The following is a 57,671-nucleotide window of genomic DNA, read 5'->3' on the forward strand; positions in this document are numbered from 1 at the left end:
GCTAGTCCGGCAGCAGCGAGGTGATGGTGACGTCGACGGCGGGCCGCGTCATGTCTCCGGCTCCTTCGACACCACCCGCGGCGATCTTGTCCAGGGTCGCCAGCCCGTCGGGCTGGATGGTGCCGAAGACCGTGTAATCCGGGGGTAGCGCGGAGTCGCGGAAGACCAGGAAGAACTGACTTCCGTTGCTGTTGGGCTGTTGAGAGTGCGCCATGGCCAGCGTGCCCCGCGGATAGATGGCGAGCTCCTGGAGCTTCTTGTCGTTCGGCGGGAACTGGTTGGTGGGGAACTCGTTGGCGAAGGAATACCCCGGACCCCCCGTACCGCTACCGGTGGGGTCGCCGCACTGCAAGATCGACAGTGCCGGCGAAGCGACCATCCGGTGGCACTTGGTGTCCTTGAAGAAATTCTGCGTGGCGAGGCTGATGAAACTGTTTACCGTGCAGGGGGATTGGTTGTTGGCCAGCATCAGCCCGATATTGCCCTGGTTGGTCGACATGCTGACGCTGATCTGGGCGGGTTCGGTCGGTACCTTGCCGGTGCGGGGCGGTTTGACCTCCTTGGCGGCCTTCTCCGGCGTCGCAGGGTACTGGCAGTTGGCACCCAGGTTGGGCGGCGCCTTGAACTGAGGCAGCGGCACGGCGTTGCCGAGCTGCACGGGCGGCAGATTGGCTGCCGATGGTGAGGCGGGTGCCGAACTGCTCGGCGTGCTGGACGCCGTCGGCGTGCCCTTGTGGTCGTCCTTCATGAACACGACGACGACGACGGCGACGACGACGGCGACTACTGCGGCGGCGGCTGCGGAGATCAGCCCGATGCGGCGTCGCTTGGCCCGTTTGGCGCGGGTTTCTATCTGCCGCTCGAGTTTGCGCTTGGCTGTGGCACGTCGCTGTTGGTTCGTTGGCACGGCCGCCATCTTTCCATGGCTCCGGGGATGGGAAACTGGGACGGTGTTGATCACCGGATTTCCCGCCGGGTTGCTGCAATGCAATTGCTATGTGCTGGCCGAACGGCCAGGAACCGACGCCGTCATCGTCGACCCGGGCCAGCGGGCAATGGCCCAGCTGCGGCGCATCCTCGACAAGAACCGGCTGACGCCGGCAGCGGTGTTGATCACGCACGGACACATCGACCACATCTGGTCGGCGCAGAAGGTCTCCGACACTTTCGGTTGCCCCACCTACATTCATCCCGAGGACCGGTTCATGCTCAAGGATCCGATTCACGGCCTCGGGCCGCGGGCCGCGCAGCTGTTCGCCGGCGCGTTCTTCCGCGAACCCAAGCAGATCGTCGAACTGGACCGGGACGGAGACAAGATCGACCTCGGCGGCATCTCGGTCAACGTCGACCACACTCCTGGGCACACCCGGGGCTCGGTGTGTTTCCGGGTTCTTGCCGACAAGGATCTGGTGTTCACCGGAGACACGTTGTTCGAGCGCTCGGTGGGCCGCACCGACCTGTTCGGCGGCAGCGGCCGGGACCTGCTGCGCTCGATCGTCGACAAACTGCTGGTCCTCGACGACCAGACCGTGGTACTTCCGGGGCATGGCAACACCACGACCATCGGCGCCGAACGTCGCTTCAACCCGTTCCTCGAAGGTCTGAGCCCGTGAGCGATTTCGCTGCCCCGAAGGGCGTTCCCGACTATTTCCCGCCGGACTCGGCTGCGTTCGTGGCGGTGCGCGACGGGTTGCTCGGAGCCGCCCGGCGGGCCGGTTACGGCCATATCGAGTTGCCGATCTTCGAGGACACCGCGTTGTTCGCACGCGGCGTGGGCGAATCCACCGACGTGGTGTCCAAGGAGATGTATACCTTCGCCGACCGCGGCGACCGCTCGGTGACGCTGCGTCCCGAGGGCACCGCCGGCGTGGTGCGCGCGGTGATCGAGCACGGGCTCGACCGCGGCACGCTGCCGGTGAAGCTGTCGTATGCGGGCCCGTTCTTCCGCTACGAACGGCCGCAGGCCGGCCGGTACCGGCAGCTGCAGCAGGTCGGTGTCGAGGCGATCGGCGTCGACGATCCGGCGCTGGACGCCGAGGTGATCGCCGTCGCCGACGCCGGGTTCCGCTCGTTGGGGCTGGACGGGTTCCGCCTCGAGGTCACCTCCCTGGGTGATGACAGCTGCCGCCCACAGTATCGAGAATTGTTGCAGGAGTTCCTCTTTGGGCTCGACCTCGACGAGGAGACCCGGCGCCGGGCAGCGGTGAATCCACTGCGCGTGCTCGACGACAAGCGTCCCGAGATCAAGGCGATGACGGCCGATGCACCGGTGCTGCTCGACCATCTCTCCGATGCTGCCAAGCAGCACTTCGACACGGTCCTGATGCACCTGGACGCCCTCGGTGTCCGCTACGTCATCAACCCCCGGATGGTGCGCGGTCTGGACTACTACACCAAGACCACATTCGAGTTCGTGCACGACGGGTTGGGTGCGCAGTCGGGCATCGGCGGCGGCGGTCGCTACGACGGCCTGATGCGCCAACTCGGTGGACAAGACTTGTCCGGCATCGGATTCGGGCTGGGTGTGGACCGGACTTTGTTGGCGTTGAAGGCGGAAGGCAAGAGCGTGGGGGAGACGTCGCGCTGCGACGTGTTCGGCGTGCCGTTGAGCGACGCGGCCAAGCTGCGATTGGCCGTCCTGGCCGGCGAGTTGCGTGCCGCCGGTGCCCGTGTCTACCTGGCCTACGGTGACCGAGGACTCAAGGGCGCGATGCGGGCCGCGGATCGCTCCGGAGCGCGGCTTGCGCTGGTCGCCGGAGACCGTGACATCGACGCCGGGACGATCGGCGTCAAGGATCTGCAGTCCGGCGAGCAGGTTTCAATTGCAGTCGATTCGGTTGTCGCCGAGGTAATTTCGCGGTTGGCGAAATAGCAAGCCGTTCTTTGCCTCCTACGTCAACTGCATGCACCACGCCGAAAAACCACTCAAACCCGACGACGACGAACCCGAATGACGCCACGCCTCAAGCACTTTGAATACATTTCGCGCATGGGCGAGAGAAACCCGATTTTCACGACTTCGCGATTTTCAACCGCGTCAGACAGGTAGGCTCACAGCCGCTATTCGAGGGTACGAGCCCCTCGTTGGCTCGAGGAGGCTCCGGTGGCGTACGTCGTGGCGGCGTCTGAGCTGTTGACGATCGCCGCAGCCGAGCTTGACGCGATGGAGGCGGGCCTCGGCGCTGTGAGCGCCGCAGTCGCACAGCCCACTTCGTCGCTGGCGGCCGCGGCGGCCGACGAGGTGTCGACCGGCATCGCTGCCCTCTTCGGGTCCTTCGGCCGGGAATTCCAGGCGGTTCAGGCCGTCGCGGCTCAGTTCCATCAGCGGTTCGTAGCCAACCTCGCGGCGACGGCGTCTGCGTATCTGGGCACCGAAGCTGCCAACGCCGCTGCGGCGGCGAGCGTGCGGTTGACGATCCCCGGTGCCGGACCGCTCTACAATCCGCAATTCCTCCTCCGCCTTCCTTACCTCGGACTGCCGCTACTCGCCGGCGGGGTACCGGGCCCGCTGTCGGCCTCCCTCCTGCAGGCCTACGACCTGCTGAACTTCGCCATCGGCGGGAACTGGTTCCCCGGCAGCGTCGCCCAGGTGGTCAATTACCCCGCCAGCATGGGCATTCTGAGCGGCAACCTGCTTGCTCCCGGCGTCAACGAGGCCGTCGCCATCGGACAGTGGGCACTCAACGGTCAGATCCTCGACGCGCTAGCCGCCGCCAATGGTTCGCCGGTGCAGGTTGCCGGGCTGTCGTTGGGCTCGATCGTGCTGAACCGCGAATTGGCCTATCTTGCAACTAATTTGAGCGCACCACCGGCTCATGCGTTGCAGTTCACCATGTTCTCCAATCCCGAATTGGGACTGTTTCGCACCTATCTTCCGACCGGCGCGACTCTGCCATTCGTCGATTACACGGTGCAGGGCTTGGCGAATACCCAGTACGACGTCAGCGTGGTGTTCGGTCAGTACGACGGATTCGGCAATCCGCCCGACCGGCCGTGGAATCTTCTGGCAGTGGTGAACGCGCTGTTCGGCACGGCGTACCAACACAACACGGTTTCGCTCGTACCGCTGTCGGATGCGGTGCAGTTGTCCAGCGTGACGACGTCGACGGGCGGCACGATCACCACCTATATGGTGCCCGCGCCGACGCTTCCGATGCTGCTCCCGCTCGCTCAACTCGGTGTGCCGCAACCGATCGTCGGCACCCTCAACTCACTGCTGAAGCCGATCGTGGACGCCGGCTACTCATCCGTCACCCCCGGAGCCGGACCCTACTTCTCCGGGGGATCCCTCGTCGGGTTGCTTTGACACCGCACTTGACGTCGTATCGAACTATTGTTCGAATAGGAGTATGCGTTGGGCCGATCAGGCGGTAGCTGTCAACGGGGAGCCGGTTGACGACGGTGCTCTGCCCGGGCTGCAGCGCGTCGGTCTGGTCAGAAGTGTGCGGGTCCCGCAGTTCGAGGGCATGACGTTCCATGAGGTGCTGTGCAAGTCGGCGCTGAACAAGGTGCCCAACGCGGCGGCGCTGCCGTTCAGCTACACCGTCAACGGCTACCGCGGCTGCTCCCACGCATGCCGCTATTGCTTCGCCCGCCCCACCCACGAGTACCTCGATTTCGATCCCGGCGCCGACTTCGACACCCAGGTCGTGGTCAAGACCAACGTCGTCGAGGTGCTGCGCCGGGAACTGCGCCGCCCGTCGTGGCGTCGGCACACCGTCGCGCTGGGCACCAACACCGACCCGTACCAGCGCGCCGAGGGCCGCTACGCACTGATGCCGGGCATCATCGCGGCGCTGGCCGGATCCGGGACGCCCATGTCGATCCTCACCAAGGGCACCTTGCTGCGCCGGGATCTTCCACTCATTTCCCTAGCGGCACAACAGGTTCCGCTTTCGGTGGCAGTGTCTCTGGCGGTCGGCGACCCGCAGCTGCACCGCGACGTCGAGCCGGGCACCCCCACGCCGCAGGCGCGGCTGGCGCTGATCACCGCGATCCGTGAGGCCAACCTGGACTGCCACGTCATGGTGGCACCCGTACTGCCGCACCTGACCGACTCGGTCGAGCACCTCGACAGCCTGCTCGGGCAGATCGCCGCCGCGGGAGCAACCAGCGTGACGATCTTCGGCCTGCACCTGCGGGGTTCCACCCGCGGCTGGTTCATGGCCTGGCTGACCCGCGCGCATCCCGGGCTGGTCGGCGTCTACCAAGAGCTGTACCGCCGGAGCGCGTATCTACCCCAGAGCTACCGGGACATGCTCCGCGACCGCGCCCGCCCGCTGCGGGCGAAGTACAAACTGGGCGCCGACAGCCGGCCGTCGACCCCACCAGCCGAAGTCGCGGTGATGCCCGAACCCGCGCAGCAGGCGCTGTTCTGAGTTAGCCGCGGCGTGGTTTGGTCAGGGTGAACTGATCGACCGCGGTCACCGCACCGTAGGGCCCGTTGACCGCGTAGTACGTCGCCTTGATCGAGGTGTTGCCGCCCGGTGGCCCGGGATCGACGTCGAATGACACGAAGCCGTACGGATTCTGCCGGTCCCGGAACGCCGACCAGGGTGCGTCTTCCATCACGTAGATCGGCTTTTTGTGTCCGTTGTCCGGGTCGATCTCGCCGACACCGGTGATCACGCGGCACCGGAGGTCGGGAAAAAACCTGCCGTTGGTCGGTCTCGAGGTGCCGCCCCCGCCGATCACGAGGTGCACCGTCCCCCGGGTCGGGTCGATGACGTCGGTGCGCAGGTCGACGGGGATCGGGGTCCGCGTGTCGGTGCCCATCGAGCCGCGCAGCGGATGCGAACGCTCGTAGTGGTGTTCGTGGCCGCACAACACCAGATCGACCTGGTGCTGGTCGAACAACGGCAGCCAGTCCTGCCTGATCCCCAGATCGGCACCGTTGGCCTCGGCGGTGGATATCGCCGTCTGATGCATGCAGACCACCAGCCAGTCGATGTCCGGATCGCGCCGCGCGGCGGCGAGTTCGCTTTCCAGCCAACGCCTTTGCTCACCGCCGGAGTAGCCGCGCACATAGGAGTTGCCGCCGTCCTGATAGGTCACGTCGTCGTTCTGCAAGACGATGACCCGCACCGATCCGGCGGTGAACGAGTACCACAGCCCGCGTAGCTCGGCACTGGCGCCGGAGTCCGGCACCGCGAAGAACGTCTGGAAGGCGCCGTAACCGATTGGGCCGTTGCCCTTTTCGTTCTCGTGATTACCCGCGGCCGGCATCCACGGTCGGTAACGCGCGGAGCGGGTGTTGTTCTCGAACCAGTCCGACCAGGTGCGGACGCGATCGCTGGCCAGGTTCGCGTAGCACAGGTCGCCGTTGACGAGGTTGAACAGCGGAGCCAGGCGTTCGATCGCGACGGTGGTGTCGCCGGCCGCGGGTGACCCGATGTGGTCGTTCACATACCTGCCGTCGGTCAACTTGTCCAGTCGCGGGGTCGACTGGTCGCCGAAACTGGTGAAACGCAGCGGCTTTCGCCCGGACGGCGCGGTACGTACGGTGCCCAGCTCCGGCGTGGTGCCGTCGTGCACCGCGGCGTACACGTAGTCGGTGTCCGGCGTCAGCCCGGACAGCCGCGCGTGATTGACGCGAATCTCGGTGCCGGATTTGCCATCCCGGTAGGTCCGCGTCTCGGCGGCCACGACGCTGCCGAAACCGCCGGTCGGTGTGCCCAGCATCACCCGCGGGTTGCGCACGGCGTCGGAGGTGTGCCACGACACCACGACCTCGGTACCGGCGTTGCGGCCGAACTGCAGATGCAGACCGCCCACCGGCGGCGCGCCGGTGCGATCGGGCTGGTACCAGACACCGGGCCCGCGTGAATCCGACAGCAACGCGGCCCCGCCCACCGCGACGCCGGCACCCACGATGGCCGAGGCCGCACCCGTCGTCAGCAAGGTGCGCCGGCTGATGCCCGGATTCATGTCGTTCACGCCCGCTTCATACCGAAGCCAAGCGAATCGCAGGTTAACGGTGCTCGACTCGCGTAGCGCCGGTAACGAATCCGGTAGCGTTTCCGATATGACGAACGTGCGAAAACTGGCAAGCGCGGTCGCAGCGGGCTTCCTCGGCGCGGCTGTGGTGGCGGCGACTCCGCCCGCGGTGTCACACGCGGATCCGACCGGACACCAGGTGACTTACACCATCACCACCACCGGCAACCTGACCGGCAACCTGCGCTACATCAGCAGCGATCCGCCCAGCCAGGCGGCTTTCGACGCCAACTCGGCGCAGTTCCTGACCACCGTGCCGACGACGTTCAGCGGTGGGGAAGCACTGGTGTACAACGCGACGTTGGCCAACCCGAACCAGTGGGCGTTCATCGCCGCCAGCGGCTCGTGCCGCTGGCCGGACTGCAGCTCGGGAGCCATCGCCGAGATCAAGTGCCAGATCGCCGTCGACGGCCAGGTGGTGGTCACCCAGCAGGCCACCACGGCTGTGACGTGCGCGACACGCCCCTGGTAGCTGCTCAGACGGTGTCGTTGTGGGTGACGACGACGACTTGCGCCGGCGCGGTGCCGACGTCCCGTAGTTTGTGCCCGACCGAGGCGTCGAAGTAGGCGCTGTCGCCGGTCTCGAGGGTGATGGTCTGGTCGCCGTAGCGCAGTTCGACGGTCCCCGCGTGCACGAAGACGAACTCCTGACCGCTGTGTTCGGGGTGCGGATCGGCTGAGACGGTGCCGGCGGGTCGAACCACGAACGGCGACATCGACTTTCCGAGCAACGTCGGGGCCAGGGCGCGGTAGCGGCCGGCGTACGGGTCGGCGCGGTCGACGGTGATCTTCTCCTCGGCCGCTTCGTCGGAGAAGAGCCGGCCCACGTCGACCTCGAGCGCCCGGGCGACTCTCAGCGCCACCGCGATCGACGGTGTGCTGTGGCCGCGCTCGATCTTGGACAGGTAACTCTTGGTCAGGCCGGTCTGTTCGGCCATTTGCTCCAGGGTGAGGCCGCGTTGTCTGCGGACGGCTCGCAGTCGTGCAGTCACCCGTCACCCCTTAATGACACAAAGTTTCCTATCGAGTACATTGTGTCATATGGCGTCCACGTTCACGGAGTCGAAATCCGAGTTGATGCGTCAGGCCCAGCAGCGACTGGACGCAGAATCCTTCGAGGCCCGGCTGACCACCCGGCAGAAGATCGCCCTTACCTGCCGGGCTCTGTTCGACGCCGGCCACGATTCCGGGCTGGCGGGTCAGATCACCGCACGCGACGAAACGCCCGGAACGTATTTCACCCAGCGGTTGGGTCTGGGGTTCGACGAGATCACCGAAGACAACCTGTTGTTGGTCGACGAGGATCTCAACGTCCTCGAGGGCACCGGAATGGCCAATCCCGCCAACCGTTTTCACAGCTGGATCTATCGTGCACGCCCCGACGTGCAGTGCATCGTGCACACCCATCCCTTCCACGTGGCCGCGTTGTCGATGCTGGAAGTGCCGTTGATCGTCTCGCACATGGACACCACGCCGTTGTACGACGACTGCGCTTTCCTCGCCGAGTGGCCGGGTGTGCCGGTCGGCAACGAAGAGGGCGAGATCATCACTGCAGCGCTGGGCGACAAGAAGGCGGCGCTGCTGGCCCATCACGGGCAGCTGGTGGCCGGCGCCAGCGTCGAGGAAGCGTGTTCACTGGCGGTGCTGATCGAACGCGCCGCCAAGCTGCAGTTGGCCGCCATGGCCGCGGGCACCGTCAAGGCGCTGCCCGACGATCTGGCCCGCGAAGCCCACGACTGGACCCTGACGCAAGCGCGTAGCCGGGCGAACTTCGCCTACTACGCGCGCCGCGCGCTGGCGCGCCACCCGGACGCGCTGAGCAACTGAGAGGAGCAGGTCCGTGCCCACGATCCACGGCATCATCGCCTATCCGGTGACACCGTTCGCGCACAACGGAATTGACACCGATCGGCTCACCGCACTGGTCGACCGGCTGGTGTCCGCCGGGGTCCACGCGATCGCCCCGCTCGGCAGCACCGGAGAACTGGCCTACCTCGACGAGGCGGAGTTCGACACCGTCGTCGACACCACGATGAGCGCGGTCGACGGCCGGGTGCCGGTGATCGTGGGCGTCTCGGATGTCACCACCGCCAAGACGATTCGGCGCGCCGAGTATGCGCAGCAGGCCGGCGCGGATGCGGTGATGGTCCTGCCGGTCTCGTACTGGAAGCTCAGCGATCGCGAGGTCACCGAGCACTACCGCAGCATCGGCGCGTCCATCGGGATCCCGATCATGGCGTACAACAACCCGGCCACCAGTGGGGTCGACATGAGTCCCGAACTGCTGGTCGGCATGTTCGACAGCATCGAGAACGTCACGATGGTCAAGGAATCCACCGGCGATCTGTCCCGGATGCGCCGTATCGCCGAACTCAGCGGCGGGCGGTTGCCCTATTACAACGGCAGCAACCCGCTGGTGCTCGACGCGCTGAAGGTGGGTGCGTCCGGATGGTGCACGGCCGCACCGAATCTGCGCCCGCAACCGTGCATCGATCTCTACGAGGCGGTGCGCGGCGGCGATTTGGACAAGGCGCAGGCTCTTTACGACGACCTCAAGCCGTTGCTGCAGTTCATCGTCGCCGGGGGCCTGCCCACCACCGTCAAGGCCGGTCTGGAGCTGCTCGATTTCCCGGTCGGGGATCCGCGCGCCCCGCAGTTGCCGTTGGACGAGCAGGGCCGCACCGAGTTGCGGGAGTTGCTGGCCGCGCGTTAGCCCAGGTCGTTGGTGCCGAAGGTGTCGCACTTGTTCGGCTCACCGGTCTGATATCCGACGGTGAACCACTTCTGGCGTTGGGCCGAGGAGCCGTGCGTCCAGGACTCCGGGTTGACGCGTCCGTTCACCTGCTCCTGGATGCGGTCGTCGCCCACCGAGGCCGCTGCCGACAGCGCGTCCTGAATGTCCTTGTCGCTCAGCGGATTCAAATACGGTTGGCCGGTGCTGTCCTGCTTGACGGTCGACGCGTAATGCGCCCAGACGCCGGCGTAGCAGTCGGCCTGCAACTCGGTGCGCACGCCGCCGCCCTTGGCGCCCTGCGCACCCGACTGAGCCCGGCCCAAAGTGCCCTGCAGGTTCTGCACGTGGTGACCGTACTCGTGCGCCACCACATACTCTTCGGCGAAAGGTCCACCGCTGGAACCGAACCGGTCGACCAGAACCGAGAAGAAGTCGGTGTCGAAGTACGCCGTCTTGTCCACCGGGCAGTAGAAGGGCCCGACCTCGCTGCTCGCCGCCCCACATCCGGTGCTCACCGTGCCGCTGAACAACCGCATCTTCGGCCGGGAGTAGTTGGGCATCAGCTGTTTCCACACCGCGTCCAGTGAGTTGCCGGTGGCCACCACGCGACACTGCACGTACCTGTTGGCGTCGGCGCCGGTCTTGCATTTGGCCAAGTCGAAGCCCGGCGCCACGTCGCCACTGGTGTCGACGGGCTGCTGGCTGACCACCCCGCCGGGGTCGACGCCGAGCAGCATCGCGACCACCACGATCAGCAGTCCGCCGATGCCACCACCGATGGCGATCCGCCCCCCACCGCCGCCGCCCGAGGACGACGCGGCGCTGGTGTCGATCCGCATACCTTCGTTGAAGGTCATCGCACGCTCCCCGAGTCTGAGTTTGGCTACCCGCGCCGGACCAGCCTATCGCTGCTGCGCTGAAGCGAACCGAGTGTCGGTGTACGTGCGCAGGTTACGCAGGAATCGGCGCAGGCTCAGGTTCAACAGCGGGCCGAACACCCGCATGCCCAGCCCCGCGCCGCGGGCCGGTTGCTGGGCCATGGTCCAGGTCAGCCGGCAGCCACCGGGAATGACCTGCACCCGGTAGTCTTCGGCGAACGCGGCGACCGCTTTGGTCGAGCACTCGTTGAAACGAAAAGCCATGTGGGTGAACGGCTCCCACGCGATGAACTCTTCATTCCCGACGATGCCGCCGCGCATCTCGACGACGCGTGTGGTGCCGACACCGCGCGGCTCCGGGCTGGTCCAGGTGACCTTGGTGATCACCTTCGCCCAGCGTGGCCAGGATTGCGCGTCACCAAGAACCTCGAACAACTGCTCGGGCGTGATGGCCAGATCCACGCTGTTGCGGAAGCGGTACGGCGCGGTGTCGATGAAGCTCAGGTCGACGCGTTCGCACGGGTGCATGACTGCAGACCCTAGCCGGGACCCTCACTCGCGGCCGCCAGCAGCGGCACGATGACATCGCTGATCGGGGTGGCCAGACCGTGCGCGCGGGCCTTTCGCGCGATCACGCCGTTACGCAGGTCCCATTCCAGCGGCCGGCGCTGCTCGCGGTCGGCCAGGATCGAGGTGCCCATGTCCTCGGGGACCGTCCGGAACGAACGCACCAGCTGCTCGACGACGTCGTCCCCGAGCCGGGCGCCCTCGGCGCGGGCCACGGCCAGGCATTCGGCGACGTAGCGCCGGGACAGTTCGGCGACGTCGTCGCGCCGGAACATGCCCGAGCGCCGCCCGGTGAGGACCATCAATCCGGCCAGTGCGTTGATCAGCAGCTTGCGCCAGTTCACCGTGTCGAAGTCGGGGTCGCAGTCCACCCGGCAGCCGGCTCCGCGCAGCAATTCGGCCAGATTCTCGGCGGCGGTCCCGGTCGGCAGCACCAGCGCCGCCTGGCCCCGCAACCGCACCCAGCCCTGCGGCTGGGTTTCCGCCGAAAACCAGACGCTGCCGGGAACGACGGTCGAGTCCGGGCAGAGCGGCTGCACCTGCTCGACCTGCTCGACACCGTTCTGCAGCACGGCGACCACCGTGTCCTCGCCGCACAGCCGGTCCAGCCACCCGGCTGCGGCCTGATTCTGGGTGGATTTCACCGCCAGCACCAACAGGTCCACCGGGCCGGTCACCGATTCGGGATCGGTGCACACCGGGCCGGGCACCACGATGGCGTCCGCGCCGTCGGGCCGCAGTTCGAGGTGGTCCCGTGGTGTGCGCCCGCACACCGACACCGGGTGGCCGGCCGCGTGCAGCAGCGCCGCGATGGTCGTACCGACGGCACCGGGACCCACGAGTGCGGTTTTCGTTGAGATACAGGCAAAGTACCGCGACAGAACCGGCCCTTTAGACTGGGCAGTCAATCAGCCCTGGATAGAGGAGTTTTTGTGCTGCGCAGCCACGCCGCCGGATCGCTTCGGGAAAGCGATGCCGGCCAGCAGGTGACGTTGGCCGGCTGGGTGGCCCGCCGGCGCGACCACGGTGGCGTCATCTTCATCGATTTGCGCGACGCGTCCGGGGTGACGCAGGTGGTGTTCCGCGATCCGCAGGTGCTGACTCAGGCGCACCGGTTGCGTGCGGAGTTCTGTGTGGCGGTCTCCGGCGTGGTCGAGGTCCGCCCGGAGGGCAACGCCAACCCCGAGATCGCCACCGGCGACATCGAGGTCAACGCCACGTCGCTGACCGTGCTGGGCGAGAGCGCCGCGCTGCCGTTCCAGCTCGACGAGCCCGCGGGGGAGGAGCTGCGGCTGAAGTACCGCTACCTGGACCTGCGCCGCGACGGCCCGGCTGCGGCAATTCGGTTGCGCTCGAAGGTGAATGCGGCGGCACGTTCGGTGCTGGCGAGCCACGATTTCGTGGAGATCGAGACGCCGACGATCACCCGGTCCACTCCGGAGGGCGCGCGTGACTTCCTGGTGCCGGCCCGGCTGCGCCCCGGGACCTTCTACGCGCTGCCGCAGAGCCCGCAGCTGTTCAAGCAGCTGCTCATGGTGGCCGGGATGGAGCGCTACTACCAGATCGCGCGCTGCTACCGGGACGAGGACTTCCGCGCCGACCGGCAGCCCGAATTCACTCAGCTCGACATGGAACTCAGCTTCGTCGACGTCGAGGACGTGATCGCGATCTCCGAAGAGATCCTGACCGCGCTGTGGGCGCTGATCGGCTACCAGATTCCCAGACCCATCCCGCGGATGACCTACGCCGACGCGATGCGCCGGTTCGGTTCCGACAAGCCCGACCTGCGGTTCGGCCTCGAGCTCGTGGAGTGCGCAGAGTTCTTCGCGGACACCACCTTCCGCGTCTTCCAGGCGCCCTACGTCGGCGCCGTGGTGATGCCGGGCGGGGCGTCCCAGCCGCGCCGCACGCTGGACGGTTGGCAGGAATGGGCCAAGCAGCGCGGGCACCGCGGCCTGGCCTACGTGCTCGTCGGTGACGACGGCACGCTGACCGGTCCGGTCGCCAAGAACCTCTCCGACGCCGAACGCGACGGCCTGGCCGCGCACGTCGGTGCCGGCCCGGGGGACTGCATCTTCTTCTCCGCCGGCCCGGTCAAGACGTCCCGCGCGTTGCTGGGAGCGGCGCGGATCGAGATCGCCAGCCGGCTCGGGCTGATCGACCCGGACGCCTGGGCGTTCGTCTGGGTCGTCGACCCGCCGCTGTTCGAACCCGCCGACGACGCCGTCGAGGCCGGTGACGTGGCTGTCGGATCGGGAGCGTGGACGGCGGTGCACCACGCCTTCACCTCGCCCAAGCCCGAGTTCCAGGACGTCTTGGGAACTTCCGACACCGACCCCGGCAGCGTGCTGGCCGACGCCTACGACATCGTCTGCAACGGCAACGAGATCGGCGGCGGGTCGATCCGTATCCACCGCCGCGACATCCAGGAGCGGGTGTTCGCGGTGATGGGTCTGGGCAAGGCCGAAGCCGAGGAGAAGTTCGGATTCCTGTTGGAGGCGTTCACCTTCGGCGCTCCGCCGCACGGCGGCATCGCGTTCGGCTGGGACCGGATCAACGCGCTGCTGTCCGGGGTGGAGTCCATCCGGGAGGTCATCGCGTTCCCCAAGACCGGCGGCGGCGTCGACCCGCTGACCGATGCGCCGGCACCGATCACCGCCCAACAGCGCAAGGAATCGGGAATAGACTTCAAGCCCAAGCCCGTTGACGGGGCATGACGTTCCCGGACTCCGAGACAATCAAGGCGTTCAACCAGGCCATCGCCGACGAGTTCCGCGCCAACGAAGGCAAAGTCGGCGGCCAGTTCGCCGACGCGGACATCCTGCTGCTCACCACGACCGGCGCCAAGTCCGGCCAACCACGGCTGTCGCCGCTGGCCTACTTCCGCGTCGACGGCAAGCTCATCATCATCGGATCGTTCGCCGGTGCCGACGTCAACCCGGCCTGGGTGCACAATCTGCGCGCCAACCCGGCGGCCCACGTCGAGGTCGGCACCGAGGCGTATGAGGTGGCCGCGCGCGAGTTGACGCCGCAGGAGCGCGACGAGATCTTCCCGCAGATCACCGCCGTGGCCCCCGGTTTCGCCGAGTATCAAGCCAAGACCAGCCGGGTGATTCCGCTGTTCGAGCTGCGGCGGGTGTAGCCGAGCGCAAATGAGGTAAGTCAGCGTGATGCCCGAATCGCTGCTTGCCCGGACCTTCGGAGTCGGGGCCGCCGCTGTCCAGCGCCTGCGGATCGCGCTGTGGCCGATCATCCAGACCTCGGTGGCCGCCGGACTCGCCTGGTATCTCACCCACGACGTGCTGCACCATCCGCAGCCGTTCTTCGCGCCGATCGCGGCCGCGGTGTGCATGTCGGCGACCAACGTGCTGCGCGCCCGGCGGGCCGCCCAGATGATCGTCGGCGTCAGCCTGGGAATCGTGCTCGGCGCGGTTGTGCAGGAACTGTTGGGCACCGCGGGGCTGGCGTTCGGGGTGGCGGTCTTCATCGCGTTGTGCTTCGCGGTCCTCGTCGGCACCGGGTTCATCGCCCAGGGCCTGATGTTCGTCAACCAGACCGCCGTCTCGGCCATCCTGGTGCTGGCTTTCGCCCACACCGCGGGCATGGTCGGCGAGCGCATCTTCGACGCGCTGGTCGGGGGCGGTCTGGCCATCGTGTTCAGCTTCCTGCTGTTCCCCGCCAACCCGGTCACCGTGCTGGCTACCGCACGCTCGGAAGTACTCAGCGCGCTGCACGAAACTTTCGAAGAGATCGCCCGGGTGCTGAGCGATCCGGAACACGTCGCGCCGGACTGGCTGCTGGCCCGCGTCGACCTGCTGCACAACCAGATGGGCGCCCTGACCGAGGCGCGCAGCACCGCCCGCCTCATCGTGCGCCGGGCACCGCTGCGGCTGTCCATGCGCAAGACCGTCGACGTCGTCGACCAGCAGGCGGCCCGGCTGGGGTTGTTGGCCAGCGCCGTGCTGCAACTGGCCCGGACCGTCCGGGCGCCGCTGTACCCGCGGCTGACCGAGCCGTTGCGCGCCGCGGTCGGCGAGCTGGCGCAGGCGGCGTCGGCCGCGGATTCCGACGCCGCGACGGCCTGCGAACACACCGCCGCGGCCCGTGTGCACGCCGACGACCTGAAAGCCGCTGCGCAAACCCGGACCGAGGTGGTGCTCGCTGCGATCGTCGGAACCTGCATCGACGACCTGCAAGCGGTGGTCGACTGTCCCCGGTCCGTGACCGGGGCCGGCGTCACGGCGACTGGGCGAGAAACTCCTTGACCAGATGCTTCGGCGCCTGCGTCAGCCAAGCCTCGGTGATCACTTCGCGGAGTTCCTCGACCCCGATCTCGGCCAGCCGGACCAGCACCGCCGCGTAGCCGTCGAAATGCGGCGTGGTGAAGTACACCTCCGGCTCGTCGGCGATCAACGCGAACTTGACGCCCTCGTCGGGCACCCGGACGCCGAGCAGGTCGCCGGACGGCGGCCGGATACCGCTGCGGGTCAGCGCTTCGACGTCGGATTTACGCAGCGGCCGCTCCCACGCCATCAGCTTCTTGCCGACCCGCCAGTCGTGCGGTGCCTGCTCGGTGGTCAGCGGCAGCTCACCGACGATGCGGGCCACGTCGTCCCAGGTGGCCACGTCTTTGATTGTGCGCGCGGCCGCCCCGCTACGGAACGGTTATCGACGAACTAACCCGCAGACGTCAACGCCGGCGGCTGGCTGAGCCACGCCAGCAGTTTGTCGTAGACCAGCGGATGGTTGAGCAGGTCGAAGTGATTCAGGCCGGTCAACGTCAGGCCGTGCGCCGCCTCGAACGGAACCCGCCTGCCGCGACCCCGTCCCGAAGCGCTGCGCGGACGCACCAGGTGGTCGCCCATCAGCAGACCGAGCGCCCGCGGCGCGGCCGTGGTGGAGACGAAGTGGTAGACCGCGTCGGGCAGAAACGGCACCTCGCGGCAGCGATCCTGCAGGAACTCGTCAGGGTCGCAATCCCGCCAGTCCTCGTCGAGCAGCGCGCCGTACCGCAAGTCCTTCACCCCGGCGCTGCGCGTGTTGAGAAACGTGGCCAGACCGCGTGTTTCGGGCAGATGCGACAGTGCCCAGGACGCCGCGTTGACACCCTTCTCCAGGTCGGCACCCAGGTGCGGGGAACCGAGGCAGACCACGTGCCGTACGCCGGCGGTCCAGGCCTGTTCCTGTTCGAGCCCGTAGTGGCAGGCGCTGCGGGCCACCAAGCCGCCCATCGAATGCCCCACCAGGGCGACTTCCTGCACCGGCACCGGCCACAGCGCGTGCAGTCGGTCCAGCAGGTCGGCCAGGTCCCGGCCGTTCTGCGAGATGTGGTGGCCGCTGTTGTAGCGCACGAAGACCGGTGTGAAGCCGAGGTCCTTGCGCAGCCGCTTGCCGTACGGGCGCAGCGGTTCGCCAGTGCGTGGCGGGCGCCACCAGGACCGTTCGGTCATGCACCAGCCGTGGGTGAAGACGACGACCCGGCCGGTGGCCTTGGGGAACGCCTCCGCGAGGGACTCCGCGGTCAGCGCGACCGGTAGCCGCTTTCGGCGGACCTGCATGGTGAGGGCGAAGCCGTTGGACCGGTTGGTCATCTCGTCGCCGTAGATGCCGTTGATCGCCGCCAGCGCGCCGGCGATCCGGGGCCGTAACTCGACGGTTTCGTCCTCGTCGTTGCTGATCGTTTCGGCGGCCAGTGCGCCGGCGCCGTAGAGGGATCGCCGGACCGCGCCGTCGACCGCGCAGTAGATGGTCTTGGCGGTGGTGTCGTGCACCAGTTGCACGGGTTTGGCCGCTGGACCGATCGAACCGAAGATGCGACTGGCGATTCCGCGATGCACGTCCCGGACCAGCGTGGTCAGCACCCGGGTGCCCTCGCCGGCCAGGTCGGCCAGCGATCGAATCTCTTGTCCCTGCACGACGAACTCCTTCCTGCGTTCAGTAAACAAGTGTTCACAATTCCTCCGTGTCGCGCAACCCGATCGGAACGGACCGCGATTTCGCAGTAGGTTTGGGCGTGTGACGGACTCTCGCGACACCAAGCGCTACCGGGTCACGCACCGCACCGAATACCGCTACTCCGACGTGGTGACAAGTTCGTACGGCCGCGGTTTCCTCACCCCGCGCGACTCGTTGCGGCAGCGCTGCGTCGCGCACCGGCTGGTCATCGACCCGGGCCCGGCCGACAGTTCCACCAGCCGCGACACCTACGGGAACCTCAGCTGCTACTTCCACGTCACCGAGCCGCACCGCAGCCTGAAGATCACCAGCGATTCCATCGTCGACGTGGGCCCGCCGACCTCGGGGATGTACACGAGCGGACCGGCGCTGAAACCGTGGGAAGCCGCCCGGCCGGTCGGGACGCAGGGCGCCCTGGCAACTGACTTCACGCTGGACCTCACCCCGGCCGAGATCACCGACGAGGTGCGCGACTACGCCGCCCCCAGCTTCGAGCCCGGCCGGCCGTTGGTGGACGTGCTGCGCGACCTCGCTTCACGGATCTTCCACGACTTCGCCTACCGCTCCGGATCGACGACCGTTTCCACTCGCGTCAGGGAGGTTCTGATTGCCCGCGAGGGGGTATGTCAAGACTTCGCCAGGCTGGCGATCGCCTGCCTGCGCGCCAATGGGTTGGCGGCCTGCTACGTATCCGGGTATCTGGCCACCGACCCACCCCCGGGAAAGGACCGAATGATCGGCATTGACGCCACTCACGCCTGGGCTTCGGTGTGGACGCCCCAGCAGCCCGGCCAGCACGAGTGGATGGGACTCGACCCGACCAACGACGCGCTGGTCGACCAGCGTTACATTGTGGTCGGCCGCGGTCGTGACTATGCCGACGTGCCCCCGTTGCGCGGCATCATCTACACCAACTCCAAGCGCAGTGTGATCGACGTCGGGGTCGACGTCGTCCCGTTCGAAGGGGATGTGCTCGATGCGTGACTTCCACTGCCCCAACTGCGGCCAGCGGCTGGCTTTCGAGAACTCCGAATGCCTGAATTGCGGTAGCGCCCTTGGGTTCTCCCTTGACCAGATGGCACTTCTGGTGATCGCGAAGAAAGACGAAGACGACCACGCCGGTGCCGTCGCTGCCGCCGACTACCAGTTGTGCGCCAATCTGTATGTGGCCGAATGCAATTGGCTGGTCCCGGTGAATCATCCCGGCGGTCTGTGCGAATCGTGCTCGCTGACCATCGAGCGCCCGAACGACGACGATCAGGTGGGGCTGCCCGAATTCGCCCGCGCCGAGGCGGCCAAGCGCAGGCTGGTGGTGGAACTGCGCGAACTGAAGCTGCCGATCATCGGACGCGACGAGGATCCCGACTACGGGCTGGCCTTCCGGCTGCTGTCCAGTGCGCACGAGAACGTCATCACCGGTCACGAAAACGGTGTCATCACACTGGATCTGGCCGAAGGCGACGACGTGCACCGCGAGCAGTTGCGGGTGGAGATGGAGGAGCCGTACCGCACCCTGCTGGGCCATTTCCGTCACGAGGTCGGCCACTACTACTTCTATCGGCTGATCAGGTCGCCGGAGTACCTGGAGCGGTTCAACGAGTTGTTCGGCGACCCGGACGCCGACTACCAGGCCGCGCTGAATCGGCATTACAGCGAGGGTGCGCCCGAGGGTTGGCAGGAGAACTTCGTCTCGTCTTATGCGACCATGCACGCCGCCGAGGACTGGGCCGAGACGTTCGCCCACTATCTGCACATCCGCGACACGCTGGACACCTCGGCGTCGTGCGGTCTGGCGCCGGCGGCGGCGACCTTCGACCGGCCGCCGTTGGGGCCCAGCGCTTTTCCCACCATCATCGAGATGTGGCTGCCGCTGTCGTGGTCGCTGAACATGGTGAACCGGTCGATGGGTCACGACGACCTGTACCCGTTCGTGCTGCCGCCGGCGGTGCTGGACAAGATGCAGTTCGTACACACGGTGATCGACGAGACGACGTCGCAGCTCTAGCGCGAGCAGACGCAAAAGCCCCCATTTCGTGCCGAAATGAGGGGCTTTTGCGTCTGCTCGCGCAACGTTAGGCGGGCATCGTGCGGCGCTCGTCGGGGCCACCCCACAGGGGCTGCATGCCACCGGGCAGCGCCAACTGCGTCGCGGCGAGCGCGTCGGCCAGGTCGCGCAGCGCGGCGTGCACCCAGGTGAGCAACTCGGCCAGCTCCTCGCGATGGCCGTCGACGAGCTCTTCCAGTTCGGCGGGATCGGATCGGCGCAACCGGGTGCCGATCTCGTCGACGATGCGTTCGGGGCGCGACGATCCCGACGAACCGGGCAGGTCTTTGAGGTTGGCCCGCAACCGTTCCAGCTGATAAAGCAGCGACCGCGGGTTCTGCGGGTCGAACAGCATCAGATCGGTGACCGCGGCGACGCTGACCTTGCCCAGCGTGCGGCGTCGGTAGATCACCGAGGACTCGCAGGCCATCAGCGTCGCCTCGACGATGGACTGTTCGGCGACGGTTCCGCGCACGGTGGTCAGCGTGTCGGCCAGCAGCGCGGTCAACCACAGTCCGCGCTCGATGCGTTTGCCGATGTCCATCATCGTCCAGCCGACGTCGCGGACCATCGACTCGCCGGCCACTCCCGACAGCGTCAACATGCCGGCCAGCGCCTGCGACTGGGCGGCGGCGAGCAGGGCATCCGCTTCGGCCAGCGACTGCGGCGGATCGGCGCGAAGCGCCACGGCGCGTTCGACATTGGCCAGCACCATCCAGGTGTCGTTGGACAGCTGGTCGCGCACCGCCCGGGCCGCCAACGCCAGACCTTCCACCGATTGGATCAACGATCCCGGACGGGCCAGGTCCACGGTCATCGACCACAGCGTCGACGGGGTCACCGCGATCATCTCGGCGTGATCGCCGCCCGCCCCGGTGTCGGTGCCGGTGATGCGGCCCAGCGCCGCCATCAGCACCGGGACGCATTCGCTTTCCTCGCTGTCCTGGTGGTGCCGGTAGACGTGGTAGCGCTCCCGCGCGACGATCAGCAGCCGGGCCATGTTCTCCGCACGTTCGCCGTAGCGCCCCATCCAGAACAGATCCGACAACACCCGCGGCGAACTGACCCCCCAGGTGCCCGCGCCGGTCTTGACCGGTTGCGGCGCCGACGGCAGGCTGACCGTCTCGGCGGTCGCGCGCTCCGTCGGGCGCACCCAGACATCCTTGGCTGCAACGGTTTTCATCGTGTACCCGGCCGGCCCGGGGGCCACCACGTAGCCCAGGCCGCCGATCATCGGCGCATAGCCGCCGCGTTGGGCGACGGTGAACAACCGCATCCCGACACCCCCCGAGGACAGCACGCCAGCATGATCGGTGGGCGCGGTGGAGAACGTCGGCAACTGCTGACCGACCCAGCGCCACGGCGCGGTCTCGATGCGGGCAGCCAGCCGGCTCAGCTGCGCGGACGAAAGCGTCGGCCCGACAACGGTTTCCCCGCCGTCTACCGGCCTGATCAACAGCGACGACAGATTCGCCAACACGTGGGAGAGCTCGGCTGCGATGCCTCCCCAGTAGACCGGCGTGGTCTGCAGCAGCGGCTCTTCGCCCAGTAGGCGCTCGGCCAACTCGGGCAGAAATCGAAGCAGCCCAGGGCTTTCCAGGAACCCGCTGCCCAGCGTGTTGACCACGGTCACCGCGCCCCGGTGCAGCGCCTCGACGAGTCCGACCACCCCGAGCCGCGAATCAGCGCGAAGATCCAAAGGATCCACGTAGGCCGCGTCGACCCGGCGCAACACCACATCGACCTGTTTCAGCGTGCCCAGCGAGCGCATCCACAACTTGCCTTCGCGGACCACCAGATCCGCGCTCTCCACCAACGGGAACCCCAGCAGCGTGGCCAGATACGCCTGGTCGAACGCGGTCTCGGAATAGATCCCGGGGCTCAGCACCACCACCACCGGGTCCTGCACCACGTCGGGCGCGGCGTCGATCAGCGCCAGCCGCAGCGCCTGGGCGAACGGCGTGGTCGCCCGGGGCGCGATCCGTTCGTAGAGGTCGGGGATCGCGTGTGCCAGCACCCTCCGGTCGGCCAACGCGTAGCCGGCGCCCGACGGTGCCTGGGTCCAGTCGGCGTTGACGCAGAAGCTGCCGTCGGAGAGCCGGCTGACATCGCAGCCGTGCATGAACAGCTGATGGTGGCCGGGCACCTTGATTCCGGTGGCGGGCCGCAGGTAACCCGGGTGGGCGAACACCAGCTGGGCCGGCAACAAACCCTCGGTCAGCAGGTTGCGCGGCCCGTACAGGTCGGCCAGCACGGCGTCCAGGAGCCGGGAGCGCTGCACCAGGCCGGCTTCCAGCACGTCCCAATCGGCGGCGGAAACCACCAGCGGCAGCGTGTCCAGCCGCCACGGACCGGGCTCGGGACCGTGCCCGACGGGCAGTTCGCGGGCGGCCTGGGCGTCCGAGACCCCGGTGTAGGTGATGCCGTCGTGGTCGATCAGGCTGTGCACCACCGAACGGAGCCGGTCCAGTCCACTGCGGCCGCGCTCGCCGATCGCGTCGGCCAGCTCGTCCCAGCCGGGCCGGATGTTGCCGTCGGCGTCGACGAACTCGTCGTAGCCCACGCCGGGACCGTCGCGCAGTTCGAACAGCGCCTCCTGGGTGCGGGCGGTGCGGTACCCGGCCAACAGGCGGTCGACGTCGTAGCGACGGTCCCCGGCGACCACCGCCGACCCACTCACGCTCATGCCGACTGTCACTACTGCTGCACGGTACGCACGCGTCGCAGATCGAGGATTCCCGGCGCGCCGACATCGGTGAACAAACGCGCCTGTTTCTCCCGGAGGCCCGCGAGGTCGAGCTTGCCGGGGGTGAAACCGGTCGCCTCGAATCTGCGGGCCCGGCGCGACTCGGCTTCCACGGCGTTGATCGGCGGTTCGTCGTAGGCCCGACCGCCGGGGTGTGCGACGTGGTAGGTGCAGCCGCCGCGCGAGGTTCCGGTGGTCAGGTCGATCAACTCGAACTGCAGCGGGACGTCGGTGGAGATGGTGGGGTGCAGAGCGCTGGGCGGCTGCCACGCCTTGAACCGCACCCCGCCGACGTGGATGTCGGGATTGTCGGTGGCCAGCAACGGGACGGGGTAGCCGTTGCAGGTCACCGCATAGCGATGGCGATCGGCGCCGATGACGCGGACCTGAACGCGCTCGACCGAGGAGTCCACGTAGCGGGCGGTGCCAGTGGCGGTCGACTCCTCACCGAGGGTGTTCCACGGTTCGATGGCCCCGCGCAGCTCGACCTCCACGCCGTCGAACACCGCGGTGCCGATGCGCGGGAAGCGGAACTCGGTGAACGGGTCCAGCCAGCTGGTCTCGAACGGGACGCCCTGGGCGCGCAGGTCGGCGGCCACGTCAGCGATGTCGTGAATGAGGAAGTGCGGCAACAGGTATCGGCCGTGCAAATTGGCGCCGTGGCGGATCAGGGGAGCACGCAGCGGCTGTTCCCAGAACCACACCACCAGCGAGCGCACCAGCAGCGACTGCACCATCGCCATCCGCAGGTGCGGCGGCATCTCGAAGCCGCGCAGCTCGAGCAGACCGAGCCGGCCGCGGGGACCCTCCGGGCTGTACAGCTTGTCGATACAGAACTCGGCGCGATGGGTGTTGCCGGTGATGTCGGTCAGCAGATGCCGCAGCGCCCGGTCGGTCACCCATGGTTTCGCCCCGCCGCCCGCCGAGAGCCGCGCGATCTCGGCGAACGCAATCTCCAACTCGTACAGCGATTCCGCCCGGCCCTCGTCGACGCGCGGCGCCTGGGAGGTGGTGCCGACGAACCGGCCGGCGAACACATAAGACAGCGACGGGTGCCGCTGCCAGTAGGTCAGCAACGACACCAGCAGGTCCGGGCGGCGCAGCAGCGGTGAGTCGGTGGGCGTGACACCCCCGAGAGTGATGTGGTTGCCTCCGCCGGTGCCGCCGTGGGTGCCGTCGATGTCGAACGACTCGGTGGACAGCCGGGCCTGCCGCGCTTCTTCGTACAGCGTTTCCAGCTGCTGTCGCTGCTCGTCGAAACTGGCCGTCGGCGCGACGTTCACCTCGATCACACCGGGGTCCGGGGTGACCGTCGTCGAGATCAGCCGCGGGTCGGTCGGCGGGCTGTAACCCTCGATCACAACCGGGCAGTCGGCCTTGGCGACTGCGGTCTCCACCCGGCTGAGCAGGTCGACGAAGTCCTCCAATGCCGCGATGGGCGGCAGGAAGATGTACAACAACCCGTCGCGTACCTCGGCGACGAGCGCGGTCGTCGGCGCGCCCTCCGGGTCGGTCACCACCGCGCGATCCGCGCTCTGCGGTTCCGGCGTCAGCGTCTTGCCGACGGTCCCGGGGTCGACCTCGAACGTCGTGGGTGGCGGGCGCCAGCTGATCGAATCCAGCGGCAGCCGCAGCCCGGCCGGCGAATCGCCCGCGGTGAGCACCAGACGGCCGCGGCGCAGTCGCCAGTCCGCGCTGGCCCAACCGGAGCCGTCCTCGCGGCGGTGCAACGGAAGCACGTAAGCCGCTGGCGTCGTGACGGATTCGTCCAGGCCCAGCACCAGCGCACCAGGGCTCGACTCGTCGCCGTGACCCGGGACCAGGTCGTCGGTCGGCGCCACCGGATCCCCGTCCGGCAACCGCACCTCCGACGCCAGTCGCGCCAGCGGGTCCTCATAGGCGGGGCGGACCTGGGTGCCCGGCAGGCCCAGACCCTCGGCGATCGTCGACAACACCTCGCCCCCGGTCCCCTCATCGACCGGTCCTGGCCGTTCGTCCGCCCACGGGTCGGCCAGCAGCCTCTCGTCGGTCCACAGCGCGCGACCGTCGGCGCGCCAGTACAGCCCGATCTGCCAGCGCGGCAACGGCTCGCCGGGGTACCACTTGCCCTGGCTGCGCTGGACCAGCCCCTGCGGCGCCCACTGCGCCTTGAGCCGCGCGGCCAGTTCCGAAGCCAGGCGCCGCTTGTGGGGCCCGTCGGCGGCGGTACGCCACTCCTCGTCGACCTGGTTGTCCACCGACACGAACGTCGGCTCACCGCCGACCGTCAGCCGCACATCGCCGGCGGCCAGCCGCTGGTCGACCTGGCGGCCCACCGCGCAGATCGAGGCCCAGGCGTCGTCGGTGTAGGGCAGCGTCACGCGCGGGTCTTCGTGGACCCGGGTGACGGTGTTGGAGTACTCCAGGATCGAAGTACACGGATCGGTGCTGCCGGTGATCGGCGCCGCCGACGACGGATGCGGCGTCGCTGCCAGCGGGATGTGGCCTTCGCCGGCGAACAGACCGGACGTCGGGTCCAGTCCGATCCAGCCCGCGCCCGGGATGTACACCTCGGTCCACGCATGCAGGTCGGTGAAGTCGGCGGCCGGTCCCGACGGGCCGTCCAAGGCTTCGACGTCGGACGCCAACTGCACCAGATAACCCGACACGAACCGGGCGGCCAACCCGAGTTGCCGCAGGATCGACACCAGCAGCCACGCCGAGTCCCGACAGGAACCGACGCCGCTGCGCAGCGTGAAATCCGGTGTCTGAACGCCGGGTTCCATCCGCAGGCTGTAGCTGACGTCGGCGTTGATCGCGTGGTTGAGCGCGACCAGGAAGTCGATGGTGCGGGTGCCATCGGGCACCGCGAAGTTCCGGACCCAGGCCCGGGCCAGGTCGCCGGGACCCGACCCGTCGCCGTCTTCGTCGACCGGCCGCATGAACGGTTCCAGATCGTGGGCCAGCGCCTTGGGGTACAAAGATCTGCCCGCGTCCCACGTCTCGGCCCAGTCCTCGATGAAGAAGTCGAACGGGTTGATCACCTTGAGGTCGGCGATCAATCCGACGGTGATGCTGAGGCGTTGGGTCGGTTTGGGGAAGACCAGCCGCGCCAGGAAGTTTCCCAGCGCGTCCTGCTGCCAGTTGATGAAGTGCTCACCGGGGTCCACCCGCAGCGAATAGGCCTCGATCGGCGTGCGCGAATGAGGCGCCGGACGCAACCGCACGACGTGCGGATACACCTGGACCAGCTTGTCAAAGGTGTAACTGGTGCGGTGCTCCAGTGCAACTTTGATGCTCATAGGTGCTGATCCCATCACACAAGACAGCCGCCCGCAGCGCGCACCGTTTCCGGATTGTGCTGCGGGCGGCAGTCATTCGTTCATTCGGCCGCTGCGGTGTGAACGGCCCGTATCGACGCCTTTACGAGTATTGCTGACCCGGATACTGCTGTCCGGGGTATTGCCCGGGCGGCGGACCCGGCGGCAGGCCGCCCTGCTCCAGCGGAGCCACCTGGCCGCCGGTCAGCTTGCGGTAGGCGTAGACCTGGATCAGCATCGCGACCGGGACGGCGACGATCAGACCGATGCCGCAGGCGAATTCACCGACCAGCATCACTGCAACCTGTACGAGCCAGGTCAGTAACGCGGGTCCGACGTTGGCTCGTGTCGTCGCGATGCTGGCTTTGATGGCCTCAACCGGCGGTAGGGATCTGTCTATCGCGAATGGGACCGCGAACATCGTGAGGAACGCGAAAATGAGGCCGGGTATGTAACACAAGAGGCTGCCGATGGCATTGCCGAGCGCCACCAGCAGCATGGTGAGAACGACCGGGCCGAAATTGCGGGGCTTCAGGAACGATCCGATCGTGACCGGCCGTCCGTCCGCGACATCAAGGCTGCCGGAAGTCAGAGACGCCTGCATGTAGAAGGTGACCGCGGCGAGCAGGATCAGCAGGACCACTAAGAAAATCAACGACCCCGCGCCGGTACTCGCGTCACTGGCGCGCCATATGCGCGTCCCGGTCTCCGGGTCGTAGGTGGTTTCACCGCCACTCAACATCGTTGCCAGGAACGACGCGTAGAGGATGCCGAAGACAACGCCGATGCCGATGACGAATATGGCGGCGGGCACGGCCATCGCGGCGGCGTTCTTGGTGAACTTGCCCCACGCCCAGCTGAAGGCGTCTCCGACGCTGTACGGGCCGGCCGGACCGCCGCCCAGACCGGCCGGGGGAGCGCCGTAACCGCCGGGCGGCGAGGAAGGCGGTGGTGGGCTGTAACCGGGGGCTTGGTAGCCACCGGGCTCACCGGACGGGGGGCTTTGAGGCTTGGAGAAGTCCGGCCCGGACGGGGGCGGGCTGAAGCTTGGCGGTGGCCCGCCGTATCCGCCACCGGGCGCCCCGTATCCGCCACCGGGCGCCCCGTATCCGCCGCCGGGTGGCCCATATCCGCCTCCGCCTGGGGGTGGCGGCGGGGGCGCGCCGTGGCGAGGCGGCGGGTAGCCCGGAGGATTGCCGCCTTGAGGGTCGGACGGATTGCCTGGATAGGGTGGCGGCTGGCTCATTGCTGTCCTCGTTGCCTCGTAGTTCGATCTTGTTCGTTCGGGGCCTGGCTCTGTCCATCGGGCGTAGCAAACGGGAACTTAGCAAATATGAGACCGGATCGCGCGCATTGGTGGCCTGTCCGGGCTGCGTGGTATGCCTGATTTTGTGTCCGACGGTCTGTTCGACCTGCCCGGCGCACCCGAATCGACCGGCCTGAGCGCCACCGGCGCCTCCTCGCCGCTCGCGGTGCGGATGCGTCCGGCGTCGTTGCAAGAAGTGGTCGGCCAGCAACACCTCCTGGCGGCGGGTTCGCCGTTGCGTCGCCTGGTCGAGGGCTCCGGTATGGCCTCGGCGATCCTCTACGGTCCGCCGGGAAGCGGAAAGACCACGCTGGCGGCACTGATCTCGCAGGCCACCGGCCGCCGCTTCGAAGCTCTGTCGGCGTTGTCGGCCGGTGTCAAAGAAGTGCGGGCGGTGATCGAGAAGGCGCGACTGAGTGCACTTTCCGGCGAACAGACGGTGCTGTTCATCGACGAGGTGCACCGGTTCTCCAAAACGCAACAGGACGCGTTGCTGGCCGCGGTGGAGAACCGGGTGGTGCTGCTGGTGGCGGCGACCACCGAAAACCCGTCGTTCTCCGTCGTCGCGCCGCTGCTGTCGCGATCGTTGATCCTGCAACTGCGGCCGTTGACCGCCGACGACATCCGCACGGTGGTGCAGCGGGCGATCGAGGACCCCCGCGGACTGGGCGGCAAGGTGACGGTCGCGCCCGAGGCCGTCGAGCTGCTGGTGCAGCTGGCCGCCGGCGATGCGCGCCGGGCGCTGACCGCTCTGGAGGTGGCTGCCGAGGCTTCGGATCACGTGTCCGTCGAAACCGTCGAACAGTCCCTGGATCGGGCCGCGGTGCGCTACGACCGCGACGGCGATCAGCACTACGACGTCGTCAGCGCGTTCATCAAGTCGGTACGTGGCTCGGACGTGGACGCCGCGCTGCACTACCTGGCCCGCATGCTGGTCGCGGGGGAGGACCCGCGGTTCATCGCCCGCCGGCTGATGATCCTGGCCAGCGAGGACGTCGGGATGGCGGACTCGACGGGCCTGCTGGTGGCGGTCGCGGCGGCGCAGACGGTCGCGCTGATCGGTATGCCCGAGGCGCAGTTGACGTTGGCGCACGCCACCGTGCATCTGGCGACGGCGCCGAAGTCCAACGCGGTGACGACGGCACTGGGGGCGGCGATGGGCGATATCAAGGCGGGCAAGGCGGGCCTGGTGCCGGCTCACCTGCGCGACGGCCACTACTCCGGTGCGGCCGCGCTGGGCAACGCGCAGGGCTACAAGTACTCCCACGACGACCCGGACGGCGTTGTGGCGCAACAATATCCGCCGGACGAGTTGGCGGGGGTGGACTACTATCGGCCCACCGGTCGGGGTGCTGAGCGGGAGATCGCCGGACGGTTGGATCGGTTGCGGGCCATCATTCGGGGGAGGCGGGGACGGGCGTGAAGACCTTCAGCGACGAGGAGATGGCACCGCTGCTGGCAACGGCCAAGGCCTACAGCGTCGTCATCTTGAAACGCGGACCCGGGTACGGAACCGAGGAAGCGTCCGGGCTCATCTGGGAGCACGGCCGCCGGAACTTCGGGCTGCGCGACGAGGGCGTGCTGGCGGTGGTGTTGCCGACCACCGATGAGTCCGACGTCTGCGGAGTCGGGGTCTTCGCCGCGACGGTCGAGGACACCGACGCGATCATGGCCGGCGACCCGGGGGTGGCCGCCGGGGTGTTCACCTACGAGGTGCACCCGTGCCTGGGATTTCCCGGGGACGCGCTGCCGTAGGTGTGTGTTTGACGCCGAGCAGACGGAAAAGCACCCTTTTCCCGCGACAATGAGGGGCTTTTGCGTCTTCTCGCGGCCTAGACCAGCTCAGGCACCCGCAGCCGCGCGATCGCCAGCTCGAACTCGCCGACGTCGTCCTGATCGACGCTCAGGTCGCGCAGTATCGCCGTGCGCAGCGAGCGGGCCGCGTCGCTGCTCCTTTCCATCGCCTCGCGGCTGTCATAGGTCACCGACGCCACCGCCCGCGCAGAGGCGCGGTCGATCATCACGCTGGCGCTGCAGAAGCCGTCGAACTCCTCGATGGCCGGCAACACGGCCAGCTTGTAGAAATCGACGGCGTGCTCGAACTGCTCGGGCCGGGCTTTGAGCCAGGTGGCGCGCACGCAGGCACCCAGACCCGAGCGGCGGGCGCGGTGCAGCACCGAGATCTGCCACTGATCCACCACCGCGCTGCCCCCGAGAATCTTGACGGCTCGACTGCGCACCGGCCACACCCGCTCGGCGCTGGCCCGCAACGCCTCCTCCGATTCCCACGCGGTGGTCGCCACACATCTGGCCGTCTCCCGGTCCACCAACAACGACATGCCCAGGCAGCCGTCCACCGCCTGAACAGTGGGCAGGACGACTTCGCGCATGTGCGCGATGCCCATGGTGAGCAACGAAGGTTGCGCCTGGATAGTGGTCGAGCGAGCGTACACAGCCGGCCCCTCCCTCTTGTCAGGGCGGCGCCCGGCGCGCCACCGGTCCCTCATTCACCTTCCTCCTCCGCAACAGCCCTGGCAATGCTGGATTGGCAGCCGCCCAAGCCTCGCCCGTAGGCTTGGTCGGATGGATACCGATGTGCTGGAGGTCGACACCACGCGTCGCCGCATCGTCGATCTGACCGACGAAGTGCGCTCGTTCTGCGGCAATCACGCCGACGGTCTGTGCAACGTCTTCGTCCCGCACGCCACCGCCGGGGTGGCGATCATCGAGACCGGCGCCGGCTCCGATCACGACCTGGTGGACACCCTGGAGCGGCTGCTGCCGCGCGACGAGCGCTACCGGCACTCGCACGGCTCCCCGGGCCACGGCGCCGACCATGTGCTGCCGGCGATCGTCTCGCCGTCGGTCACCGTGCCGGTCAGCGGCGGCGAACCGCTGCTGGGCACCTGGCAGAGCGTCGTCCTGGTCGACCTCAACCGCGACAACCCCAAGCGGTCGGTCCGGTTGAGCTTCGTCGAGGGGTAAGTGGCAGGCTGAGCGGGCCTGCAAATACGTGTTCGGCGGCCAACCTCGGCGAATAGGCTGGTGTTGACGTCAAGCAACCGTGCCGATTTAAGGAAGAAGCGACAGTGCAGACACACGAGATCAGGAAGCGTTTCCTTGATCATTTCGTGAAGGCGGGACACACCGAGGTGCCCAGCGCCTCGGTGATCCTTGACGACCCCAACCTGTTGTTCGTCAACGCGGGCATGGTGCAGTTCGTGCCGTTCTTCCTGGGCCAGCGCACGCCGCCATACACCACGGCCACCAGCATCCAGAAGTGCATCCGCACTCCGGACATCGACGAGGTCGGCATCACCACCCGGCACAACACGTTCTTCCAGATGGCCGGCAACTTCAGCTTCGGTGACTACTTCAAGCGCGAGGCCATCGCGCTGGCCTGGGACCTGCTGACCACCAACGTCGTCGAGGGTGGCTATGGCCTGGACCCGGAAAAGCTCTGGGCCACAGTCTATCTGGACGACGACGAGGCCGCCGGGTTGTGGCAGGAGATCGCGCACCTGCCGCCCGAGCGGATCCAGCGCCGTGGCATGGCCGACAACTACTGGTCGATGGGCATCCCCGGCCCGTGCGGCCCGTCCTCGGAGATCTACTACGACCGAGGACCGGAGTTCGGTGTCGGTGGTGGCCCGATCGCCAACGAGGACCGTTACCTCGAGGTCTGGAACCTCGTCTTCATGCAGAACGAGCGCGGCGAGGGCACCTCCAAGGAGGACTACGAGATCCTCGGGCCGTTGCCGCGCAAGAACATCGACACCGGCATGGGTGTGGAACGTATCGCGCTGGTGCTGCAGAACGTGGCAAACGTCTACGAGACCGATCTGCTGCGCCCGGTCATCGATCTGGTGGCCGCCCGCGCGCCGCGACCCTATGACGTCGGAAATCACGCTGATGACGTGCGCTACCGCATCATCGCCGACCACAGCCGCACCGCAGCCATTCTGATCGGCGACGGCGTCAGCCCCGGCAACGACGGACGCGGTTACGTGCTGAGGCGCCTACTGCGACGGGTGATCCGCTCGGCCAAGCTGCTCGGTATCGAGGACCCGATCGTCGGAGACCTGATGGCCACCGTGCGCGACGCGATGGGCCCGTCCTACCCCGAGTTGGTCAGCGACTTCGACCGGATCAACCGCATCGCGGTCGCCGAGGAGACCGCGTTCAACCGCACGCTGGCGTCGGGGTCCCGACTGTTCGACGACGTGGCCAGCGCCACCAAATCCGCTGGCACCGGCCTGGTTTCGGGCTCGGATGCGTTCACGCTGCACGACACCTACGGCTTCCCGATCGAGCTCACGTTGGAGATGGCGGCGGAATCCGGGTTGAGCGTCGATGAGGCGGGTTTCCGCGAGTTGATGGCCGAGCAACGTCAGCGCGCGAAGGCCGACGCGGCCGCCCGCAAGCACGCGCACGCCGACCTGAGCGCCTACCGCGAACTGGTCGACGCCGGTCCCACCGAGTTCACCGGATTCGACGAATTGACCTCGCAGGCAAGGATTTTGGGCATCTTCGTGGATGGCCAGCGGGTCCCGGTGGTGTCGCACACCGACAGCGCCGAGGCGGACCGCGTCGAACTGATTCTGGATCGCACCCCGCTCTACGCCGAATCGGGCGGACAGATCGCCGATGCGGGAACGATCAGCGGCACCGGATCGGGCGGCAGCGCCAAAGCCGCCGTCACCGACGTGCAAAAGATCGCCAAAACCGTTCACGTGCACCGGATCAACGTGGAATCGGGCGAGTTCGTCGAGGGCGACACCGTCGTCGCGGCCGTCGATCCCGGCTGGCGCAAGGGCGCCACCCAGGGCCACTCCGGCACCCACATGGTGCATGCCGCGCTGCGACAAGTGTTGGGTCCCAATGCCGTTCAGGCCGGATCGCTGAACCGCCCGGGCTACCTGCGCTTCGACTTCAACTGGCAGGGCCCGCTCACCGAGGACCAGCGCAATCAGATCGAAGAGGTCACCAACGAGGCCGTCCAGGCCGATTTCGAAGTGCACACCTTCCTCGAGCAGCTGGACAAGGCCAAGGCGATGGGCGCGATGGCGCTGTTCGGCGAGGCATATCCCGAGCAGGTGCGGGTGGTGGAGATCGGTGGTCCGTTCTCGCTGGAGTTGTGCGGCGGCACCCACGTGCACAACTCGGCGCAGATCGGGCCGGTGACGATTTTGGGTGAGTCGTCCATCGGCTCGGGCGTGCGACGGGTGGAGGCCTACGTCGGTCTGGAATCGTTCCGGCACCTGGCCAAGGAACGCGCGTTGATGGCCGGGCTGGCATCGTCGCTGAAAGTTCCCTCCGAGGAGGTGCCGGCCCGGGTGGCCAACCTGGTCGAGCGGCTCAAGGCTGCGGAGAAGGAACTGGAACGGGCCCGGCTGGCCACTGCGCGAGCGGCTGCGGCAAATGCCGCCGCGGGAGCCGAGCGGGTGGGTAACGTCCGTCTGGTGGCGCAGCGTATGTCCAGTGGAACGACGGCGGCTGATCTGCGCTCGCTGGTCGGCGACATCCGAGGCAAGCTGGGCAGCGACCCGGCGGTGGTGGTGCTGATCGTCGAGGGCGAGGGCGCCACAGTGCCGTATGCGGTGGCGGCCAACCCGGCTGCGCAGGAACTCGGTTTGAGTGCCAACGAGCTGGTCAAGGAGCTGGCGGTGGCGGTCGAGGGCGGTGGCGGCGGCAAGGCCGACCTGGCGCAGGGCTCGGGGAAGAACCCGGCCGGTATCGATGCCGCCCTGGATGCGGTGCGCGCACAGATAGCGCGGGTCGGTTGAGTGATCGCGCCGCAGCGCCAGCCGGATCGGCCGGGCGAATCAGATCCCGGGAGGGGTCGGCGCATCGGTGTCGACGTGGGCACCGTGCGGATCGGGGTGGCGGTCAGCGACCCGGACGGCATCCTGGCCACTCCGGTGGAAACCGTACGTCGCGACCGTTCCGGTAAGCATCTGCGCCGGCTGGCCGGGTTGGTCGCCGAGATGGAGGCCGTGGAGGTGATCGTCGGCCTGCCGCGGACGCTGGCTGACCGGATCGGGCAATCCGCGCAGGACGCCATCGAGGTCGCCGACGCGCTCGCGCAGCGGGTGGCCCCGGTCCCGGTCCGCGTCGCCGACGAGCGGCTGACCACGGTCAGCGCGCAGCGGTCGCTGCGCGAGGCGGGTGTCCGCGCCAGGCAGCAACGCGCGGTGATCGACCAGGCTGCCGCGGTGGCGATCCTGCAGGGCTGGCTCGACCAGCGCCGATCCCTGCCCGCCGAACAGGCCACCGATGTCTGACCTCGAAGAGGGCCAGGCCGCGAGCCGGGCCAAACCCGTCGCCGTCGGGCCCAACCGACACCGCAAGAGCCGCGCCGAACGCAAACGGGCGCAGCGCAGCCGCCGCCGGCGTCGCTTCGCCGGCGGTTTCGCCATCAGCCTGCTGGTGGTGGTCGTGGTGGCGGCCGTGTTGCTCGGCTCGAAACTCTGGCATGCGGTGACCTCCAACGACGACGACTTCACCGGCAACGGCAAGCGCGACGTCGTCATCCAGATCCAGGCCGGCGACTCCACCACGGCGGTCGGGGAAACGCTGCACAAGCGCGGCGTGGTACGCACGGTGCGCGCGTTCGTTGACGCCGCCCACGGCAACGCAGCTATCACGTCCATTCAGCCCGGTTACTACCGGATGCGCACCGAGATCCCGGCGGCCAACGCGGTGGCGCGGCTTACGGATCCGGGCAGCAGGGTGGGCAGGCTGGTCATCCCGGAGGGCCGTCAACTCGACGACACCACCGACATGAAGACCAACAAGACCACCCCCGGCATCCTGACGCTGATCTCACGGGCCACCTGCGTCGACTTGGACGGCAACCAACGTTGTTTGGCGGTGGCCGATCTGCGCACCGCGGCCAGCAAGAGCACCCCCGCCGCGCTGCTGGTGCCGGACTGGGCGCTGGAACGGGTGCAGGAACAGGGCGACGACCATCGCCGGCTCGAGGGTCTGATCGCGCCGGGCACCTTCAACATCGATCCGGCTGCTTCCGCGGAGACAACGCTGTCCAACCTGATCAGCGCCGGCGCCGTGTCCTACCTGACGTCCGGGTTGGTCGACACCGCCAAGTCGTTGAACCTGTCGCCTTACGAGATTCTCGTCGTCGCGTCGCTGGTGCAGCAGGAAGCCAACGCGCAGGACTTCGCGAAGGTGGCGCAGGTCATCTACAACCGGCTGCACGAGCACCGCAAGCTGGAGTTCGACTCGACGGTGAACTATCCGCTGGACCGCCGCGAGGTGGCCACCACCGACGCCGACCGCGCGCAGCGCACCCCCTGGAACACCTACATGGTCGACGGGTTGCCGCGCACCGCGATCTGTTCGCCGGGGGTGGAGGCGCTGAGCGCCGCCGAGCGTCCGGCGCCGGGTGACTGGTTGTACTTCGTCACCATCGACGCCCAGGGCACCACCCTGTTCACCCGGGACTATCAGCAGCATCTGGCGAACATCGAACTGGCCAAACGCAACGGTGTCCTTGATTCCGCACGCTAGAAAAGCCGGGGTGCTGGGCTCGCCGATCGCCCATTCCCGCTCTCCGCAACTGCACCTGGCCGCCTACCGCGCGCTGGGCCTGACCGACTGGACCTACGACCGCATCGAATGCGACGCCGACGCGCTGCCCGGGTTCGTCGCCGGCTTGGGACCGGAATGGGTCGGCGTGTCGGTGACCATGCCGGGCAAGTTCGCCGCGCTGCGGTTCGCCGACGAACGCACGCCGCGGGCCGAGCAGGTCGGGTCGGCTAACACGCTGGTGCGCACGCCGCGCGGCTGGCTGGCCGACAACACCGACGTCGACGGGGTGTCGGGCGCCCTGGGACCGGTCTCGGGGCGGGCGCTGGTCGTCGGATCGGGCGGCACCGCGCCGGCCGCCGTGGTGGGGTTGGCGCAGCTCGGCGTCGTGGAAATCACGGTGGTGGCCCGCAATCCGGAGAAGGCGGCGCGGCTGGTGGACCTGGGTGCCCGGGTCGGGGTGGCGGTCCGGTTCTGCGGCCTGGACGATGACGGGCTGGCCGACGAGGTCGCGGCCGCCGCGGCCGCGGTCAGCACCATTCCGGCCGAGGTGGCAGCCCGCTACGCCCCGGCTTTTGCGGCGGTACCGGTCCTGCTGGACGCGATCTACCACCCGTGGCCCACGCCGCTCGCCGCGGCGGTGCAGGCGGCGGGCGGCCGGGTGATCAGCGGTTTGCAGATGCTGCTGCACCAGGCCTTCGCGCAGGTGGAACAGTTCACCGGACTGCCCGCCCCGCGTGAGGCGATGGCCCGCGCGTTGGATTAGTTCTCCTGCCGCCGAGCGCGCTCAAATGTACGGCAGACCCGGCAATTTTCGGCATTTTGGGGACGCTCGCGGGGCTTGCCCGCGGCTGACTTGCGCATCGCCCCGAGTGAATTAGCCTGCCGCGCATGCGGATTGCGCTGACCGGCCTGACACTGGCGTGGATGGCGGTCCTGAGCTGCTACGACGTCCGGCAGCGGCGGCTGCCCAACCTGCTGACTTTGCCGGGCGCCGCGGCGATCCTGATCGGCGCCGCGCTCGCCGGCCACGGCGTCGGGGCGCTGGCCGGCGCGGTGACGCTGACGGGGACGTATCTGCTGCTGCATCTGCTGTCGCCGACGGCGATGGGCGCCGGTGACGTCAAGCTGGCGCTCGGCCTGGGCGGCCTGGCCGGTTGCTTCGGCGCACAAGTGTGGTTCCTGGCGGCGATCACCGCGCCGCTGCTGACGGCGCTGGCCGCCGTGCTGATCGGCGCGCGGGCCGTTCCGCACGGTCCGTCGATGGTGCTGGCGACGGCCGGCGCGACGGCCCTGGCCGCGCTGAACTGACCCGACGTCGTCCGGTCTCGAGTCGGCCACGCCTGCGCGCGTGGGAAGATATCCAGGTGTTGCGCTGGATCACCGCTGGGGAGTCCCATGGCCGCGCGTTGGTGGCCCTGGTCGAAGGCATGGTCGCCGGCGTGGAAGTCACCTCGACCGAAATCGCCGACGAGCTGGCCCGCCGCCGGCTGGGCTATGGCCGGGGTGCGCGGATGAAGTTCGAGCGCGACGCGGTGACCCTGTTGTCCGGGGTTCGGCACGGCACCACACTGGGCGGTCCCATCGCGATCGAGATCGGCAACACCGAATGGCCGAAGTGGGAGACCGTGATGGCCGCGGACCCCGTCGACCCCGCCGAACTGGAGAACAGCGCGCGCAACGAACCGTTGACCCGGCCGCGGCCCGGCCACGCCGACTACGCGGGCATGCTCAAATACGGCTTCGACGACGCCCGCCCGGTGCTGGAGCGCGCCAGCGCCCGCGAGACCGCCGCGCGGGTCGCGGCCGGCACCGTCGCGCGCGCGTTCCTGCGGCAGGCGCTGGGTGTGGAGGTGATCTCCCACGTCATCTCGATCGGCGCGTCGGCGCCCTACGACGGACCGCCGCCGCGGGCCGAGGACCTGCCCGCCATCGACGCCAGCCCGGTCCGCGCGTACGACGAGCAGGCGGAGCAATCGATGATCTCCGAGATCGAGGCCGCCAAGAAGGACGGCGACACCCTCGGCGGTGTCGTCGAGGTGGTGGCGCTGGGTCTGCCGGTCGGGCTGGGCTCGTTCACCAGCGGTGACAACCGCCTCGATAGCCAGCTGGCCGCCGCGGTGATGGGCATCCAGGCCATCAAGGGAGTCGAGATCGGCGACGGCTTCGAAACCGCACGCCGCCGCGGCAGCCGCGCGCACGACGAGATGTATCCCGGCCCGGACGGCGTGGTGCGCTCCACCAACCGCGCCGGCGGGCTGGAAGGCGGGATGACCAACGGCCAGCCGCTGCGGGTGCGTGCCGCGATGAAGCCGATCTCCACCGTGCCGCGGGCGCTGGCCACCGTCGACCTGGCCACCGGTGACGAGGCCGTGGCCATCCACCAGCGCTCCGACGTGTGCGCGGTGCCGGCCGCCGGCGTCGTCGTCGAGACCATGGTCGCGCTGGTGCTCGCGCGCGCGGCCCTGGAGAAGTTCGGCGGCGACTCGCTGGTCGAGACCCGCCGCAACATCGCGGCCTACCAGCGCTCGGTCGCCGACCGGGAGGCGCCGGCGGCCCGGGCCTCCGGAAGCTAGCCGCACATGGCACCCAAAGCGGTACTCGTGGGCTTACCGGGTTCCGGCAAGTCGACCATCGGACGTCGGCTCGCCAAGACGCTCGGGGTGAGCATGCTCGACACCGACGCGGCCATCGAGGCGCGAACTGGACGCTCGATCGCCGACATCTTCGCTACCGACGGCGAAGCGGAGTTCCGCCGCATCGAGGAAGATGTGGTGCGCTCGGCGCTCACCGAACACGACGGCGTGCTGTCACTCGGCGGTGGTGCGGTGACCAGCCCCGGGGTGCGCGCAGCGCTGGTCGGGCACACGGTGGTCTACCTGGAGATCAGCGCGGCCGAAGGGGTGCGGCGCACCGGGGGCAACACGGTACGACCGCTGCTCGCCGGACCCGACCGTGCCGAGAAGTTCCGGGAGTTGATGTCCAAGCGCATTCCGCTGTACCGAAAGGTCGCGACCATCCGGGTGGACACCAACCGGCGCAATCCGGGCGCCGTGGTCCGCTACATCGTGTCGCGCCTCAAGACTCAGGTAGAGGCTTCCCAATGACAGACAAACCCACACCGGTGACCGTGCAGGTGGCCGTCGACCCGCCGTACCCCGTGGTGATCGGCACCGGGCTGCTCGACGAACTCGAGCAGCTGCTGGCCGGCCGGCACAAGGTCGCCATCCTGCATCAGCCGGTGCTGGCGCAAACCGCGGAGAACATCCGAACCCTGTTGGCCGACAAGGGAGTTGATGCGCACCGCATCGAAATCCCGGACGCCGAAGCAGGCAAAGACCTGCCCGTCGTCGGCTTCATCTGGGAAGTGTTGGGACGCATCGGGATCGGTCGCAAGGATGCGTTGGTCAGTCTCGGCGGCGGGGCGGCCACCGACGTCGCGGGTTTCGCGGCGGCCACCTGGTTGCGCGGCGTGTCGATCGTGCATGTGCCCACCACGCTGCTGGGCATGGTCGACGCCGCCGTCGGCGGCAAGACCGGCATCAACACCGACGCCGGCAAGAACCTGGTCGGCGCGTTCCATCAGCCGCTGGCCGTGCTGGTGGACCTCTCGACGCTGAAGACGTTGCCGCGCAACGAGATCGTCGCCGGGATGGCCGAAGTGGTGAAGGCCGGCTTCATCGCCGACCCGGTGATCCTGGACCTGATCGAAGCCGACCCCCAGGCGGCGCTGGACCCCGATGGTGACGTGCTGCCGGAGTTGGTGCGGCGCGCCATCGCCGTCAAGGCCGAAGTGGTGGCCGCCGACGAGAAGGAATCCGAGCTGCGCGAAATCCTCAATTACGGGCACACTTTGGGCCACGCGATCGAACGCCGGGAGCGCTACCAGTGGCGGCACGGCGCCGCGGTGTCGGTGGGACTGGTGTTCGCGGCCGAGCTGGCCAGACTGACCGGTCGCCTCGACGACGAGACCGCGCAGCGCCACCGCGCGATATTGGAATCGCTGGGCCTGCCGGTCAGTTACGAGGCCGACGCGCTGCCACAGCTGATCGAATACATGGCCGGAGACAAGAAGACCCGGGCCGGGGTACTGCGTTTCGTGGTCCTGGACGGGCTGGCCAAACCGGGCCGCCTGGTGGGCCCGGATCCGGGTCTGTTGGTGACGGCCTACGCGGGAGTGTGCGCCCCATGACGGTACAGGTGATCAACGGACCGAACCTGGGCCGGCTCGGACAGCGCGAGCCCGCCGTCTACGGCAGCACCACACACGACGAACTGGTCGCCTTGATCGAGCGCGAAGCCGCCGAACTCGGCCTCGAAGTCGTTGTGCGACAAAGCGACAGCGAAGCCGAGCTACTGGACTGGATTCACCGGGCCGCCGACACGTCAGAGCCGGTGATTCTCAACGCGGGCGGTCTGACCCACACCTCGGTGGCGTTGCGGGACGCGTGCGCCGAACTGCGCGCACCGCTGATCGAAGTGCACATCTCCAATGTGCATGCGCGCGAAGAGTTTCGGCGGCACTCCTACTTGAGTCCGGTCGCGTCCGGGGTGATCGTCGGCCTGGGGATCCAGGGTTACCTGCTGGCCCTGCGTTACCTGGCGGGGTTGCGCGACTAGGGTTTCGGCAGCCGCCTGACTTCGGTTGTGAAGCCTCGGCGTTGAGTGTGAAGGGACGGCTTTCGGTGTGAAGCCTGGCCGGAAAAATCGGCAGGATCCCGCCCAGGATTCACACGCAAAGCCAAGGATTCACGCGCAAAGCCCCCGACACGCCCTAGTCCTTGCGCAGGTCCGGCTTGCGCTCGGCCTGGGTGCGGTCCGCGTCGGTGCGGATCACCTCGGTCTTGGCGTCACTGTCGTGGGTGCGGATCACCTCGGTTTTCGCGTCACTGTCGTGAGTGCGGATGACTTCGGTCTTGGCTTCGCTGTCGTCGGTCGGAATGACCTCGGTGCGTCCGTCTTCCCGCTCTTTCGTGGCCACCGCGGTGCGTTCCTGCGCGCGGCCACCGCCGGTCGGGATCTCCCCGGTGGGGCTGTCGTCGTCGCGGACGGCGGAGAACACGTCGGTGTTCTCGTCGCGATCGCGCGAGCCGTCACGCGAACCGTCGTGCTTCTCCGGCGGGGGAGCGTTGCGGTCGATACGCCACCGGCCGACCGCCACCCCGAGGATTCCGAACACGAAGACCAGCAGCGCGGTGAACGCAGCGAAGGTAGTTAGCTCGTTGAGCAGTCCGCCGGTGTAGATACCTTCGTAGAACAGGTGGATGAGCCAGGCGACCAGGCCGCTGACCAGTCCGGAGACCAAGCCGGCGAGCAACCAAACCATCGCCAGGTCATCGCGCCGGTCCGGGTCCGGGTTGGATTTGGCGTCGGCGCGACCGTCGAAGAGGCCCCACACTGTGGCCGCGATGATGAAGAGCGTCAACAGCACGATGCTGATCAGCGCGGACTGCGTCTGCCAGGCGTTGATCAGCGCTCCTTGGATCAGACGCAGCACGACCATCCCGGCGGCGAAGACCAGACCACGCACCATCCACTTGTTCATGGGCAAACAGCGTAGCGAGTACCGTCAAGACCCGTGACACATTCCCAGCGTCGACACAACCTCAAAGCCAAAATCGGTGCCGCCGGACTAGATGCGATGCTGGTCACGGACCTGATAAACGTCCGATATCTATCCGGTTTCAGCGGATCCAACGGCGCGTTGCTGGTGTTTGCTGACGATCGGGAAGCCGTGCTGGCCACCGACGGTCGTTACCGCACCCAGGCCGCCGCGCAATCGCCGGATCTCGAAGTGGCGATCGAGCGGGCCGTCGGACGTTATCTGGCCGGGCGGGCCGGCCAGGACGGGGTAGGCAAACTCGGCTACGAGAGCCACGTGGTCACGGTCGACGGGATGGATGCGCTGAACGGGGGGCTGGAAGGGCATGACACCCAGTTGGTGCGTGCATCGGGCACCGTCGAGGCGCTGCGTGAGGTCAAGGACGCCGGGGAGCTGGCCCTACTGCGCTTGGCCTGCGAGGCGGCGGACGCCGCGCTGACCGACCTGGTAGAGCGCGGTGGCCTGCGACCGGGCCGCACCGAACGCGAGGTGACCCGCGAATTGGAGAGCCTGATGCTCGACCACGGCGCCGATACGATCTCGTTCGAGACCATCGTGGCGGCCGGACCCAACTCGGCGATTCCGCATCATCGACCGACCGATGCGGTGCTGGCCTCGGGCGACTTCGTCAAGATCGACTTCGGCGCACTGGTCGCCGGATACCACTCCGACATGACCCGCACCTTCGTGCTGGACAACGCCGCGCAGTGGCAGCTGGAGATCTACGAATTGGTCGCCGAGGCGCAACGGGCCGGGCGGGAGGCCCTGCATCCGGGCGCGGACTTGCGTGACGTCGACGGCGCGGCGCGCCAGATCATCGCCGACGCCGGTTACGGCGATCACTTCGGCCACGGCCTGGGACATGGGGTCGGCCTGCAGATACACGAAGCGCCGGGCATCGGCGCGACGTCCGCCGGTACACTACTTGCGGGTTCCGTCGTCACCGTGGAGCCCGGTGTCTATCTACCCGGCCGCGGCGGTGTCCGCATCGAGGACACTCTGGCGGTGCCCAGCGACCACCAGTCCTCCTCGCACAAAGCTGGGCAGACCCCGGAATTGTTGACCCGGTTCCCCAAGGAACTGGCCATTTTGTAGGAGATTCACCCACCGTGGCGAGCACTGCTGACTTCAAGAACGGACTTGTCCTGGTCATCGACGGCCAGCTGTGGACCATTACCGAGTTCCAGCACGTAAAGCCCGGCAAGGGGCCGGCCTTCGTGCGCACCAAGCTCAAGAACGTGCTGTCGGGCAAGGTCGTCGACAAGACCTACAACGCCGGGGTCAAGGTCGACACCGCCACCGTCGACCGGCGCGACACCACCTACCTGTACCGCGACGGCTCGGACTTCGTGTTCATGGACAGCGAGGACTACGAACAGCACCCGCTGCCCGAGTCGCTGGTGGGTGACGCGGCCCGGTTCCTGCTGGAGGGTCTGCCCGTGCAGGTGGCGTTCCACAACGGCTCACCGCTGTACATCGAGCTGCCGGTGTCCGTCGAACTCGTGGTCTCCCACACCGAGCCCGGTCTGCAGGGCGACCGGTCCAGCGCGGGCACCAAGCCGGCCACGGTGGAAACCGGCGCGGAGATCCAGGTGCCGCTGTTCATCAACACCGGCGACAAACTCAAGGTCGACACCCGCGACGGCAGCTACCTGGGCCGGGTAAACGCCTGAACATGCCCGACCGGAAACCGTCGCGACCCGTTCGAGGACGGCACCAGGCGCGAAAGCGCGCCGTGGACCTGCTGTTCGAGGCCGAGGCGCGCGGCTTGAGCCCGGCCGAGTTGGTCGACGGCCGCACCGCGCTGGCCGCATCCAATCCCGACGTGGCCGCGCCGGCGCCCTACACCGCCACGGTGGCACGCGGTGTCGCCGAGCACGCCGCCCACATCGACGAGCTGATCACCTCCCACTTGCAGGCCTGGACGCTGGATCGGTTGCCGGCGGTGGATCGGGCGATCCTGCGGGTCGCGGTGTGGGAGTTGCTCTATGCCGACGACGTTCCCGAGCCGGTGGCGGTCGACGAGGCCGTCGAGCTGGCCAAGGAACTGTCCACCGACGATTCGCCGGGTTTCGTAAACGGGGTACTCGGTCAGGTGATGCTGGTGACACCGCAGATCCGGGCGGCCGCCCGGGCCGTCCGGGGCGTGGCGCAGGGGAACGCGCCATGACCCGGCTCGAGTTGCGCGTCGTCCTGTCAGTGATCGCAGCGGTGGCGGTGGTGGTCGGCGCCGTGGTGAGCGCCGCGTTCGGTTGGACGATCGTGGCCTCGGTGCTGGCGATCCTGGCGCTGGGTGTGGGGGCGTGGGTCTATCACACGGTCGAGCGCCTGATCCTGGCCCAACGCATCAGCACGGTACGCACCGCGGCCAAGCCGCTGCAGCCGCTGCTGCCGGTGATGGCCGCCATCATGGGCCTGACCCAGGGTGTGGTGCGCTCGCTCAGCGATGTCACCGACCTGCCTGGTAAGCGCTGGGAGATGCCGCAGCTGCCGCTGCTGAAGTGGATGGAGAACCCGCTGGGCAGTCGCGGCGGTAAGCAGATCGTGGACGCCGACGACGCGTCCGACGACGAGTCGGCCTGAGTCCGAAAACCTCGCGCGAAATCATCGCGATTTTTCCACCGGCGGGACACAATGGCGGCTGGTACCAACGGAAAGCTGCTCAGGACTTGACTGCACTAGTGACGATGCGACGCACGGCCGCTGCGTCCATGCTGCTCATGCCGTCGGCCGCGCACGCCGACAGAAGGTGATGACATGACTCGACCGAGTGCCCGCAAGCGACGGCTTCGCGTCTCAGCGCTGGCGGCGGTGGCAAATCCGTCCTACACGCGCGTCGATACCTGGAACTTGCTCGACGACGCCTGCCGTCATCTCGCCGAGGTGGACCTGGCCGGGATGGACAAGGCGCACGACCTGGCCAAGGTCAAGCGGTTGATGGACCGCATCGCCGCCTACGAGCGGTACTGGCTGTATCCCGGGGCGGCCAACCTGGCGACCTTCCGCTCCCACCTGGACATCCTGTCCACGGTGCGCCTCACCGAGGAAGTGTCGCTGGCCGTGCGTCTGCTGTCCGAATATGGGGACCGCACAGCGCTTTTCGACATCACGGCACCGCTGGCCGAGCAGGAGTTGGTGGCCCAGGCCAAGCAGCAGCAGTTCTACACCGTGCTGCTCGCCGACGATTCTCCGGCGACGGCTCCGGAGAGCCTGGTGGAATGCCTTCGCGCACTGCGCAATCCGTACGACGACATCCAGTTCGAGATCCTGGTGGCGCCCAGCGTCGAGGACGCGATCACCGCGGTGGCACTCAACGGCGAGATCCAGGCCGCGATCATCCGCCACGATCTGCCGCTGCGGTCCCGGGACCGGGTGCCGTTGATGAACACGCTGCTCGGGCTCAACGACACGGAGAACGAGGCATCGGTATCCGACAGCGCCCACGACTGGATCGAATGCGGCGAATGGATCCGCGAACTGCGGCCCCACATCGACCTGTACCTGCTCACCGACGAGTCGATTGCCGCGGGCAACGACGACGAGCCCGACATCTACGACCGCACGTTCTACCGGCTCAACGACGTGACCGATCTGCACAGCACGGTCATCGCGGGTCTGCGAAAGCGGTTCTCCACACCGTTTTTCGACGCCTTGCGGGCCTACGCCGCCGCGCCGGTCGGCCAATTCCACGCCCTTCCCGTCGCGCGCGGCGCCAGCATCTTCAACTCGAAGACGCTGCAAGACATGGGCGAGTTCTACGGCCGCAATATCTTCATGGCCGAAACATCCACCACCTCAGGCGGATTGGACTCGTTGCTGGATCCGCACGGCAACATCAAGAAGGCGATGGACAAGGCCGCGGTCACCTGGAACGCCGACCACACCTACTTCGTCACCAACGGGACATCCACGGCGAACAAGATCGTCGTGCAGTCGTTGACCCGCCCGGGTGACATCGTGCTCATCGACCGTAACTGCCACAAGTCGCACCATTACGGCTTGGTGCTGGCCGGCGCCTACCCGCGGTATCTGGAGTCCTACGCGCTTCCGCAGTTCGCCATCTACGGGGCGGTGCCGCTCAGCACGATCAAGAAGGCACTGCTGGATCTCGAGGAGGCCGGGCAGCTGCACAAGGTGCGAATGTTGTTGCTCACCAACTGCATCTTCGACGGCGTCGTATACAACCCCCGCAGGGTGATGGAAGAGGTGCTGGCGATCAAGCCGGACATCGTCTTCCTGTGGGACGAGGCCTGGTACGCCTTCGCCACCGCCGTGCCGTGGGCCCGGCAGCGCACCGCGATGGTGGCCGCAGAGCGTCTCGAGCAGATGCTGTCATCGCCGGAATACCGCGAGGAGTACCGCGCTTGGCGGGCCTCGATCCAGGACTTGCCGCGTTCGGAATGGGTTGAGCGCCAACTGTTGCCGGATCCCGATCAGGCCCGGGTGCGCGTCTATGCCACACACTCCACGCACAAGTCGTTGTCGGCGTTCCGGCAGGCGTCGATGATCCACATCCGCGACCAGGACTTCAACGCACTTGCGCGCGACGCTTTCGGTGAGGCGTTTCTGACTCACACCTCGACATCGCCGAACCAGCAACTTCTCGCATCGCTGGACTTGGCCCGCCGCCAGGTCGACATCGAGGGTTTCGACATGGTGCGCCAGGTCTACGACATGGCGTTGGTGTTCCGCCACCGGGTCCGCAAGGACCGGCTGATCAGCAAGTGGTTCCGCATTCTCGACGAATCCGACCTGGTGCCCGAGGAGTACCGGGCCTCCCATGTCAGCTCGTACCGCGAAGTCCGGCAGGGCGCCCTGGACGAGTGGAACGAGGCCTGGCGGTCGGATCAGTTCGTGCTGGATCCGACCCGGGTCACGTTGTTCCTCGGCAACACCGGCATGAACGGGTACGACTTCCGCGAGAAGATCCTGATGGACCGGTTCGGCATCCAGATCAACAAGACGTCGATCAACAGCGTGCTGCTGATCTTCACCATCGGCGTCACCTGGTCGAGCGTGCATCACCTGCTCGATGTACTTCGCCGGGTCGCCATCGACTTCGACCGGATTCAGAAGGCAGCCAGCGCTGCCGACCGGGCATTGCATAGGCAGCGTGTCGAGGAGATCACCGAGGATCTGCCGCACCTGCCCGACTTCAGCGAATTCGACGTCGCCTTCCGCCCGGACGAGAACAGCGTGTACGGCGACACCCGGTCGGCGTTCTACGCCGGCTACGAGGAGTCCGACCGCGAGTATGTGCTGCTCGGCACGGCCGGCCGGCGGCTGGCCGAGGGAAAGACGTTGGTGTCCACCACATTTGTGGTGCCCTACCCCCCCGGCTTCCCGGTGCTGGTGCCAGGACAGGTGGTCTCCAGGGAGATCGTCTACTTCATGGCGCAACTCGACGTCAAGGAAATCCACGGCTACAACCACGAACTCGGGTTGTCGGTATTCACCCAAGAGGCGCTGAAGCGGATGGAAGCCAAGCGCTGCGCGGTCAGCACAGCCAGCGCCAACGGCAACGGGTCCGAGCCGACGGGTTCGGAACAGACATTGGTGGCCAACGAACACACGGTTCCGGTGAACTGAGGACCGACAGCGTCATTTGTTTCAGGACGATCAGAATTGCGGCCGCGACATCGGGGTGGCGCAATGGCGATTTGCGTCGAAAACATGCCTGGTCGCGACGCGAACGGCGCTGGCGCAATAGCTGCAACCGGGGTAACCGACCCTGATGCGTGCCCGGCGAAGGCCCGCTGACCTGCATTAGCGTGACGGCGTGAGCGAGACAGCGCCGAATCAGGAAACCCGGGCCGACCGGGCGCGCCGGACCGCCGACGTGCTGCGCCAGCAGATTCACCTCGGTGCCTATGCCGCTGGTCTGCCGACGGAGAACGATCTGGCCGCCGAATTCTCGGTCTCGCGCAATACCATCCGCGAGGCGCTCGGTGTGCTGAAGAACGAGGGTCTGATCGACCGCGGGCCCAAGATCGGAACCCATGTCGCGCAACGCAAATACGAGCACGGTTTGGAGGCGTTGCTGGGTCTGAAGGAGACCTTTAAGAACCAGGGCGAAGTCCGCAACGAAGTGCGGACCGCAACCCTGATGACCGCACCGCCCTCGGTGGCTCGCCGGTTGCGGTTGAACGTCGGTGCCGACGTCGTGTTCATCGAGCGGTTGCGTTACCTGGGCGACCTGCCGCTGAGCCTGGACCTCACCTATCTCACCCCCGGCATCGGCGCCGCCATCCTGGGCCAACCGCTGGAAGAGAACGATCTTTTTGCGCTCATCGAGCAGGTGAGCGGGCAACGATTGGGCTCGGCATCGCTGGCGCTGGAAGCCATTCCGGCGGACGCGCATTCGGCGGCGACCCTACAAGTGCCCGACGGCGCGCCACTGCTGATGCTCGAGCGACTCACCAGCCTCGACGACGGGACGCCGGTGGACCTGGAATACATCAGGATGCGGGGCGACCGAATCACCATGCGCGGCAACCTGACAAGGAGTGAGTAGTGACCCTGGTCCACAACAACCGCGCCGATGTGCCGGTCACGGTCGACGAGTCACTCTGCATCGACGGCTGCACGCTGTGCGTGGAAGTGTGTCCGCTCGATGCGCTGGCGATCAATCCGGAAACCGGCAAGGCGTACATGCACGTCGATGAGTGCTGGTACTGCGGCCCGTGCGCGGCGCGCTGCCCAACCGGCGCCGTGACGGTGAACATGCCGTACCTGCTCCGCTGAAACCCGACAGCTCAGGATTTTTCATGGTGAGACAGGCCGTTGCGCTAGTGTCGATGGTGACCGCTGTCGCCGTCGCGGCCTCCGGTTGCTCGCTGGAGTCGCTGGCGCAGTCTTCCGGAGTGGTCGATGTCGTCATCGGCTACCAGTCCAAGACCATCAACACCGTCACCGCGGGCACTCTGCTGCGCGCCCAGGGCTACCTGGAGCGCCGGCTCGCCGACATCACCACCCGTACCGGCACGAAATACGCTGTGCGGTGGCAGGATTACGACACCGGGGCGCCGATCACCGCGCAGATGCTGGCCGAAAAGATCGACATCGGTTCGATGGGGGACTACCCCATGCTGATCAACGGCTCCAAGACCCAGGCGAACCCGCTGGCCCGCACCGAGCTCGTCTCCGTCACCGGTTACAACCCCAAAGGCGCGCTGAACATGGTTGTGGTGGCGCCGAATTCGTCGGCCACCACGCTGTCGGACCTGGCCGGCACGCGGGTGTCGGCCAGTATCGGCTCGGCCGGCCACGGCACCTTGGTGCGTGCCCTGGACCGAGCCCGCGTGACGGGTGTCGACGTGCTGAACCAGCAACCCCAGGTCGGTGCTTCTGCCCTCGAATCCGGCCAGGTGCAGGCGCTTTCGCAGTTCGTCGCCTGGCCCGGGTTGCTGGTCTATCAGAACAAAGGCAAGTTGCTCTACGACGGCGCGGAACTCAACGTGCCGACCCTGCACGGGGTGGTGGCGCGACGGTCCTATGCCGGGGCGCATCCGGAAGTGCTGGCGGCGTTCCTGCAGGCGCAACTGGATGCCACCGACTTCCTCAACACCAAGCCGCTGGAGGCGGCGCGCATCGTGGCCGAGGGGAGCGGACTGCCGCCCGAGGTCGTCTATCTCTACAACGGCCCCGGCGGGACGTCCTTCGACACCACCCTGAAGCCGTCGCTTGTCGACGCACTCAAGGGCGACGTGCCCTACCTGGAGTCGATCGGCGACTTCGCGGCCCTGGACGTCAGCGAATTCGTCCAGGAGGAGCCGCTGCGCGCCGTGTTCGGCGCCCGGGGACTGGATTACGGGGCGGCCCGGGCGCGTACCGCGAACCCCTCGACGCTGGCCGGCGATCCGGCACAGGCCAGCGAACTGTGGCTGGACGGGACCACTGAGACTCAGACCGTCGCCGACCCGACCGCATTGCTGCGGGCGATTAGGGACGCCGGTGCCCGTGGAGCCAGAGTCCGGGCCGCCTACGTGCCCGACGCGGAGTTGGGCACCCGATGGTTCGCCGACAAGGCCGTCTGGATCCGCGACGGTGCCACCTACCGGCCGTTCGGAACCCCGGCCGCAGCGCGCCGTTACGCCGCGGCACACCCCGGCGCGGTCACCGTGACATATCAGCAGGCGTTGGGAGGTTCGTTGTGACCACCGAGTTGACCGACCGGGTGGTGCCGGCAGTGCCGGTGCCCGCCTTCACAGTGCCGCATCGACTCAACGCCGCGTGGCGGTCGCGACTGCTGCGCCTGGTGTCGCTGGGCGCCGCGATCGGTATGTGGCAGGCGCTGACCGCAGCCAAGGTGCGGTTCTGGTTGCGGTTCGACACCTTGCCGACCGTCACCGAGATCGTGCACGCCCTGACCCGGCGGTTAGGCGCCTTCGAATACTGGCTCGACCTGGCGCAGTCGTTGCTGCGCATCCTGACCGGCTTCGGGCTGGCGGCCGCAGTGGGCGTCGCGACCGGCGTATTGCTAGGCCGCTCCGAGCTTTTCGGCGATCTGTTCGGCCCGCTGACCGAACTGGTCCGGCCGATCCCGGCGATCGCGGTGGTCCCGGTGGCGATTCTGGTGTTCCCGACCGACGAGGCGGGCATCGTCTTCATCACCTTCCTGGCGGCCTACTTCCCGATCATGGTCAGCACCCGGCACGCGGTGCGGGCACTGCCCACGTTGTGGGAGGACTCGGTGCGCACCCTGGGCGGCGGTCGCTGGGAGGTGCTGATCCGGGTGGTGCTGCCCGGCATCCTGCCGGGTGTATTCGGCGGTCTGTCGGTTGGCATGGGCGTCGCCTGGATCTGCGTGATCTCGGCGGAGATGATCTCCGGTCGGCTCGGGGTCGGTTACCGCACCTGGCAGAACTACACCGTGCTGGCGTATCCGCAGGTGTTCGTCGGCATCATCACGATCGGGGTGCTCGGCTTCGTCACGTCGGCGGCGGTGGAAGTGGTGGGCCGTCGCGTCACTCGATGGTTGCCGCGCGGAGAGGAGACGAAGCGATGACTGTTTCAAGCCAGGGCATGAGTCTCGAACTGGATCGAGTGCGATTGTCCTACAGCGGAACTCCGGTGATCGATGACGTGACCCTGACGGTGCGGCCGGGGGAGATCCTGGTGCTCACCGGTCCGTCCGGGTGCGGCAAGTCGACGGTGTTGCGCGCACTGGCCGGTCTGATGATGCCCGACGACGGACGCGTCCTGGCCGACGGCGTCAACGTCACCGGCACCTCGGGTGATCGCGGAATGGTGTTCCAGGACAACGCTCTACTGCCGTGGCGCAGTGTGCGGTCCAACATCGAACTGGCACTGCGACTGCGGGGCGAGCCCCGGGCCACCCGGCGTAGTGAGGCCGAACGCTGGATCCGTGAGGTCGGGCTCACCGGTTTCGGCCGATACCTGCCCAAGAACTTGTCCGGTGGAATGCGCCAGCGCGTGCAGTTGGCCCGCGGCCTGGCCGGCGCGCCACGCGCGGTGATGATGGACGAACCGTTCGGTGCGCTGGACACCCAGACTCGCGCGGCCATGCAGCGCCTGCTCATCGACACTTGGCGGGCCCACCCGACGACGATCGTCTTCGTCACCCACGACGTCGACGAGGCGCTGGCTCTCGGTGACCGAGTCGCCGTCCTGGGCCGGGCCGGCCGGCCGCTGCGCGCTCTGGTCGAGATCCCGGAACCCAGGATGGCTCGCCAGTGGCCGGACCAGCGCGCGGAAATCATTGCGGCTCTGCAGGATTGGGTGGCGGCATGATGGAGATCCCGGCCCTTGAACCGCAGCTCCGGCTTGACTGTGACGTGCTCGTCATCGGTGGCGGCACCGCCGGCACCATGGCTGCGCTCACCGCCGCCGAGCATGGCGCCCAGGTGCTGCTGCTGGAGAAGGCGCACGTACGCCATTCCGGTGCGCTGGCCATGGGGATGGACGGCGTGAACAATGCCGTCATCCCGGGACGTGCCGAACCGGAGGACTACGTCGCGGAGATCACCCGTGCCAACGACGGAATCGTCAACCAGCGCACCGTGTATCAGACCGCCACCCGCGGCTTCGCCATGGTGCAGCGGCTGGAGCGTTATGGGGTGAAATTTGAGAAGGACGAGCACGGGGAGTACGCGGTTCGCCGCGTGCACCGGTCCGGCTCCTATGTGCTGCCGATGCCCGAGGGCAAGGACGTCAAGAAGGCGCTCTACCGGATGCTGCGGCAGAAGTCGATGCGGGCGAAGATCCGCATCGAGAACCGGCTGATGCCGGTGCGCGTCCTGACCCAGGGTGGCCGGGCGGTAGGCGCCGCGGCGTTGCACACCCGCACCGGCGAGTTCGTCGCTGTCGGGGCCAAGACGGTGATCCTTGCTACCGGCGCGTGCGGGCGACTCGGATTGCCCGCATCCGGTTATCTGTACGGCACCTACGAGAACCCGACCAACGCAGGCGACGGCTACTCCATGGCCTATCACGCCGGGGCAGAGCTGTCCGGAATCGAGTGCTTCCAGGTCAATCCGTTGATCAAGGAATACAACGGGCCCGCGTGCGCCTATGTGGCCAACCCGTTCGGCGGGTATCAGGTCAACTCCCTCGGTGAGCGGTTCGTCGACTCCGATTACTGGTCGGGACAGATGATGGCCGAAGTCAAGAGCGAGATCGACTCCGCACGGGGTCCCATTTATCTCAAGGTGTCCCACCTACCGGATGAGACATTGTCCGCGCTGGAAAACATCCTGCACACCACCGAGCGACCCACCCGCGGGACCTTCCACGCCAACCGCGGGCAGGACTACCGAACCCACGACGTGGAAATGCATATCTCCGAAATCGGCTTGTGCAGTGGACATTCCGCGTCGGGAGTCTGGGTGGACGAACATGCCCGGACGACGGTACCGGGACTGTATGCCGCCGGCGACATGGCCTGCGTCCCGCACAACTACATGATCGGCGCATTCGTCTTCGGTGATCTGGCCGGGGCGGACGCAGCCAGGTCGTGCACCGAAGTCGCTGCCCCACAGGCGCTCCCGGCGGAGCAACTACGCGCAGCGCACGAGCTCATCTACCGTCCGTTGCGGCACCCGGACGGCCCGCCCCAACCGCAAGTCGAATACAAGCTGCGGCGTTTCGTCAATGACTATGTGGCGCCGCCGAAGTCCGCAGCCAAGTTGTCGATCGCGGTTCGCACGTTCGATCGGATGCGAGACGAGATCGCCACGATGGGAGCCCGCACACCGCATGAGCTGATGCGCGCGGTGGAAGTCTCGTTCATCCGGGACTGCGCGGAGATGGCGGCACGGTCTTCGCTTACCCGAACCGAATCGCGCTGGGGCCTCTATCACAACCGCGCCGACCTGCCCGACCGTGACGACGGCCGATGGGGGTATCACTTGAACCTGCGCAAAGGGCCCGAGGGTGCAATGCTGTTCCTGAAGCGTCCGGTGGCACCGTATTTCGTGTCAGTTCCAGAACTCGATGGTCTGCCGCCGACGGATCAGCGGGTGCTGGAGGTGGCGCAGCCTCCGCTCGTCGGTGGCCAGGCGCCGGCCAGCACGCGGTCCCGAGTCGCCGCCGTGGCGGTCGATCCGCCGTCACCACGCATCGCCGCGGTGCTGGCACTGGACGAACCGACGATCGACGACCTGGTCCCGTACCTGACGGACTCCGATGCCGGCGTGCGGCGCACCGCAGTGGCCACGCTGACCGAACACACCCCGCCCGGTTATGCTTCGGCGCTGTTGGCCGCCCTGGGCGACCCGGACGCAGCAGTGCGGCGCGCCGCGGCGGAAGGGGCGCGGGAACTGGTCGAAATGCTGCCCGATCCCGCCGGCGCCCGCGCGCACTTGTCGTCGAAGGACTCCACGGTGCGCGCCGCTGCGGTGTATCTGCTTGCTTCGCGCCGGGCCGGTGCACCCGGGGATTTCCGTCGCGCGATCGACGACCCGGACCACCGGGTGCGCATCGAGGCCGTCCGTGCGCTGGTCTCGGTGGACGACGTAGCCGGAGTCGTGGCCGCCACGGCCGACGAGAACCGGGAAGTTCGCATCGCTGCCGCCGCCGGCCTGGCGACTCTGGGTGGCGGTGCCGAGACGGTGAGCGCTCTGGTCGCCGATCCCGATCCGTTGGTGTCCGCGGCCGCGCTCAGCGCGCTAGGTGAAATCGGTTGCCGGGAAAGCGATTGGGCCAACATCGAGCAGGCGTTGCGGGCACCGGCCTGGCAGGTCCGCGAAGGCGCGACGCGGGCGCTGGGCGGCGCTCAAAGCGACTTCGCGGTGCCGCGGTTGACTGATGCGCTGCGTGACACCCACCTCGATGTGCGCAAAGCCGCGGTGCTCAGTTTGACTCGTTTGCCTACCGCGGCAACGATTCACGACGCGCTGGTGGTGGCGCTGCAGGACAACGACGCTGACGTCCGTGCCTACGCGCGCCGCGCACTGGAACGTGTGTAGCCGAGGAGGTGCGCCGCGGTCGGTTCACAACCCCAGCGCGCGATAGGTATGGCGCACGAACCGCGGCTGCGCCGTACGCAACCGCGCCAGGGTCGGGTTGCCCGCTACCGCATCGGCGGCATTGACCGTCAGGTCGGGGCAGTACTGGATCAGATACATCAGGATCAGGTCCGCGCTCGGGTCGGCCTGCCACCACGTCCCGTAGGCGCCGGGCCAGCTGAACGTCCCGATCCCGCCCGGCCCGAACAGCGGAGCGGCTTTGACCGGGTCGGTGACGATGGACAGGTTCAAGCCGAACCCACGACCCACCCAGTACGGCGCGCCGAGGAAGTTGTGCCGCTTCTGTTCTGGGGTCAGCCGGTCGGTGCGCATCAGTCGTACCGACTCCTCGGACAACACCCGCACACCGTCGATGACGCCGTGGTTCAACAGCATTCGCACGAACCGCAGGTAATCGTCGGCGGTCGACCACAATCCGCCCCCGGCGTTGCAGAACGCGGGTGGCTTGACGTGCGGGGGACCCATCACGTCGTGCTGCAACCGGTCGTTCTCGTCGTGTCGGTACATGGTGGCCGCCCGCGACCGGGCCTCGGGCGTGACGAAGAATCCGGTGTCGGGCATGCCGACGGGGCCCAGCACCCGCTCGTCGAAGACCTCGTACAACGGCTTGTCCTCGACGCGGGACAAGATGACGCCCAACACGTCGATGGCGTGGCTGTAGGTCACCTTCTCGCCCGGCTGGTGTACCAGTGGCAGCGTGCCGAGTTCGGTGAGCCAGACGTCGGAACCCTGGTTGAACGGTAACCGCAGGTACGCGCGGGAGATGGGCCCGGACACCGAGAATCCGTAAGCCAACCCACTGGTGTGGGTGAGCAGGTCCTCGATCAGGATGGGACGCCGCAGCGGATGCGTGCGCTCCAGCGGACTGCGCGGATCGTCGAGCACCCACACCTCGGCGAGCTCCGGGGCCCACCGCGCGACCGGATCGCTCAGGGCCAGCTTGCCTTCGTCGACCAGGCTCATGACGGCCGCGACCGTGACGGGTTTGGTCATCGAGGCGATGCGGAACAGGGTGTCACGTTGCATCGGCAGGCCCGCCTCGACATCCCGATACCCGATTTCATTGACCTGCAACAACTCTCCGCGCTGCCAGACCACCGTGACCGCTCCGGAGAGCAGGCCGGCGTCGCAGACCTCGCGGATGGTCGTCTGATTGCCGTCCAGATTCACTCGGGTAGGGTAGCCGCTTGACAGCACGCTGTGCCCGCCGAAATGACCGGGAGTCATTGCGCCACCTGAGTGTTTGGTGCGTCGTGCCTTCGCCGCAAAGATCGATCCGGCGGATGCTGCGCTGGTCGAATCCGTCGACAGTTAATTCCGTGAGTATGGTTTGCAGCACGCGGGCCGCATGTTACTGTCGCGCTCTCCGGCAAAGTGAACTGGGGAACACGCTGTGAGGGCAGCGACGCGCAGTTGAACGGTGTCGTTGCTGGTGAACCAGGGTGCGGGTGTGCAGTCACCGAGATCCGCGATGGTGGGCGGTTGCTGGACGTCAGCATCCATCCACACCGTACGACGAGGGTAGCGACCCGCTGCTCATCACCACTGGTTGGTTAAACTCAGCAAAGGCTGGCCATGAATGGCTTGATCTCACAAGCGCAAATCTCCCACCGACCTGTCTCCCGTCGACCCTCGACCCCGGTGTCTGTAGCGATTCTGTTCGTCGCAGCACTTGTCGCGACGGTCGTCACCGGATGCGGAGGCAAATCGAACACCGGTAGTTCCTCGACATCTCAGACATCCGGATCCGCCGCCACCTCGGCGACCTCCGGGGCGTCATCCGCCACCTCCGGCGCCGCATCGCCCGAGGCCCAACAACTGCTGCAGGACGCTTCCAAGGCGACGACCGGCCTGCGCAATCTGCATGTCAATCTGCAGACCACCGACATCACTACGCTGCCGATGGAAATGGTCAACGCCGACGTGACCAACCAGCCCGAGGACCTCGGCGGGCAGGCCGTCGGCGACGCCATGATCCGGTTGCAGCCGAACACCCCGGCAGTGCCCAAGCAGTTCATCGTCACCAAGAAGACGATGTACACCAAGGACGATTCGGGTAAGTACACCTCGGTCGGCGAGGCGAGCAAGATCTACGACCCGGGCGTGGTGCTGGACAAGGAAAAGGGAATCGGCGCGGTGATCGGCAAGGTGCAGAGCCCGCAGATCGGTGGCAATGAAACGATCGACGGTGTACCGACCGTGAAGGTTTCCGGGACCATCGACCCGGCGATCATCGACCCGCTGGTGCCGCAGATCGGCAAGGACGCCAAGGGGCCGCTCCCGGTCACGCTGTACATCGCCGACGTGAAGGCACCGGGAGCGCCGGGCACGCCGCCGAGCCCGTACCTGGTGCGGATGGTGCTCGACAAGGACAAGGGCAAGGTCACCATCAACCTCTCCAAATGGGGTGAGCCGGTTACCATCCCGAACCCCTTGGGGTAACGGCCACAGGTGAGTCCCGGATTGGGAACCGACCCGGGAGTGCGGCACCGCCTATGCGGCCGCCGGGCCCCGGGTCGGTTCTCGTCCGAGACCGACTCTTTGAGAATCCTCCAAGGCTCTTCCAAGGCCGTGCCCCCACCATTTGGGCCAGCTCACCGGAAAGCCCGGCGCGCAGCCGATCTCATTCGACCAGACCTGGAGGACCACGAATGACCAACGACGTACCCGAAGTTCAGGAGCGCGGCCCCGACGCGCGCCCTGGGCCTCCGCCGGGCGGCCCTCCTGTGCTGCCCGACGTATGGGTATACAACGGACGCGCATACGACCTGAGCGATTGGATCGCCAAGCACCCCGGTGGCGCCTTCTTCATCGGGCGAACCAAAAACCGTGACATCACTGCGATTATCGCCTCCTACCACCGAGACCCGAAGGTCGTCGAGCGCATTCTGGAGCGGCGTTACTCGTTGGGCCGCGAGGCGACACCCCGTGACATTCACCCCAAGCACAACGCGCCACCGTTCTTGTTCAAAGATGACTTCGACAGCCGGCGCGACACACCTGAGTACCGGTTCGACAACCGAGATGACCTGATGCACCGCGTCAAAGCACGGTTGTGCGAGCCGGTGCTGGCAGCCCGGATCAAGCGGATGGACCGGCTTTTCAACATCGTTGCCGTCCTGCTGGCGATCTCGTATTTCGGCGTTCAGGCGGTGCGCCTGGTCGAGCCGCGGTGGATGCCGTTGTGGGCGTTCGTCATTGCGATGGTCCTGCTGCGCAGTTCGCTGGTCGGCTACGGCCATTACGCGTTGCACCGGGCACAACGGGGTTGGAATCGGGTCTTTGCCAACACCTTCGACCTGAATTACATCGCACTGGCGCTGGTCGTCGCCGACGGCCACACGCTGCTGCACCACCCATACACCCAGAGCGACGTGGACATCAAGAAGAACGTCTTCACCATGATGATGCGGCTGCCCCGGCTGTACCGCGTCCCGGTGCACACCCTGCACAAGTTCGGTCACCTGGTCACCGGCATGGCCGTCCGCATCGCCGACGTGTGGAACATGACGCGCAAGGTCGGCGTCGAAGAGGGCTATGGAAGTTGGCGCAATGCGCTGCCGCACTTCCTCGGTTCGTCGGGGGTACGGTTGCTGCTGGTGACCGAGCTGGTTGTGTTCTTGGCGGCCGGCGACTTCTGGGCCTGGGCTTTGCAATTCGTCGCGACACTGTGGGTCAGCACCTTCATGGTGGTGGCCAGCCACGAGTTCGAGAACGAGGACGCAGATCCCGAACCTGCCGGTGAAGACTGGGCGGTGGATCAGGTCGAGCACGCCAACGACCTGAGTGTGATCGGCAACCGCTACATCGACTGTTTCCTGTCCGCCGGCCTGAGTTCGCACCGCGTGCATCACGTGCTGCCGTTCCAGCGCAGCGGATTCGCCAACATCGTCACCGAGGATGTGCTGCGCGAGGAGTCGGCCAAGTCCGGTGTCGAGTGGTTACCGCCGAAGCGGTTCCTCACCGACCGGTTGCCCAAGCTGTGCCGCACTTATCTGTTGTCGCCGTCGCGGCCGGCCAGGGACCGGCACTGGGGCCTGTTGCGAGAACATCTGTCGCCGAGTGCATTCAAGGACAGCGCCGGCTACGTGGTCGCCGGCTTCGTCGGAATCGGGTCGGTATGAGCACCCCGGCCGACGGCGGCGTGCTCCCCGTCGCAGAAGGAACCGAAGTCCGGCTGGCCCAACTGCCGCCGGCGCCGCCCACCACGGTCGCGGTCATCGAAGGGATTGCGACCGGGTCGCCGCAGCGGGTGGTCGACCAGGCCGACGCCGCCCTTCGGGTCGCGGAACTGTTCGCCGATGCTCAACAACGGCAACGCATTCCGCGGATGTACCAGAAGACACGGGTGGACAGCCGGCGCATGGTGGTTGACCCACTCGATCCCGAGTTCGACGCGTTCCGCAAGGAACCGGGCACCATCCGGGACCGGATGAACCTGTTCTTCGAACACGCCGTTCCGCTGGCGGTCGAGGTCAGTCGGCGTGCGCTGGCGGGACTTCCGTACCAGGTCGAGGAGATCGGGCAGTTGGTGTTCGTCACCAGCACCGGGTTCATCGCGCCGGGTGTGGATGTCGCGATCGTCAAGGAATTGGGTCTGTCGCGGTCGGTGTCGCGGGTCGTGGTCAACTTCATGGGTTGCGCGGCGGCGATGAACGCCGTCCGCACCGCCGCAACCTTTGTCCGGGCCCACCCCAGCATGAAGTCGCTGGTGGTGTGCATCGAATTGTGTTCGATCAATGCCGTTTTCGCCGACGACGTCAACGATGTGGTCATCCACAGCCTGTTCGGCGACGGGTGCGGCGCCTTGCTCATCGGGGCCAGCCAAGTGCACAAGGCGCTCCCGCAAGGCAACGTGGTGATTCGCAGCACCTTCACCCGACTGCTCGACGACGCCGAAGACGGCATCGTGCTCGGCGTCAACCACAACGGCATCACGTGCGAGTTGTCGGAGAACCTGCCCGACTACATCTTCCGCAGCGTCGCACCCGTCGTGGCAGAGGTGTTGCGGGACAACGGCTTGCAGCAAACCGACATCGATCTGTGGGCGATCCACCCCGGCGGACCCAAGATCATCGAGCAGTCGGTGCGGTCGCTGGGCCTGCCCGCCGAGAGCGCGGCGCACAGCTGGGACGTGCTCGCGCGGTTCGGCAACATGCTCAGCGTTTCGCTGATCTTCGTGCTGGAAATGATGGTGCGGCAAGCGGAGTCGACGAAACCCATCTCCACGGGTATGGCTTTCTCGTTCGCACCCGGGGTCACCGTAGAAGGCATGTTGTTCGACATCGTCCGGCGGTCCTTGAAATGAGTGGCAATGAGTAGGGAATTGAACCGGGTTCTGTACCGGTCGCTGATGACCGACAACACGCGGTGGGACGCGCTGGAGCCGCGCGCCGGCGACGTCATCATCACGACGCCGTCGAAATGCGGCATGACGTGGACGCAGCGGCTGGTTTCGCTGCTGGTTTTCGACGGACCGGACCTGCCGGGGCCGTTGTCGACGGTGTC

Annotated in this window: 52 protein-coding genes and 1 pseudogene (1 of these 53 running past the window's edge); 39 read left to right on the plus strand and 14 right to left on the minus strand. The window is 67.4% G+C overall.

Features of this window, described 5'->3' with window-relative positions:
* Position 1: 1 nt before the first annotated feature.
* The gene (locus tag AC5Y47_RS13210; protein ID WP_499944443.1) at positions 2-907 is read right to left on the minus strand and encodes a peptidylprolyl isomerase; all 906 of its coding nucleotides are present in this window, start codon (positions 905-907) and stop codon (positions 2-4) included.
* Between the two features lie 43 nt (positions 908-950).
* Here AC5Y47_RS13210 and AC5Y47_RS13215 point away from each other — a divergent pair, with 43 nt between their 5' ends.
* The 4 genes from AC5Y47_RS13215 (at position 951) to AC5Y47_RS13230 (ending at position 5,378) form a co-directional block, all read left to right on the plus strand.
* Complete coding sequence (locus tag AC5Y47_RS13215; protein ID WP_499944444.1) at positions 951-1,613, plus strand: MBL fold metallo-hydrolase; 663 nt, start codon at positions 951-953, stop codon at positions 1,611-1,613.
* Complete coding sequence (gene hisS, locus AC5Y47_RS13220; RefSeq protein WP_499944445.1) at positions 1,610-2,872, plus strand: histidine--tRNA ligase; 1,263 nt, start codon at positions 1,610-1,612, stop codon at positions 2,870-2,872. The genes AC5Y47_RS13215 and hisS overlap by 4 nt, the downstream gene beginning before the upstream one ends.
* A gap of 231 nt (positions 2,873-3,103) precedes the next feature.
* A complete protein-coding gene (locus AC5Y47_RS13225; RefSeq protein ID WP_499944446.1) occupies positions 3,104-4,306 on the plus strand; it encodes a PE-PPE domain-containing protein in 1,203 nt (400 codons plus the stop codon).
* A gap of 43 nt (positions 4,307-4,349) precedes the next feature.
* Complete coding sequence (locus AC5Y47_RS13230) at positions 4,350-5,378, plus strand: Rv2578c family radical SAM protein (protein ID WP_499944447.1); 1,029 nt, start codon at positions 4,350-4,352, stop codon at positions 5,376-5,378.
* A gap of 1 nt (position 5,379) precedes the next feature.
* Here the strand turns inward: AC5Y47_RS13230 and AC5Y47_RS13235 are convergent, their stop codons facing one another.
* Positions 5,380-6,927 carry a purple acid phosphatase family protein gene (locus tag AC5Y47_RS13235; RefSeq protein ID WP_499944592.1) on the minus strand — a complete coding sequence of 516 codons (1,548 nt, stop codon included), beginning with the start codon at positions 6,925-6,927 and terminating at the stop codon, positions 5,380-5,382.
* Positions 6,928-7,024: 97 nt separating this feature from the next.
* Here AC5Y47_RS13235 and AC5Y47_RS13240 point away from each other — a divergent pair, with 97 nt between their 5' ends.
* Positions 7,025-7,468: an Rv2576c family protein gene (locus tag AC5Y47_RS13240; RefSeq protein WP_499944448.1), complete on the plus strand. Its 444-nt coding sequence runs from the start codon at positions 7,025-7,027 to the stop codon at positions 7,466-7,468.
* Between the two features lie 4 nt (positions 7,469-7,472).
* Here the strand turns inward: AC5Y47_RS13240 and AC5Y47_RS13245 are convergent, their stop codons facing one another.
* Entirely contained in the window at positions 7,473-7,988 is a 516-nt protein-coding gene (locus AC5Y47_RS13245) for a helix-turn-helix domain-containing protein (protein WP_499944449.1), read from the minus strand.
* A gap of 49 nt (positions 7,989-8,037) precedes the next feature.
* Between AC5Y47_RS13245 and AC5Y47_RS13250 the strand changes: the two genes are divergently transcribed.
* Together AC5Y47_RS13250 and AC5Y47_RS13255 are read left to right on the plus strand one after the other, a co-directional pair.
* Positions 8,038-8,823 carry an aldolase gene (locus tag AC5Y47_RS13250; RefSeq protein WP_499944450.1) on the plus strand — a complete coding sequence of 262 codons (786 nt, stop codon included), beginning with the start codon at positions 8,038-8,040 and terminating at the stop codon, positions 8,821-8,823.
* Between the two features lie 13 nt (positions 8,824-8,836).
* Positions 8,837-9,709, plus strand: coding sequence for a dihydrodipicolinate synthase family protein (locus AC5Y47_RS13255; protein ID WP_499944451.1), 873 nt, complete (start codon positions 8,837-8,839; stop codon positions 9,707-9,709).
* Here the strand turns inward: AC5Y47_RS13255 and ypfJ are convergent.
* The 3 genes from ypfJ to AC5Y47_RS13270 are packed head-to-tail and all read right to left on the minus strand — an operon-like array spanning position 9,706 to position 12,035.
* The gene (gene ypfJ / locus AC5Y47_RS13260; RefSeq protein ID WP_499944452.1) at positions 9,706-10,587 is read right to left on the minus strand and encodes a KPN_02809 family neutral zinc metallopeptidase; all 882 of its coding nucleotides are present in this window, start codon (positions 10,585-10,587) and stop codon (positions 9,706-9,708) included. The genes AC5Y47_RS13255 and ypfJ overlap by 4 nt on opposite strands.
* A gap of 45 nt (positions 10,588-10,632) precedes the next feature.
* A complete protein-coding gene (locus AC5Y47_RS13265) occupies positions 10,633-11,136 on the minus strand; it encodes an SRPBCC family protein (RefSeq protein ID WP_499944453.1) in 504 nt (167 codons plus the stop codon).
* 11 nt (positions 11,137-11,147) lie between these two features.
* Complete coding sequence (locus AC5Y47_RS13270; RefSeq protein WP_499944593.1) at positions 11,148-12,035, minus strand: oxidoreductase; 888 nt, start codon at positions 12,033-12,035, stop codon at positions 11,148-11,150.
* Positions 12,036-12,089: 54 nt separating this feature from the next.
* Here AC5Y47_RS13270 and aspS point away from each other — a divergent pair, with 54 nt between their 5' ends.
* From aspS to AC5Y47_RS13285, 3 genes are read left to right on the plus strand one after another with little or no spacing between them, the layout of a single operon-like run.
* Positions 12,090-13,892 (plus strand): aspartate--tRNA ligase, encoded by a 1,803-nt coding sequence (aspS, locus tag AC5Y47_RS13275; RefSeq protein ID WP_499944594.1) that lies wholly within the window; start codon positions 12,090-12,092, stop codon positions 13,890-13,892.
* Positions 13,889-14,317 carry a nitroreductase family deazaflavin-dependent oxidoreductase gene (locus AC5Y47_RS13280; protein WP_499944454.1) on the plus strand — a complete coding sequence of 143 codons (429 nt, stop codon included), beginning with the start codon at positions 13,889-13,891 and terminating at the stop codon, positions 14,315-14,317. The genes aspS and AC5Y47_RS13280 overlap by 4 nt, the downstream gene beginning before the upstream one ends.
* Before the next feature lie 28 nt (positions 14,318-14,345).
* Positions 14,346-15,440, plus strand: a complete 1,095-nt coding sequence (locus AC5Y47_RS13285; protein WP_499944455.1) for an FUSC family protein — start codon at positions 14,346-14,348, stop codon at positions 15,438-15,440.
* On the opposite strand, the gene AC5Y47_RS13290 is transcribed toward AC5Y47_RS13285, so the two are convergent.
* Together AC5Y47_RS13290 and AC5Y47_RS13295 are read right to left on the minus strand one after the other, a co-directional pair.
* Positions 15,412-15,801, minus strand: coding sequence for an MmcQ/YjbR family DNA-binding protein (locus tag AC5Y47_RS13290; RefSeq protein ID WP_499944456.1), 390 nt, complete (start codon positions 15,799-15,801; stop codon positions 15,412-15,414). The genes AC5Y47_RS13285 and AC5Y47_RS13290 overlap by 29 nt on opposite strands.
* A 50-nt stretch (positions 15,802-15,851) precedes the next feature.
* Entirely contained in the window at positions 15,852-17,090 is a 1,239-nt protein-coding gene (locus tag AC5Y47_RS13295) for an esterase/lipase family protein (protein WP_499944457.1), read from the minus strand.
* Positions 17,091-17,190: 100 nt separating this feature from the next.
* On the opposite strand from AC5Y47_RS13295, the gene AC5Y47_RS13300 reads away from it, so the two are divergent.
* Together AC5Y47_RS13300 and AC5Y47_RS13305 are read left to right on the plus strand one after the other, a co-directional pair.
* Entirely contained in the window at positions 17,191-18,114 is a 924-nt protein-coding gene (locus tag AC5Y47_RS13300; protein WP_499944458.1) for a transglutaminase family protein, read from the plus strand.
* Positions 18,107-19,135 carry a zinc-binding metallopeptidase family protein gene (locus AC5Y47_RS13305; protein ID WP_499944459.1) on the plus strand — a complete coding sequence of 343 codons (1,029 nt, stop codon included), beginning with the start codon at positions 18,107-18,109 and terminating at the stop codon, positions 19,133-19,135. The genes AC5Y47_RS13300 and AC5Y47_RS13305 overlap by 8 nt, the downstream gene beginning before the upstream one ends.
* Before the next feature lie 67 nt (positions 19,136-19,202).
* Here the strand turns inward: AC5Y47_RS13305 and AC5Y47_RS13310 are convergent, their stop codons facing one another.
* The 3 genes from AC5Y47_RS13310 to AC5Y47_RS13320 all read right to left on the minus strand — a co-directional run bounded on the left by AC5Y47_RS13310 (position 19,203) and on the right by AC5Y47_RS13320 (position 26,465).
* Positions 19,203-21,860, minus strand: a complete 2,658-nt coding sequence (locus AC5Y47_RS13310) for a circularly permuted type 2 ATP-grasp protein (protein WP_499944460.1) — start codon at positions 21,858-21,860, stop codon at positions 19,203-19,205.
* Positions 21,861-21,871: 11 nt separating this feature from the next.
* Positions 21,872-25,201, minus strand: coding sequence for a transglutaminase family protein (locus tag AC5Y47_RS13315; protein WP_499944461.1), 3,330 nt, complete (start codon positions 25,199-25,201; stop codon positions 21,872-21,874).
* Between the two features lie 121 nt (positions 25,202-25,322).
* Complete coding sequence (locus AC5Y47_RS13320) at positions 25,323-26,465, minus strand: DUF2189 domain-containing protein (RefSeq protein ID WP_499944462.1); 1,143 nt, start codon at positions 26,463-26,465, stop codon at positions 25,323-25,325.
* Between the two features lie 133 nt (positions 26,466-26,598).
* Between AC5Y47_RS13320 and AC5Y47_RS13325 the strand changes: the two genes are divergently transcribed.
* Both AC5Y47_RS13325 and AC5Y47_RS13330 read left to right on the plus strand, forming a co-directional pair.
* Positions 26,599-27,948, plus strand: a complete 1,350-nt coding sequence (locus AC5Y47_RS13325) for a replication-associated recombination protein A (protein ID WP_499944463.1) — start codon at positions 26,599-26,601, stop codon at positions 27,946-27,948.
* Positions 27,945-28,280 (plus strand): YciI family protein, encoded by a 336-nt coding sequence (locus AC5Y47_RS13330; protein ID WP_499944464.1) that lies wholly within the window; start codon positions 27,945-27,947, stop codon positions 28,278-28,280. The genes AC5Y47_RS13325 and AC5Y47_RS13330 overlap by 4 nt, the downstream gene beginning before the upstream one ends.
* Positions 28,281-28,357: 77 nt before the next feature.
* Here AC5Y47_RS13330 and AC5Y47_RS13335 read toward each other — a convergent pair whose 3' ends face one another.
* Positions 28,358-28,978, minus strand: a complete 621-nt coding sequence (locus AC5Y47_RS13335; RefSeq protein WP_499944465.1) for an antibiotic biosynthesis monooxygenase — start codon at positions 28,976-28,978, stop codon at positions 28,358-28,360.
* 142 nt (positions 28,979-29,120) lie between these two features.
* On the opposite strand from AC5Y47_RS13335, the gene AC5Y47_RS13340 reads away from it, so the two are divergent.
* The 10 genes from AC5Y47_RS13340 (at position 29,121) to aroQ (ending at position 38,693) form a co-directional block, all read left to right on the plus strand.
* On the plus strand, positions 29,121-29,510 hold the full coding sequence (locus AC5Y47_RS13340; protein WP_499944595.1) for a secondary thiamine-phosphate synthase enzyme YjbQ: 390 nt from the start codon (positions 29,121-29,123) through the stop codon (positions 29,508-29,510).
* A gap of 104 nt (positions 29,511-29,614) precedes the next feature.
* Positions 29,615-32,311 carry an alanine--tRNA ligase gene (gene alaS / locus AC5Y47_RS13345; RefSeq protein WP_499944466.1) on the plus strand — a complete coding sequence of 899 codons (2,697 nt, stop codon included), beginning with the start codon at positions 29,615-29,617 and terminating at the stop codon, positions 32,309-32,311.
* Positions 32,312-32,809 (plus strand): Holliday junction resolvase RuvX, encoded by a 498-nt coding sequence (gene ruvX / locus AC5Y47_RS13350; RefSeq protein ID WP_499944467.1) that lies wholly within the window; start codon positions 32,312-32,314, stop codon positions 32,807-32,809.
* The gene (gene mltG / locus AC5Y47_RS13355; RefSeq protein ID WP_499944468.1) at positions 32,802-34,055 is read left to right on the plus strand and encodes an endolytic transglycosylase MltG; all 1,254 of its coding nucleotides are present in this window, start codon (positions 32,802-32,804) and stop codon (positions 34,053-34,055) included. The genes ruvX and mltG overlap by 8 nt, the downstream gene beginning before the upstream one ends.
* The gene (locus tag AC5Y47_RS13360) at positions 34,039-34,839 is read left to right on the plus strand and encodes a shikimate dehydrogenase (protein WP_499944469.1); all 801 of its coding nucleotides are present in this window, start codon (positions 34,039-34,041) and stop codon (positions 34,837-34,839) included. Before mltG ends, AC5Y47_RS13360 begins: the two co-directional genes overlap by 17 nt.
* 125 nt (positions 34,840-34,964) lie before the next feature.
* Positions 34,965-35,384 carry a prepilin peptidase gene (locus AC5Y47_RS13365; RefSeq protein WP_499944470.1) on the plus strand — a complete coding sequence of 140 codons (420 nt, stop codon included), beginning with the start codon at positions 34,965-34,967 and terminating at the stop codon, positions 35,382-35,384.
* Positions 35,385-35,440: 56 nt separating this feature from the next.
* Positions 35,441-36,649, plus strand: coding sequence for a chorismate synthase (gene aroC, locus AC5Y47_RS13370; protein ID WP_499944471.1), 1,209 nt, complete (start codon positions 35,441-35,443; stop codon positions 36,647-36,649).
* Between the two features lie 6 nt (positions 36,650-36,655).
* Positions 36,656-37,180: a shikimate kinase gene (locus AC5Y47_RS13375; RefSeq protein WP_499944472.1), complete on the plus strand. Its 525-nt coding sequence runs from the start codon at positions 36,656-36,658 to the stop codon at positions 37,178-37,180.
* Complete coding sequence (aroB, locus tag AC5Y47_RS13380; RefSeq protein ID WP_499944473.1) at positions 37,177-38,265, plus strand: 3-dehydroquinate synthase; 1,089 nt, start codon at positions 37,177-37,179, stop codon at positions 38,263-38,265. Before AC5Y47_RS13375 ends, aroB begins: the two co-directional genes overlap by 4 nt.
* Positions 38,262-38,693: a type II 3-dehydroquinate dehydratase gene (gene aroQ / locus AC5Y47_RS13385; protein WP_499944474.1), complete on the plus strand. Its 432-nt coding sequence runs from the start codon at positions 38,262-38,264 to the stop codon at positions 38,691-38,693. Before aroB ends, aroQ begins: the two co-directional genes overlap by 4 nt.
* A 154-nt stretch (positions 38,694-38,847) precedes the next feature.
* Here aroQ and AC5Y47_RS13390 read toward each other — a convergent pair whose 3' ends face one another.
* Complete coding sequence (locus AC5Y47_RS13390; protein ID WP_499944475.1) at positions 38,848-39,618, minus strand: B-4DMT family transporter; 771 nt, start codon at positions 39,616-39,618, stop codon at positions 38,848-38,850.
* A 33-nt stretch (positions 39,619-39,651) separates the two neighbouring features.
* Here AC5Y47_RS13390 and AC5Y47_RS13395 point away from each other — a divergent pair, with 33 nt between their 5' ends.
* From AC5Y47_RS13395 to AC5Y47_RS13445, 11 genes and pseudogenes are all read left to right on the plus strand, one after another.
* The gene (locus tag AC5Y47_RS13395; protein ID WP_499944476.1) at positions 39,652-40,770 is read left to right on the plus strand and encodes a M24 family metallopeptidase; all 1,119 of its coding nucleotides are present in this window, start codon (positions 39,652-39,654) and stop codon (positions 40,768-40,770) included.
* Between the two features lie 14 nt (positions 40,771-40,784).
* Entirely contained in the window at positions 40,785-41,348 is a 564-nt protein-coding gene (gene efp, locus AC5Y47_RS13400) for an elongation factor P (RefSeq protein ID WP_499944477.1), read from the plus strand.
* 2 nt (positions 41,349-41,350) lie between these two features.
* Positions 41,351-41,845 (plus strand): transcription antitermination factor NusB, encoded by a 495-nt coding sequence (gene nusB / locus AC5Y47_RS13405; RefSeq protein ID WP_499944478.1) that lies wholly within the window; start codon positions 41,351-41,353, stop codon positions 41,843-41,845.
* Positions 41,842-42,258, plus strand: coding sequence for an antitermination protein NusB (locus tag AC5Y47_RS13410; protein WP_499944479.1), 417 nt, complete (start codon positions 41,842-41,844; stop codon positions 42,256-42,258). The genes nusB and AC5Y47_RS13410 overlap by 4 nt, the downstream gene beginning before the upstream one ends.
* Before the next feature lie 174 nt (positions 42,259-42,432).
* Positions 42,433-45,189: pseudogene (locus AC5Y47_RS13415) on the plus strand (aminotransferase class I/II-fold pyridoxal phosphate-dependent enzyme); the annotation flags it as partial.
* A 265-nt stretch (positions 45,190-45,454) separates the two neighbouring features.
* A complete protein-coding gene (locus AC5Y47_RS13420; RefSeq protein ID WP_499944480.1) occupies positions 45,455-46,189 on the plus strand; it encodes a GntR family transcriptional regulator in 735 nt (244 codons plus the stop codon).
* Positions 46,189-46,419 carry a 4Fe-4S dicluster domain-containing protein gene (locus tag AC5Y47_RS13425; RefSeq protein WP_499944481.1) on the plus strand — a complete coding sequence of 77 codons (231 nt, stop codon included), beginning with the start codon at positions 46,189-46,191 and terminating at the stop codon, positions 46,417-46,419. The genes AC5Y47_RS13420 and AC5Y47_RS13425 overlap by 1 nt, the downstream gene beginning before the upstream one ends.
* A gap of 23 nt (positions 46,420-46,442) precedes the next feature.
* The gene (locus AC5Y47_RS13430; RefSeq protein ID WP_499944482.1) at positions 46,443-47,831 is read left to right on the plus strand and encodes an ABC transporter substrate-binding protein; all 1,389 of its coding nucleotides are present in this window, start codon (positions 46,443-46,445) and stop codon (positions 47,829-47,831) included.
* 20 nt (positions 47,832-47,851) lie between these two features.
* Entirely contained in the window at positions 47,852-48,682 is an 831-nt protein-coding gene (locus AC5Y47_RS13435; RefSeq protein WP_499944596.1) for an ABC transporter permease, read from the plus strand.
* A complete protein-coding gene (locus tag AC5Y47_RS13440; RefSeq protein WP_499944483.1) occupies positions 48,679-49,428 on the plus strand; it encodes an ABC transporter ATP-binding protein in 750 nt (249 codons plus the stop codon). The genes AC5Y47_RS13435 and AC5Y47_RS13440 overlap by 4 nt, the downstream gene beginning before the upstream one ends.
* Positions 49,428-52,103, plus strand: a complete 2,676-nt coding sequence (locus tag AC5Y47_RS13445) for a fumarate reductase/succinate dehydrogenase flavoprotein subunit (protein WP_499944597.1) — start codon at positions 49,428-49,430, stop codon at positions 52,101-52,103. The genes AC5Y47_RS13440 and AC5Y47_RS13445 overlap by 1 nt, the downstream gene beginning before the upstream one ends.
* 24 nt (positions 52,104-52,127) lie before the next feature.
* On the opposite strand, the gene AC5Y47_RS13450 is transcribed toward AC5Y47_RS13445, so the two are convergent.
* Positions 52,128-53,333: a serine hydrolase domain-containing protein gene (locus AC5Y47_RS13450; protein ID WP_499944484.1), complete on the minus strand. Its 1,206-nt coding sequence runs from the start codon at positions 53,331-53,333 to the stop codon at positions 52,128-52,130.
* Between the two features lie 405 nt (positions 53,334-53,738).
* Here AC5Y47_RS13450 and AC5Y47_RS13455 point away from each other — a divergent pair, with 405 nt between their 5' ends.
* The 4 genes from AC5Y47_RS13455 to AC5Y47_RS13470 all read left to right on the plus strand — a co-directional run.
* Positions 53,739-54,605: an LppX_LprAFG lipoprotein gene (locus AC5Y47_RS13455; RefSeq protein ID WP_499944485.1), complete on the plus strand. Its 867-nt coding sequence runs from the start codon at positions 53,739-53,741 to the stop codon at positions 54,603-54,605.
* A 209-nt stretch (positions 54,606-54,814) separates the two neighbouring features.
* Positions 54,815-56,287, plus strand: coding sequence for a fatty acid desaturase (locus tag AC5Y47_RS13460; protein ID WP_499944486.1), 1,473 nt, complete (start codon positions 54,815-54,817; stop codon positions 56,285-56,287).
* The gene (locus AC5Y47_RS13465; protein WP_499944487.1) at positions 56,284-57,471 is read left to right on the plus strand and encodes a type III polyketide synthase; all 1,188 of its coding nucleotides are present in this window, start codon (positions 56,284-56,286) and stop codon (positions 57,469-57,471) included. Before AC5Y47_RS13460 ends, AC5Y47_RS13465 begins: the two co-directional genes overlap by 4 nt.
* Positions 57,472-57,477: 6 nt before the next feature.
* Positions 57,478-57,671 carry the 5' end (the start) of a sulfotransferase domain-containing protein gene (locus AC5Y47_RS13470; RefSeq protein ID WP_499944489.1) on the plus strand. It continues 784 nt past the right edge of the window, so the window shows 194 of its 978 coding nt (coding positions 1-194); the start codon lies at positions 57,478-57,480; its stop codon lies off the right edge, out of view.

The organism is Mycobacterium sp. NGS22, from assembly GCF_059813095.1.

What these genes read in the sequence shown, in the direction of transcription:
- AC5Y47_RS13230 (WP_499944447.1), top strand. Translation starts at nt 4,350, where the DNA reads ATGCGTTGGGCCGATCAGGCGGTAGCTGTCAACGGGGAGCCGGTTGAC.
- AC5Y47_RS13235 (WP_499944592.1), bottom strand. Translation starts at nt 6,927, where the DNA reads ATGAATCCGGGCATCAGCCGGCGCACCTTGCTGACGACGGGTGCGGCC.
- AC5Y47_RS13240 (WP_499944448.1), top strand. Translation starts at nt 7,025, where the DNA reads ATGACGAACGTGCGAAAACTGGCAAGCGCGGTCGCAGCGGGCTTCCTC.
- AC5Y47_RS13250 (WP_499944450.1), top strand. Translation starts at nt 8,038, where the DNA reads ATGGCGTCCACGTTCACGGAGTCGAAATCCGAGTTGATGCGTCAGGCC.
- ypfJ (WP_499944452.1), bottom strand. Translation starts at nt 10,587, where the DNA reads ATGACCTTCAACGAAGGTATGCGGATCGACACCAGCGCCGCGTCGTCC.
- AC5Y47_RS13265 (WP_499944453.1), bottom strand. Translation starts at nt 11,136, where the DNA reads ATGCACCCGTGCGAACGCGTCGACCTGAGCTTCATCGACACCGCGCCG.
- AC5Y47_RS13280 (WP_499944454.1), top strand. Translation starts at nt 13,889, where the DNA reads ATGACGTTCCCGGACTCCGAGACAATCAAGGCGTTCAACCAGGCCATC.
- AC5Y47_RS13285 (WP_499944455.1), top strand. Translation starts at nt 14,346, where the DNA reads ATGCCCGAATCGCTGCTTGCCCGGACCTTCGGAGTCGGGGCCGCCGCT.
- AC5Y47_RS13305 (WP_499944459.1), top strand. Translation starts at nt 18,107, where the DNA reads ATGCGTGACTTCCACTGCCCCAACTGCGGCCAGCGGCTGGCTTTCGAG.
- AC5Y47_RS13310 (WP_499944460.1), bottom strand. Translation starts at nt 21,860, where the DNA reads ATGAGCGTGAGTGGGTCGGCGGTGGTCGCCGGGGACCGTCGCTACGAC.
- AC5Y47_RS13315 (WP_499944461.1), bottom strand. Translation starts at nt 25,201, where the DNA reads ATGAGCATCAAAGTTGCACTGGAGCACCGCACCAGTTACACCTTTGAC.
- AC5Y47_RS13320 (WP_499944462.1), bottom strand. Translation starts at nt 26,465, where the DNA reads ATGAGCCAGCCGCCACCCTATCCAGGCAATCCGTCCGACCCTCAAGGC.
- AC5Y47_RS13325 (WP_499944463.1), top strand. Translation starts at nt 26,599, where the DNA reads ATGCCTGATTTTGTGTCCGACGGTCTGTTCGACCTGCCCGGCGCACCC.
- mltG (WP_499944468.1), top strand. Translation starts at nt 32,802, where the DNA reads ATGTCTGACCTCGAAGAGGGCCAGGCCGCGAGCCGGGCCAAACCCGTC.
- AC5Y47_RS13365 (WP_499944470.1), top strand. Translation starts at nt 34,965, where the DNA reads ATGCGGATTGCGCTGACCGGCCTGACACTGGCGTGGATGGCGGTCCTG.
- AC5Y47_RS13375 (WP_499944472.1), top strand. Translation starts at nt 36,656, where the DNA reads ATGGCACCCAAAGCGGTACTCGTGGGCTTACCGGGTTCCGGCAAGTCG.
- aroB (WP_499944473.1), top strand. Translation starts at nt 37,177, where the DNA reads ATGACAGACAAACCCACACCGGTGACCGTGCAGGTGGCCGTCGACCCG.
- aroQ (WP_499944474.1), top strand. Translation starts at nt 38,262, where the DNA reads ATGACGGTACAGGTGATCAACGGACCGAACCTGGGCCGGCTCGGACAG.
- AC5Y47_RS13390 (WP_499944475.1), bottom strand. Translation starts at nt 39,618, where the DNA reads ATGAACAAGTGGATGGTGCGTGGTCTGGTCTTCGCCGCCGGGATGGTC.
- nusB (WP_499944478.1), top strand. Translation starts at nt 41,351, where the DNA reads ATGCCCGACCGGAAACCGTCGCGACCCGTTCGAGGACGGCACCAGGCG.
- AC5Y47_RS13410 (WP_499944479.1), top strand. Translation starts at nt 41,842, where the DNA reads ATGACCCGGCTCGAGTTGCGCGTCGTCCTGTCAGTGATCGCAGCGGTG.
- AC5Y47_RS13430 (WP_499944482.1), top strand. Translation starts at nt 46,443, where the DNA reads ATGGTGAGACAGGCCGTTGCGCTAGTGTCGATGGTGACCGCTGTCGCC.
- AC5Y47_RS13440 (WP_499944483.1), top strand. Translation starts at nt 48,679, where the DNA reads ATGACTGTTTCAAGCCAGGGCATGAGTCTCGAACTGGATCGAGTGCGA.
- AC5Y47_RS13445 (WP_499944597.1), top strand. Translation starts at nt 49,428, where the DNA reads ATGGAGATCCCGGCCCTTGAACCGCAGCTCCGGCTTGACTGTGACGTG.
- AC5Y47_RS13455 (WP_499944485.1), top strand. Translation starts at nt 53,739, where the DNA reads ATGAATGGCTTGATCTCACAAGCGCAAATCTCCCACCGACCTGTCTCC.
- AC5Y47_RS13460 (WP_499944486.1), top strand. Translation starts at nt 54,815, where the DNA reads ATGACCAACGACGTACCCGAAGTTCAGGAGCGCGGCCCCGACGCGCGC.
- AC5Y47_RS13465 (WP_499944487.1), top strand. Translation starts at nt 56,284, where the DNA reads ATGAGCACCCCGGCCGACGGCGGCGTGCTCCCCGTCGCAGAAGGAACC.